Source organism: Desulforamulus aeronauticus DSM 10349, assembly GCF_900142375.1.
Lineage (GTDB): Bacteria > Bacillota > Desulfotomaculia > Desulfotomaculales > Desulfotomaculaceae > Desulfotomaculum > Desulfotomaculum aeronauticum.
In genome coordinates, this window is sequence record NZ_FRAR01000017.1 from 1 (window position 1) to 57671 (window position 57671).

Genomic DNA, 57671 nt, shown 5'->3' on the forward strand with positions numbered 1-57671 from the left:
GTGCTGGTCGGGAGTTTATAAGAGTAATAGCCCATGGTTCCTCTCAGGAATGCAGTCAATGTGGTGCTATCGTAAAGAAAGACTTGGCAGAACGGATACACCGTTGCCGCCACTGTGGTCTGGTGCTGGATCGTGATCACAATGCGGCAAAGGTATTAGAAAAAAGAGCTTCTTAGTCAATAGATATTCTGTACCGTAGGAACTACGGCAAATGCTTGGGGAGTTGGGGTGGGTGCATCCCACAATGAACCAGGAAGACCCTTCCTGAACATCAGTGAAGGTGGGGGTGAGTTCACTGCTAAGTCCGACCAAGAACATCCCGGAAATAGCTTCAATTCTTCGTTTAATAGAGTTTCTTGATAAAAACACATGAAACTTATCAACAGATAAAACAAGTAAAGAATACCATGCGGCAGATACGAGTGAATAGAGAAAAGTAAGGAACAATACTTCCGATAATAAGTTATTTTGATTATGAACAAATTGGGGCATAAGGGATAAATAAAAAAGTGCCACCTTCGGATTAAATATATTGCTGATTAAACCTTGATAAAAGGAAGAACCAAAATTTTCAATGGTTTTATTGGTAGTGGTTTCAATAGATACTGGAGAATTATTGTCTGGTTTATTTCCTAAAAGACCTGAGGAGTACAGACTTGTTAAACCCAAATATAGAATGTAAATCGAGCCTAAAAATTTTATACCCATATATAATTGTGTTGATTGTGTTACAATAACGGATAATCCAATCGCCGCAAGTATGGCATGTACATAACATAACTAATAACAACACGATGCTTACAAAGGACAGCAATTCTTTCAGGGAAAACTCCATGACTTAAACCTACTTTTCTATCTGTTTAATTCACAATTATTACTTATTTTAGATAGGGTAGTAATACCAATTCCGGAAAATCAAATGATCTTTTCATAGAAAAACTAATCTTTAACACAAAACGATTGACACATTGGAGGATGATTATGAAAATAACTACAATAAAGGAGAATGGTATCGAGATTGCTGTTATAAGTACTAATGAAATACTGATTTCAGATGTTCAGTCAGCATTGGATCTTATTGCAACAGTAGCGTTTGAAACCGGCTGTAATCGTATAATTATAAATAAATCAGCAATTTGTGAGGACTTTTTTCACTTAAACACAGGACTTGCAGGGGAAATATTACAAAAGTTTATTAATTATCAGGTTAAACTTGCCATGGTCGGTGATTTTTCAGTCTATGAAAGTAAAAGTTTGAAAGATTTTATTTATGAAAGTAACCACGGAAAAGATATATTTTTCTTGCCAACTGAAGAACAGGCTGTAGAAAAATTGATTGTTGTTTAATGCGTAAAAAAGATTTTTTATATTTTGGATGGATAACTTCCTAATGGTTAGTTTTCACTTGTGAGGTACGAAGGCTAAGAAACTGAGGATAAAGGGAACTATTATGAACTAGTAAAACCTCTCACTGAATTAAATTGGTGAGAGGTTTCTTTGTATAGACAAGACTAAGTGGAGCGAACTTCGGGTACCGGCTGTTTTGCCGAAGCATCATCAGGTTCCTGAACAAATAAGGTGAGGATAAAGCCAGCTATAGGCAAGACCGATAATAGATTAAATACCCACGACAGTCCCAATGTATCGGCAACATGACCAAGTGCCAAGACACCCATGGCCCCTAAACCAATACTGAACCCCAATGTCAGACCTGAAGCCATGGCGATATTACCCGGCATCATTTTTTGCGCCATCACCAAACTGCTTGTAAAGGTTGCCGCCAGCAGAATACTAACAAGCGCTAAAAGAATAAACGCCCCAACGCCATCTAATACTTTGAAGAGATACAAGAGTGGGGCAACTGGTAAAATAGAGTACAGCATAACCTTTTTGCTGCCGTAACGGTCACTTAAGGGTCCTCCCAGTAAAGTGCCTGCTGCACCGGCGGCTAAATAAACCGTCAATAAAGAAGCGGCATAGGCGGAGTTACCATGCAGGAACGATGTGTAATACAAGGGGACAAAGGTGCTGATCCCGGAATTTACCGTCGATCGTGCCAGTACCATCCCGAGCAGTGCCAGCAACGGCAGATTCATACTGATTGCAACTTTGACCTTACCTGAACCGCCTTGTTTACGTTGCGGCAGACGGGTTAACTGCTTCAAGACCAAAAGCAACAAAATGCAAACTACAATATTAGGCACTATAAATAAATAAACGATGGTTGGGCTGCCGATTAACAAGGTGCCTAAAAACAACGAGCCAAGGGCAAAGCCTGCATTACCGCCGACTGAAAATACACTGGCACCTTTGCCCTTGGCTTTACCGCTTAGCCAGTTGACTATTTTTGCTCCTTCCGGATGAAAAATAGCACCGCCGAATCCGCTGACTGCTGTACACAACAGTACGAGTGGATAAGTTGGTACCAGTAATGAAACAAGCATCATCGCTCCGGCTATGAAACAACCAAAGGGCATCCACCACGGCCGCGATTTCCGATCACTTAAATAACCAAAGATCGGTTGGCTGACGGATGAAGTTAAGCTTTGCAGTAGCACGACAGCGGTTAATTCAGCATAGCTAAGACCGAATTTTGCTTTGAAAAAAGGCAAGGCTACAAACAAGGCGCCTGATGATAAATCGGTTACGGCATGGGCGCACGTAATCAGCCAGATGGGATAAGGAATACTTTTTACATATCGAAACAATAGACACACTCCTCTGTACAATTGACAAACTGTTTTTACCAGGATAATATTGATTGCATAAATCCCACAGGCCCTATTATAGTAGAAAATGCAGGAGGGTTCATGAATAATATTGTTTGATTTTAGCACGATATTGATATTATCGGCTAAGGGGGAAACTCTATGATTATTGCCGGCAACGGTCAGATGATCTATCAGGATATAAATAGTGACTTTCCGATTAGAATGGAGCGTAAAGAGTATCATGAGCCAGGGCCTATTTTAAAAAAGCATTGGCATGAGGAATTAATGATTTTCTATATAGAGAAGGGGAGTGCCATCATTCACTGCAACTCCCAACCGATCCCTGTTAGCGCAGGAGACCTGGTTATTATAAATACTAATGACATTCATTATGTAGAAAACTGCTGTTCCCATTTTGTCGAATCCTATATCCTCATCGATTTTAATTTCCTTCTTAGCCATAAAGATGACCTATGCCAAACTAAATACATCACGCCCTTGTTACAGAACCGTATTCGTTTTCAAAATAAGATTAAGAACGACGACGAACTAATTAGCCAGGTTTTGGACCTGTTCAGCGAATATGAACAGAAAAGACAGGGTTATGAATTATGGATTAAGGCTGGTTTTTACCGCATTCTTGTTTTGCTTATGCGGTGTTATGCCATACCGGTTACTGAAGAGATTAAAAACCGGCAGCACCATCAGTTGCGGTCAGTTTTAAAATACATTGATGAGCATTATGATCAAAAAATTAACCTCAAAGGTCTTGCAGCCATGACTAATGTTAGTCCACATCATTTTTGCCGTCTGTTTAAAAGCATTACCGGCATGCCGCCCGTTGCATATGTTAATTATTTACGTATCAATGCGGCGATGAAGTTACTGCAGCAGCAACACCATTTGCCTATCAGTGAAGTTGCTTTAGCCGTTGGCTTTAATGACAGTAACTATTTTAGCCGCCTGTTCAGAAAATATAAAAACATCTCACCAAAAGATGTAGCAAAAGAGCTTTCTATTACTAAAGTTTAGGGTGATAAATATGGCGTATAAAACAAATGTAATGAGAGTATTTGATAAAATGAAAATAGAATATAAAATTCATAGTTATATCGATACAAATGCTATTAGTGGCATTGAGGTTGCAGATGCTTTGCATCAGAATCCGAATCAAGTGTTTAAAACACTTGTCACAGTGGGGAAAACAAATAAATATTATGTTTTTCTGGTTCCAGTTGCAGGTGAATTAGATCTTAAAAAAGCTGCTGACAGTGTTAACGAAAAAACAATTGTAATGTTAAAAGCGGCAGATCTATTGGCTATTACTGGCTACATACATGGAGGATGCTCCCCTATTGGTATGAAAAAAAGTTTTTTTACTACGCTGGATCAGTCGGCAACTAATTTCGAAACAATCATATTTAGTGCCGGGAAAATTGGTTATCAGGTAGAGATAAGTCTTGAAGAATTAAAAAAGGCGATTAGATTTAGTTTAGCTGATATCATTTGTTCAAAATAGGATTACATAATTAAGGAATGCCATAGCTAAAGGACAGTCCTCAAAGTCTAGGACTGTCCTTTACTACGTAGTTAGGTTGTTCAATAACAGTGTTTTAATCTACTTTATTTTTCGTCATCAAATTCTTTTTCGTATCTGTGACCTTGGTGCTGATTAAACTTATTAGCAATAAAAAGATGCTACAAATAGTACTAAAAATAATTGTTACCATTTAATATTTTGAAAGGGTATCTTTGGGAGAGAATTAGCCATAATAAGCTATAAGTTTGGATAAGGGAGGTTTTTTCGTGCAGAAAGATATTTATGTGGTTGGTTTGATGGTTGATGAACGTGGTACCAAGGCCCCGGATGTACAGCAGGTCATTACTCGTTTTGGCAGCAGCATTTTATGTCGGAATGGCATCCCTAGCCCCAGCCGGGAGCGAGGGATTATTACGCTGACTATGGAAGCCACAGCAAATGAATACCAAAAGATGGAACAGGAATTAAAAAGTTTGCATGGGGTAACCATTGATTGCATTCATTTTAGCCAACCGGAATCTTTTCAGGTTTGTGAGACTAATTGATCTAGTTCCTAAGGGGTGGTTTTTTCCAAAGAATTCAAACCACCCCTTACTTATCGGCACTAATCATTCTTTATATTAAACTAAAGACTGGGAGTTGATTTTTCTATGAGATGCCCTTGCAGTGATTGCCAATGTCTTACTTGTGTGGGAACAACTTGTATCTGTGGAGACTGCGCTAACAATAAAATTACCTGTGGTGAGCAAAGGGGCAAGCTTCACTCCAAGGCATGTCCTAAAAATACTGAGAAAATATAATACATTCATCAATACGAGAACAGGGAAAGGGGAAAAGCGCTAAGTTGGCAACAGTACATATTTTTTATAACCTTGGCGATCGACCATTCCAGCCGCTTGGTGAAACCACTATGGATTTGGCACCGAGGCTGGCAAGTTAACTACCTTGTTAGTTCTAGATATTTAGTGGTGCTTTTGTGAGAGGCACCTCTACTGTGGGAACTTCCCAAATTACTTACTGCTATGGCATCAGTGGTCTTTAGTTTACCTAGGTGCTGGTTTGGCTTGTCTATTAATCAGGGCTAAAGTTAACATCATCCCTCAGTTTTAGGCCGGCGCTCTAATGTGGGTATGTTTTAACTTATCTTCTTTTGGCAGTTTTTCTGGCAGTGATAATATATTCTTCATTACCGTGACTGCCGATGGGTTGATAATCGAAATGATTGCGAGCCAGTAAATCGGTTACCTCATCAGAGTGATGAGCATTGAAGGATGCCATAGTGATCGTTAATTCATCTTCAAAGCCAACCTTGCTGATGGCTTGCTCTACTTTTTTTATTGCTTCGTTTCCATCAACTCGATTAAGATGAATTGTAATATTCGCCATAAAAAATACCTCCTAAAGTCTTTATTGTCCTAATGTATCCTTAACGAAGGTTCATTATGCAGCAGTATCAAGTTGCCAAGTATGGCAGTATTTGTGGGTTTATATCTGGATCGAGCTATGTTAGTCTAGAAACCAAGCACCGCACTCCCACAAACTCCAGACATCGCAAAAGCTTTGCTTTTCCTTGAAAGGAGTGAAAAAATGATGAATATCAAAAAAACTATTGCAACGCTGCTTATTTTTGCGACAATAGGAATATCTATTGTGCCTTTAACCAAACCAGCAGGACAAGCGGACGTAGCAGGTAATAAAGAAAAACTACAAGTTGCAAAAGCAATTACTGAAAAAGAGCAAATTCAAAAAGAGGATACTACTGTAAAGAACAATTCAAGGCCTAAAGAACCTCAAGTTTCCCGGGGAAACCTAAATCGTAATGAAGTTACTCTGTTAGCCATGGTCATTGAAGGTGAGGCGGCAGATGAACCTTACGAGGGGAAAGTAGCAGTGGGAGCTGTTATTTTGAATCGGCTAGAAGATAAGCAATTTCCCAAAACTTTGTCTGGAGTGGTGTATGAAGACTTGGCCTTTGAATCTGTGATGAATAATCAATATAAAAGACCTTTATCCCAGGAATCTGTAAAAGCGGCGCAGGCAGCCATTCATGGTTCCGACCCTACCAAGGGCGCTCTGTATTTCTGGAATCCAGTTACTGCCAAAAGTAAGTGGGTATGGTCTAGGCCAGTAACAGATCAAATCGGTAAACACGTATTTGCTAAATAAAAAAAGGGGAGTGTCGCAAACTACTTTTTGCGCACTCCCCTTTTTTTGGCTATTGTAGGGGGTTCAGTTCATTGGGCAACAGGTCTTTGATGAAAGTTAATTAACTGTTGTATGTCTTAACATTTAGGTTGCGGGGAGCTAAATCCTATTTCTAAATGACCTATTTTATCGCCACGATGATTCTTTAATATTGGTTGCCATAACTGCTGTAGCTTTTCAAATGCATCCTCATTCAAGTAGCCTAATTGACGTAATACCTGGATTACCACCGGGTCAATGGCCCGGGAACTACCATCTTCGATTTTTAAGGCTAGGCCAATACCCTGATCAACAATTCCTATGCAATAAATTCCCTCGGAACCCATCTTAGCTATTAGTTTTCCTTGGCTGACCTCCATAAGTATGGTATCAAGACGATCCGTACCCGCTACATAAAAGGGATATTGCGTCATGGACTGGCGGATGATATTCATAGCTTCTAGTCTATGCGGTTCAAAGTAACCCTGCGGTAAGGAAAGTCGGGCATAGGCCATGGCCATATGGCGGAGGGGTAAAGAAAATACTGGTACCCCGCAGCCGTCGACACCAAGACGGACTTTATCAGGTGATAGGGAGGTACATTGGCAGATGGTTTGAAGCATTTCCTGCTGAACCGGGTGGTCTTGCTGAATGTATCCAGCCAAGGGAGCTTCTAAAAGAAGGGCAAGGGCAAGCATGCCACAGTGCTTGCCAGAACAAGCATTGTGGTATGCCGTAAACGCATTGCCTGATGCCAAAATTTTCTTAGCGGTGGGGAGATGCATGGGGGCAGAGATACCACAATCTAAGTCTGATTCGGATAACCCCAGTTTGCTGAGAAGTCGGTGGATGGCTTCTGTATGCTGTTCTTCACCGTTGTGTGAAGAGGTAAACAAAGCCACCTCCTGACTGGATAAGTTATATTTCTTTATTACATGACGTTCCAGTAAAGGCAAAGCCTGAAAGGGTTTAGCTGCTGAACGCCAGTAGGTAACGTGATCGGGATTTCCTAAACTAAAAGTCACAGTTCCATCTCTATCAGCGATTACTAAATGTCCACGGTGTTGGGATTCCATTTGGCCTCCGCGAACAACGTTAATCAGTAGCTCAGACATCTGTATATTCCCCCCGCATATTCACATAAAAGGATCTTTCTCTAAACTTAGTTTAATACTTTGGCTCGAAAAATGCACTGATTATGTTGCGGGTTTGGATTTGGTAATTAGCGGGCTAAAAAGAATAACCCGTAGAGCATCGAAGAGACAATTAAAATAATGGGATGCAGTTTAAATTGAAAGACGGCCACTAAAGCAATTAAAGCGATTATCCAGGTAACTGGGATAGGAAAAGACTTTACACCCATATCCCAAGCAGTTTGCACCAAAAGCACTACCACTACCGGACGCACCGCTTTTAGCATACCAACCATTTGGGGTGCATCTTTGTATTTAAAATAGAGACCGGCTAAAGCAAGCATGGCTACGGCGGTGGGTACAACGGTACCCAACAGGGCTGAGGTAGCTCCTGAGATACCAGCAATTTTGTAGCCTACATAGGCAGCCATTTTTGTAGCGATAGGACCCGGTAATGCGTTGCCCATGGCTAAGGCGTCAGTAAATTCTTCAGTACTAAGCCATTTGAAATTTTCAACAGCCTCTTGCTGAATTAGGGGAATTACAGCGGGACCTCCGCCAAAACCAAAAATGTTGGCACGACCAAAGGCTACAAACAGCTGCCAGAGGACCAAGTAAAAAGGAACTGCTACTGCTGCTGCCACCGCAGCAGTATGAATTTTTTGCTGATCATCTGGAAGTTCAAGGGGTTTTATTTTGTTATCTGACATTAAAATCACTCCTTGTGTAAACGTATCCGATTTATCGATTTTTAATGAATCTTAGTGTCTAGTGGTAATCATGAGTATTTCTCATAATATAACTCACCAAACAATAGAATCCCCTCCCTTTCTCGTTAGACTCGTATGAACCGGAGCTGTATTTAACTATGAGGTAAATAAAATCCTTTGCATGGTATACTGGTATACCATAAACATACTATTCTACCTAGTGCTTTATGATCCTTCCTGAAAGAAAAACTTTTTTAAATAATTATCAGGGCATCAAAAAACCCGCTGCAATAAGCAGCGGGGTGTTATAATTAAAGAATAACAATGACTATCATAGTATCCAAATGAATAAAACTAATTGGAGAATGCCAAGGGCCGGTACGCCAAAGGCAAAAAATGATTTTCTTGTTTTATGATGGGCAAATTTCATCCCAAGATAACCTCCCGGTGCCCCTCCAAGCAGACAGGCAATGAGGAGATTTCTCTCGGATATGCGCCATCCTCCGGTGCTGGCAAACCACTTATCAAGATTGAACATGATGAAAGTGAAAATATTTACTGCCAGCAGATACCATAGTAAAACTTCCATCCGTATCCCCCCTTTTATGCGATAGTTAGTTCTTAATTATAGTATAAAGGAATATGGTTTATTTTGTCTAATAAATTTTAATAAAGTCTATTTTTGGCATATCGGAAAGTATAAAAACTTTCCGATATGCATAAGAGCAAACTAAGCTTACTTGTGCCCTTAGGGTACGCCGGCGTCTAAAGACTTGGCGTAAGCAAGTTTTTCTAATTATCTAAAGGGAAGGTGATACAGATGAAACGGTTGGTTCGCTCGCGTTCCCATAAAATGCTTGCCGGCATATGCGGCGGGCTTGCGGAGTATTTGGATATGGACCCCACAGTGATAAGGGTCATTTACGTAATTCTTTCTGTACTTTCTGCTGCTTTTCCAGGTTTGTTGATTTACTTAATTCTCGCTTTTGTAATACCCAGTGAATAAAGAAGGTAGTAGCGTTATGTTAATTAATTTAAAAATTAATACCAACTCTCAATGACTCATTCATTTTGTGGATGGGTTATTTTTTTTGATTGTTGAAGCGGGGATAAGTAAAAAATTAAATTATAAAAGTTTTATTTAATTAATTCAAGATTTGATTTTGTCATAACTTTTGCCGTTTTCTCAAAAATAGTTATGTAAAATTATTGACATATGTTCATTATAGTTATAATATGGTTATGAACAAAAGATCAAAATGAGGTGTAAAAATTGGCAAGACCCCCCAAGTGCCGCTTGGTTGAAAGACTACCCATGGTGACCTATTTTAAACCTCAGGGTATTCCGATGAGTCAATTATCCGAGGTTGTGTTAACGGTGGAAGAATTAGAAGCAGTCCGACTGAGTGACCTGGAGGGACTGGAACAAGAATTTTGTGCGGAAAAAATGGCTGTTTCCAGACCAACCTTTCAAAGAATGATTACAGGGGCAAGAAAAAAGATTTCCGAGGCACTGATCAATGGTTTAGCGATTAGAGTGGAGGGAGGAAATTTTCGGCTCTCCCTTAGCTCATTGGAGTGTGGTCAATGCGGCCATAGATGGGAAGGAACCTTTTGTCGACATCATACGAAGTGTCCTAAATGCTGTTCGAAGAACTGGCGGACCTTGGTAAGAGAGTCGGGAAAGATGCACATAGGCGGAGGAGGAGAAAAGGATGAGTAATGAAAATGGACAGTGTTCAAGTTGTGGAGAAATGAATGAGGGTACCTGCGGCGGAGAGAAATGCAGTCCACCCCCTAAACTTCATCCCGGTGGACCAAGTAAAATTCGTAATGTCATTGCTGTTATGAGTGGTAAAGGGGGTGTCGGCAAATCCTCGGTTACTTCCCTAATGGCAGTAAATTTAAAAAGAATGGGTTACCAAGTAGGCGTGTTAGATGCAGATATTACCGGTCCGAGTATCCCTAAGATGTTTGGGGTAAAAAGAGTACCGCCCAGCCAGGGGCTTATGTTACCTGCCCAAAGTCGTACAGGTATTCCCATTATGTCATTGAATCTTCTGCTAGAAAAGGAAGATGAACCGGTTATTTGGCGGGGGCCGATGATTGCAGGAGCAGTGAAACAGTTTTGGACAGATGTAAATTGGGGTGAATTAGATTACCTGCTAATTGATATGCCTCCAGGCACGGGTGACGTTCCATTAACGGTTTTGCAGCAAATTCCGGTGGATGGCATCGTGGTAGTGACTTCCCCTCAGGATTTGGCAGTGATGGTAGTTAAGAAAGCTGTTAAAATGGCTGGCCTTATGGAAGCTCCTTTACTGGGTTTTGTGCAAAATATGGCCTATGCTACTTGTCCCAAGTGTGGCGAGAAGTTTGAGATTTTTGGTAAGGCTTTGGAGAAGGGGGATATACTGGATGGTCTGCCGGTATTAGAGGTTCTTCCCATTGATCAAGAGTTTACCCGGTTATGTGACAATGGCTTAGTGGAAGAAGCCCCTATTCAGGTTTTTGAAGATATCCCTAAACTGCTTAAAGTGAAAAGCCAAGTAGGTTAGTAGGTAAATGATGTAGGCAAATTTTAAAGAGCAGGCCGTGATTCCCGTTTATAGTGAGGGTAGCTCAAGAGGCAAGGATTTTACCTGCGATTACAAAGGCCAAAGGGTGGCCGTGAGTTGGTGATTGGTTACGGGGATTACGTTCCTTTAGGTTAAAAGGAGTGAATAAAATGAGGGTAGCTGTTTCCGCTTCTGGCCAGACCCAATTAGATGAATTAAACCCGCGCTTGGGCAGATGTGAGTATTTTGTAATTGTGGATGATGTCTCTGGTGAAACCTGGGCTATTGAAAATACCGGCCGATTGTCTACTGGTGCTGCCGGCATTGCCACAGCCACCTTGTTACATAACCACCAAGTGGATGTGGTTATTACAGGAAATGTTGGCCCCAATGCTTTCACTGCGCTGGAGGCTGCCGAGATTAAGGTGTACACGGGTACTAAGGGCAAGGTACAGGACTTACTGGAACAATATCGGAACGGTAATCTTAGCAAGGCTAGTGGTCCTAATGTCGGGCCTCATGGGAGTTAGGGGGGTGTGGAATGAGAATATCCATAGCCAGTGGTAAAGGTGGTACCGGCAAAACTTTGGTAGCTACCAGTCTTGCCTTATCCTTGATGGACCAACCAAGACCCGTTCAATTATTAGACTGTGATGTGGAAGAACCCAATGCCCATATATTTTTTAAGATGAAGCAAGCTGGCAGCCAAAAGGTATTTTTACCGATTCCCAAAGTAGATTATGATCAGTGCCAGTATTGTGGAAAGTGTGTTGAGGTTTGCCAATTTAATGCCATCGCCCTGATGAAAAGAACCTTAGTGATCTTTCCAGATGTTTGTCATAGTTGTGGGGGTTGCTGGTATCTTTGTCCCACCGAGGCATTGCAACCCACACCTCGGGAAGTGGGGGCTGTAGGAATTAGCCAATCAGGCTCCTTTACATTGGTTAGTGGTACATTAAAATTAGGTACACACATCAGCCCACCCGTGATCAAGGCTGTACGGGCAAAGGAAGATCCCGACAGTATCGTCATTATCGATGGTCCCCCTGGTAGTTCTTGTCCTGTAATGACCATAGTAGACGGAACAGATTATTGTATCCTGGTTACCGAGCCAACCCCCTTTGGCTTAAATGATCTGGTTTTGGCAGTAGAAATGCTTCAGGTATTAGGCATTGCCTGCGGGGTCGTTATTAACCGGGATGTTCCCGAAAACGATATCATCGACCGTTATTGCGAGGATAAAGGACTTCCGATACTTTTGCGAATTCCCCTCAAAACCGAAATTGCCAGAGCCTATGCCAAGGGAATAACTCTGGTGGAAAGTGATCCCCATTGGAAGCCAAAGTTCTTAGAACTTTACCAGAGGGTGGTTAGGGAGGTGGCACAATGAAGGAATTGACCATCATTAGTGGTAAAGGTGGCACCGGCAAGACTAGTATTCTAGGTGCTTTTGCTACCCTGGCGGGTAGTTCTTTACTCTGTGATTGTGATGTGGATGCTGCAAACCTCCATATTTTACTGAACCCCAGCATAAAAGAAACCTATGAGTTCTATGGTGAAAAGAAAGCAGAAATTCTTCCAGAACTTTGTACCGACTGCGGAAAATGTGAAGAGCTGTGCCAATTTAAGGCCATTCAAAAGGGACAGATCAACTCCTATGCCTGTGAAGGCTGTGCAGTTTGCTACCATGTTTGCCCTGCTGAGGCCATCAAAATGAAGCCGCATCTCTCTGGTCACTGGTATATTTCAGATACTAAATGGGGTCCGATGGTACACGCTAAATTAGGTATTGCCCAAGGTAATTCCGGGCTATTGGTAAATAGGGTACGAAAAAAAGCCAGAGAGGTGGCTAAGGAGCATAATTTATCCCTGATCATCAGTGATGGACCACCCGGCATAGGGTGTCCGGTTATTTCTTCCTTAGCGGGAACCGATATGGCTTTAGTTGTTACCGAACCCACAGCTTCGGGCATTCATGATTTAGAAAGAATAGTTAAGGTAGCGTCGGGCTTTGGGTGTATTACGGCAGTTTGTATTAATAAATATAATTTGGATGAGGATAATTGCAGGTTTATTGAAGATTTAGCCGAAAAATTAGAAGTGCCGGTTATTGGCAAGATTCCCTATGATGCAGCAATGGCCGAAGCAGTTTTAAAAGGAATTCCCGTAACGATTTTGGGTCAAGGAGCTGCCCAAGAGCCCCTTGGCGAACTCTGGCAGCAGGTCAAACATCTACTAGGAGCCAGGTAAAATGTTGCGGTATCAATGTCTACGTTGCGGTAAAATTGTTGAGTATCTTAAGGTTCCTGGAAGGACTAAAGAAAAGCCGAAAAATTGTAGCTGTGGGGGAGAACTGGCATCGGTCAACAAAAATGTTGATAACATAAAAGGAGGAGAACTAATGAAAATTGCTATGCCAGCAAGAGAGGGTCAAGTTAATGCACATTTTGGTACTACCCAAGAGTTTTGCATTATCGAATTAGAAAATGGAAAAGTAAAGAACAAACAAATTATTTCCAACGAAGGATTGCAGCATAACCACGGTGGCATTGCCAATATGTTAAAAAATGAGCAGATTGAGGTTATTATCTGTGGTGGTATCGGTGGACATATGATTCAAGCACTGGAAAAGCTTGGCCTTAAGGTCGTTAACGGAGCTGCTGGTTCTCTGGAAAGTGTCGCCGAGGCCTATGCAGCGGGTAACCTGGTAACTCGCCCTGTTAGCTGTGGTTGTGGCGGCGGTGGTGATGGACATCATCACCATCATCATCATGGTGGCGGTGGCTGCGCCCACTAAAAAAAACACCCGCATGTGTTAAACACATTGCGGGTGTTTTTTTAAACGCTTTTAAGCCCCTTCCTCTGTAGGTGGGGTCTTAAAGGCGTTTGAATTATAACAGACCCATTTTTTTTGCTTGTTCTCTTAGTTCCGGACGATGGTCCGGGTGAGCAATGTTGATTAGGGCTTCTGCCCGTTGCTTAAAAGTACGCCCGGATAATTTAGCAACGCCATATTCCGTAACAATATAGTCTACATCATTTTTACTAGTGGTAATAACAGTTCCCTCCCGAAACATGGGAACAATTTTGGATTTTCCTTTCACAGTCGAATGTAGGACAATAAAGGCTTTACCCTCGGGGGCTTGCACAGCTCCCCGAACAAAATCAACTTGCCCGCCGGTACCACTGTATTGAATGGGTCCAATGGTCTCTGAGGCACATTGACCCAACAGGTCTACTTCTACAGTTGCATTAATGGAAACCATCTTGATATTTTTGCCGATGATATTGGGGTTATTGGTATAGGAGACCGGATGCAGTTCAAACATGGGATTGTCATTGAGAAAGTCGTATAATTTTTTAGTCCCAAGGGCCGCACAGGCCAGGGCTTTGCCGCGATGAATGGATTTAGCGTTGTTCGTAACTGCCCCAGCCTCAATTAGGTCCACCATACCATCTGTAAGGATCTCTGAATGAATCCCCAGGTTTTTTTTGGTTAACAGGGCTTGAGCCACTGCGTTAGGAATTTTACCAATCCCCAGTTGCAGGGTGGAACCATCTTCGATTAAATCAGCCACGAATTGGCCGATTGCCAAATCCTCAGTTCCCGGCGTCAGAAAGGGTATCTCCGGTAGGGGGGAATCATCTTCCACCAGGAAATCTGCCTGGGTTACGTGAATAAAGGTGTTACCATGGGTACGGGGCATATTGGGGTTTACCACCAGGATAATTTTCTTAGCCTTTTCAGCAACCGTAGTGGTGTAATCTATGGAAGTACCAAAACTAAAGAAGCCATATTTATCCATGGGGGAAACAGTGGCCATCAGCACATCCACTTCAATAAATTCAGCAAACATACGGGGGGAGAGGGAGAAATAATTGGGCATGATATCGAAACGACCACTTTGTACACCATTTCGACTGGTACCGCTGGTAAACCAGGACACATGGGTAAAATGTTCGTCCATGCCAGGTTCCAGATATTTTGCCGGGCGCATAGGTATCATTTGATGGATACGAACGTCCCTTAATTGGTCCTTGCGGTTGGCCATTTCATCAAGCAGCACAGGGGTTTCTGCGACACCAAAGGCTACCACAACATCATTATTTGGCCGAATGCATTCTACAGCCTTAGCTGCAGTCACCAATCTAGCACTGTATTGATCCTTTAATAAATCTGGATTACTGGTAACAAATCCCCGATCTTGCCAGGCCATGAAAAGCCCTCCTTGAAATCCGAATATTAAATTTTACTTAAAAGATCAACTATAAGACTTCTACATTATCATTCTAAATCCCTTCTGGATATCTGTTTAGTCTGTATAGATTTGTCTCATACATGCAAAAATAGTAGCGATAAAAGGTTTAGGAGGAGGATAAATTGCCCTGGTTTATTACGGCTATCGTGTCCTGGATTATATTTTATTTTATGGTAGATGTTCAGCAGTTAAGAAGAACAATTTTTGGTGGGATTTTTACTGTTGCCCTAGGTTCCCTGGTTGATTGGGGTGGTCAACATTTACATTTATATCAATTTAGGGATCTGATCATTCCCTGGGCAGGTTGCTCAATTTTTTATAAATTTGGTCCGATTTTCGTCATAGGAGTTCTATTTACCCAGTATTTACCTCGTAAGAGGTCTTTACAGATTATTAATATCTTGGTGGTTTCTCTTCTCTATTTAGCCACGGAGGCTTTGATTTTGCAAACGGGTGTCGCTAATTATCTCAACTGGCATATTTTGGCTAGCTTTATCGTAGACCTGGCGGCTATCACATCACTAACCTGGCTGGCACAAACCTTTCAGTTGGCACCCAGTTCAATGAAAAGCTTTTTTTAAGATGAATGCCCCCCTGTCCAGCAATGGCAGGGGGGTAACTGTTAATTGCTAATGGGTAAGGCTGCAAGCCAGCGGAGATATTGCTGAGGGAGTCCAAAGAATTGAGCGCCACTGTACATTTTTTCAAGATACTGGCGGTTAGGTAAGAAACTGTCATCAGCAGGTGTCCTATAACTATCACAACAGAGGTTACCAAAACAACTTTTTACCACCACTCGAATCTTACGACATTGACTTATCTGCTTTTGATTGGCATCGAGAATCTGATGTCCTCCGGGCGGCAAGCAATAAAGCACTCCCCAGACCATATTTCCCGGGGATCTTTCAAATCCGGCCATACCTCCTGGAGTAGCACTTTGATTAAAAACTAACCGATACCCCTCCAAAACACCCCGGCACAAAAAATGGCTACCCGGACAGCGATTTTGATACATGTGGTCAGGATTAAGATTCGTTCCGTAGGCAAAATAAAGCCTACCTTCGCCAGCCAACTCAGATAAATAATCTGAAACCAGGATATCTACCTTTTGCTGAGATTCCTTTACGGTTAAAAAGCGACAAGAGGTGATGGGCCTGTCAGCCTCTTCATCCAAGGAAAAGATTAATTGCTGAGAGGTAAGGGAATTGATAACTTGGATTAATTCTTCGGTTAAAAAATTTCCCCGGTTGGCAATCATTTGAAGTGAAGGGGCATTATCGGCATCACGGATGATACTTAAAACTGCCATGGTTAAATCTATATCAGTCATAGGTCCAACTACCTCCTTAAAGGACAAAATGATACTACTTCTTCTATGTGTGAATCATTATTCCCTTTCTATTATACTCTGTAAACCATAAACTATTTTTGCGAAATTGACATGTAGGGCTAGCAAGAGGTAAGATTTACTTGGATAACAAAGGATGGAGGTTTATGCCAATTGGATTACTTAGTAAGAGGAGTTGCTACCGACGGTAGCTTTCGCATATTTGCGGCTAGGACCACAGAGACGGTAGAGGAAGCAAGACGAAGACATAACTGCTGGCCTGTGGCAGCGGCGGCATTAGGTCGAACCATGACGGCAGCCCTACTATTAGGGGCCAACCTAAAGGGAGAGGATATTTTAACCGTTCGAATTATGGGAGACGGTCCCTTGGGGGCCATCATTGTTTCTGCCAATGCCAATGGTCAGGTAAGAGGGTATGTCCAGGAACCCCAGATACATCTCCCCAGTACACCGGAGGGTAAGCTGCCGGTGGGGGCTGCGGTAGGTCGAGGACAATTGCATATTACCCGTGATTTGGGGTTAAAGGAGCCTTTCACCGGGAGTGTGGAATTAATTTCCCGAGAAATAGCGGAAGACATGGCACATTACCTTACCACCTCTGAACAGACCCCTTCTGCGGTATCTTTAGGAGTTTTGGTGGACACAGACAATTCCGTGGTTGCCGCCGGTGGATTACTATTGCAGCTATTACCCAATGCCGATGAAGATGTTTTACGCAGCCTGGAGGAGAATTTGGCTAAGTTGCCCCAGCTCAGCACCTTAATTAAGGACGGTGAAACCCCTGAGGATATTATTAACAGAGTCACTCAGGGCTTAGATATCAAAATTCTGGAAAGCAATCCTGTTTGTTTCTGCTGCCAGTGCTCCCGGGAAAGGTTAGAGAATTTACTGATCGGCATTGGTAAGGAGGAAGTTAGTTCTATGCTGGAGGAACAAGGGGGGGCGGAAGTTAACTGCCATTTTTGTTCCGAGCAATATCGTTTTGAGGAAGAAGATTTGCAAAGAATTTTAGTGAGAATTGAAGAACAAACCAAATAATCTAAAGGGAGTGGCAGGGATGATTACACATATTGTCTTTTTTAAATTCAGGGATGCAAGGGATATTGAAAGGGTTAAGGAAGCCTTGTTGGGTCTACAGGGTAAGGTTCCGCAATTGCGCCACTTAGAAGTGGGTGTTGATATCATCCGCTCGGAACGTTCTTACGATTTGGCGCTGGTAACTAAATTTGATTCTTTGGAGGATTTAGACGCTTACCAGGTGCATCCTGATCATCAGGAAGTCGCAAAACTTATCGGCACTGTCAAGGAATCAGCGGTGGCGGTGGATTACCAATCGTAATAAAAGAGCAGCAACCATTCTTTTGGAATGGCATGCTGCTTTTTTACTTAACTTTTTGGTATTGTAGGTAAGAATAAACCAAAGTGATGATGGTGGGGAGGAAGATACCCGCCATAAATAGAATACCACCGAGTGTTGAGTCTACAAAGGCCGACAGGAGTGCCAAAAGTCCTCCCAACACCATCAATTTCCCACCAACACGGTGGGTTTTGTTCCATACCTCTTCATTAGCCAGCGTCCAAGGAAGTCTAAATCCCACCAGATAATTGTACCTGATTTTGCTCATGTAATTTCCTAATACTACAAATAACAGGGCAAGTATGCCTTTGATCAAAAATGCTACGTTAATCTCATATCCCCTAGCTATGAGCAGGGGCAAAGGAGTAATCATGAGCATGACCAATACAATAGCGGTTCTGATTTTTTCATAACTGGAGGCAAATTTCTCGTAGTTTTGCTTTTTCGGATCAAGAGACGGGGTAAAGGTTAAGCCCAGATAAAGAACCAGAGGTAACAGCGGCATAATTAAACTGGCCACAGCTTTATGGGAATAGTCGTCAACTTCCCCTTGCAGGTTCCAATGAGAGGGTACTTGATCTGGCAGAGACGGATAAAAAGAGGCACAAAGGCCCCAAAAAAGTATAAGGAAGCCCAGGGTAAGCCAACTAAATTTTATACCATACCTTGTTTTCATTATGAGTCCCCTCCTTTGTCAATAAAACCGGCAAACCAGCCCATAACCTCTTCCAAAACCGAGGTATTCAAAGAGTAGTAAATGAATTGCCCTTTACGTTCATCTAACACCAAAGTAGCATTTTTTAAGATACTCAGATGATGTGAAATGCTGGGGCGGGAGATATGAAAATGGTCGGCGATTTCGCCAGCAGTTAAATCTTTTTCCCGCAACATTCTGAGGATTTCCCTTCTGGTAGGGTCTGATAAAGCTTGAAAAGTTGCATTAATACCAGCCATAACATCACCCTTTTAGATATTTAGATATTTATCTAAATATCAATATAGTATTTTCGTGGGTAGAAGTCAATAAAAACAGGATAGTAAATTACTGCCAATAAAATAGACAGAGGTGTTGAGCAACGCAATAGGCCGGTTATTGTATCATTCTATAACTATAGTGTAACATAATCCTTCCAGGTAACGTCCTTATCATAAATACCTGAAGTGGAGTTGAAGAGGTGAAAAAATTATTATTGTAATATTTATTTTAGGCTTTTTTGGGGCTACCAGTAGTTTATTATTTTCAAGTCACAAGGGATTAGACATTGCGGATATAAATTAAATGTAAATCCGAATGAAGGGTTTGGGGAGAATTTAATGAAACTATATTATCATGATAATGAAGGGGAACTTATATACAGAATATATCTTTGGATATTTTGAGAAAGGTTATTATGGGGATAGGTGGTAAGAACATGAAAAGATGGTTTAAAAGAGTTACCTTACTAATAGCAATATTTGTGGTACTGCTGCTAGGTGTCAACGGATATATGAAAAAAACAGGACAACGCCATATGATTGATCTGCAGGATTCGTATCAGGCAGAAGCAGCCATTGTGTTAGGAGCCTATGTCACGCCCAATGGATACCTTTGTGATATGCTGCGGGACCGGGTGGAAACTGCTGTAGAATTATACAATATGGGTAAGGTCAAGAAACTGTTAATGAGTGGTGACCATGGACAGGAATCCTACGATGAAGTGAATCACATGCGGCGTTATGCGGAGCAATTGGGTGTTCCGAGTGAAGATATTTTTATGGATCATGCTGGCTTTAGCACCTATGAAAGTATGTATCGCAGTAGAGATGTTTTTCAAGTAGCTTCTGCCATCATCGTTACCCAGGAGTTTCACCTACCCAGGGCCATCTACATAGCCCGTACGATGGGATTAGAGGCTAAAGGCTACAAAGCAGATAAACACCTATATAGCGGTATCCAATACAATGAAGCCAGGGAAATCGTGGCCAGGAATAAGGATTTTATCAACGTACATCTACTAAAACCACAGCCCAAATTCCTTGGGCCGGTTATCTCGATTAACGGCGATGGCAGACAAACCAGAGATTAAGCAAGGGGAACCCGCCTAACCAGAAGGGCTATTTTCTGCAGGGATTTCCGGAAATATTGTGTAATAACTAGAATTTAAGATATTTAACAGAGATTATAGAGGAGATAAGGAGAGCCAGTATGAAACAAATTCTAATCAAGAATGGTTTAGTCATTACCATGAATGGACAGCGGCAGGTTTTTGAGGGTGGAGATGTACTGGTCGCAGGTGATCGCATTCTTGCTGTGGGGATGGTTGCGCCAGAACAAATTATGGATGATGCGGAAGTAGTGGATGCCAAGGGAAAAATCATACTGCCAGGTCTTATCAACACCCACGTCCATTTGTCCCAACAGTTGGCCAGGGGGATTGGTGATGACGTAGATTTATTAACTTGGTTGCGGCAGAGGATCTGGCCTTACGAAAGCAGTATGGATTTGGAGGATTCCTATATTTCTTCCTTAGCTTGTTGTCTGGAGCTAATTAAATCAGGAGTAACAACCTTTGCCGAAGCGGGTGGACAGGAAGTAGACGGCATGGGTCGAGCGGTGGCAGAAAGCGGCTTACGGGCTAATTTAGCCCGCTCCACCATGGATTGTGGAGAAGGGCTACCCACCCGTTGGCAAGAAGATACCCAAGTTGCCCTGCAAAAACAAGAAGAGTTGCTGAAACGCTGGCATGGTCAGGCCGAGGGGCGCATCCGCTTCTGGTTTAGTTTAAGGACTATTTTTAATAATTCGGATGAGTTAATTAAAAGAACCAAAGTATTAGCAGATCAATATGGTGTAGGAATTCATATGCATGTGGCCGAGGTATTGGAAGAGATCCAGTTTGCCAGGGAGAGCAGAGGGCTCCCCACGGTGGAACACCTGGCGAAATTAGGGGTACTGGATCGCAATTTCCTGGCTGTTCATACTGTATGGCTGTCAGATAAAGAAATTGATCTCTTTGCGTTACATGATGTAAAGGTATCCCATAACCCTGGTGCAGCTATGAAGGTACTTGGTTTTGCTCGGGTTCCTGATATGTTGGACAGGGGTATCCCGGTTTCCCTTGGTACCGACGGTGCTCCTTGCAACAATCGCATGGATATGATGAGCGAGATGTATCTCACCTCTTTAATCCACAAGGGACGCACCCTGAATCCCCAAGTGGTGCCAGCAGAGAAGGTGTTAGAAATGGCTACGATTTATGGTGCTCGCTGTCTTCTTTGGGAGGATGAAATCGGTTCCTTGGAGCCAGGTAAAAAAGCAGATTTAATTATGATTAACCCGACATCTCCGAGCAGCTTACCCATGCACGATCCCATTGCTAATCTGGTCTATGCCATGAATTCCAGTAATGTGGAGTCTTCTATGTGTAATGGCAGGTGGCTCATGCGTGGTCGAAAAGTCCTTACCATGAGTGAAGAAAAAATCTTACAGGTGACCCAGGAACGGGCCGCAGCCCTGATAAAAAAAGCAGGCATTACTTTACCGGAGCGTTTTCCTGTGATTCGTACTGCTGCCCAATGAGCCGATGTTGCGGCTCTTGGGTAGGCCATCGGCCTTCAGCCTTTAGTTCTTCCAGCCGGTTAAAGAGTAAGTCTTAGTTCACCAACCAGGCTGAGGGCTGACGACCGTTACCGTTTTTAATTTTCGATATATCTGCATAATAAGGAACTTAATTCCTCCACTGGTAGGGGACGGCTAAATAAATAGCCTTGCATTTCATTGCATTGGTGATTTTGCAGAAATTGTAGCTGTTCTTGCGTTTCCACTCCTTCGGCGGTTACTCGCTTTTTTAAGTTTTGGGCCAGCACGATGATGGTGCTAACAATGGCGGCATCACCTGGATCATGGGAGATATCTCGAATAAAGCTACGGTCAATTTTAATCATGTCAATGGGAAGGCGATTTAGATAGCTTAAAGAAGAATAGCCGGTGCCAAAATCATCAATGGCGATGGTAATCCCCATTTTTCGCAGTTCAAACAACATTTTGCTAGAGAATTCCACATCTTTCATGGCCACACTTTCGGTAATTTCCAATTCCAACCACTGAGGGTCCAATTGGGTTTCCTGGAGAATTTTAGCAATTCTTTGGACAAGGTTTTTTTGTTGGAATTGGCGGGCCGAAAGGTTCACATTTATTCGCATAGGAGGACATCCCGCGTCTTGCCAAGATTTATTCTGAGCACAGGCAGTCCGAAGTACCCACTCTCCGATGAAAACAATCAACCCAGTATCCTCTGCTACCGGAATAAACTCATCGGGAGAGATTAATCCCCACTGAGGGTGCTGCCAGCGGATCAATGCCTCCATACCAATAATTTTACCCGTGGTGAGTTCCACCAGTGGCTGATAGTAAATAATAAACTCATCTCGGTCCAAGGCTCGCCGGAGGTTATTCTCCAATTCCAAACGCTGCAGAGACGTGGCATTCATGGCAGGGGTATAGTATTGGAAGTTGTTACGCCCCGTTACTTTAGCCTGGTACATGGCGGCATCGGCATTTTTTAACAAAGATTCAATATCTTCGCCATCGGCTGGATATACAGCGATACCAATACTGGTGGTGATATGAAATTCATGATTGCCAAGGAGACAGGGTTCTTTCATGGTCTCTATAATTTTTTGAGCGATCTTACCGGCATCTTCAGTTCTATTGATATTCGGCAATAGAATAGTGAACTCATCTCCACCGATGCGAGCTATGGTGTCGCTCTTACGTAAAAGGGAAGACAGACGACTGGCAATACTTTTGAGAAACTGATCGCCCATATCATGCCCAAGGGTATCATTTACCTGCTTAAAGTAATCCAGATCTAAAAATAAAACGGCCAACTTACTGCTGTACCTTTGGGCTTGGCTTAGGGCAATGGAGAGACGATCATTAAACAATGAGCGGTTAGGTAAGTCAGTTAAAGGGTCGTGATAGGCGAGATAGCGTAGTATTTTCTCAATCCGTCTGCGTTCGGCTAACTCCTGCTGGGCGGCATTATATAAATGGGCATTATCTAGAGCGATAGAGGCTAATTGGGCGAAGCCTGTCAGCAGTGATATTTCATCAGTTCCGATTTCCTTATTTTCTTCTGAAAAGTTAATACCAATGATGCCAATCACTTCGGATCCTGATGTAAGAGGTGCAGCTACTCCGGCATGGATTTTCAAAAAGTGTAAACTAGAGGAACGTCCAGCCCAAGTCGCGTAATCCTCAACCACCATCGGTTTGCCGGTTTGCCAAACTTTACCTGCCAGTCCTTCACCTAGTTTCATACGAAAGCCAATGATATCTTTACATTGGCCAATCCCCAAGCGCAAAATAATTTCATTCTGATCACTATTAACCAGATAAATCCAACCATGTTCGGTTTTCAACATAGCTGCCGCGCGGGATACAATGTCTTCAAGTAGTTCATCCAAATCTAAGCGATTCATTAAGCCTAGGGCAGTTTGGTGCAGGGTTGTTAGGTAACGGTTTTGTAGGGCAAGTTTTTCTTGGGCTAATTTATATTCAGTAATTTCATGAAAATAGATAGAAAGACCTTGCTGTGAGGGATAGGCATGAATATTAAACCATTTGCCTAGTGGCGAAAAGAAATATTCAAAATGCATCTGAACTTTTTCTTCCATTACCTTCATCAAAGAAGAGTGGATAGAAGTATCAATAACCGAATAAAATCTATCCCACAAATATTTGCCAATAAGATCTTCTTTCTTAAGGCCTAAGAGTTTCTCTGCTTCTTTGTTGACATAGGTTACTTCCCAGCGGTCATTCACGGCATAGAAAGCATCGGTAATGCTCTCTAGAATATTGTATAATTCATGGTGGGCTTGCCCTAGTTCCCCATTAATCATTCTCAATTCTTCTTCAATGGAAAGGAGTTCTTCGTTACTGGCGGTCATTTCTTCATTGGCAGCGACCAATTCTTGCTCAATGAGTTTCCGCTGGGTAATATCTCTGCCCTCAGCCACCAAGTAGATGACTTGATTATTTTCATCTAAGACAGGGTTTAGTGTAAAATCAATATAGATATACTTACCACTACTAGTACGATTTTTAGCTTCGAAATAAACGGTTTGTCCGGAAGCCGCTCTTTTGACAGCCTTTTTTAGTCTGTTACTAAGGATTGAATCATAATTCCACCAAGGGGTTTCCCAAAACTTTTGGCCCACCAGTTGGTCTGAGGGGGTATTAATTAGTTGCGCAGCTGTCTCATTGACCAATAACAGTGTTCCGTCTGGTGCTACCTTCCCGTTGAGGGTAATTAAATTATCAATATAATTTTTTAACTCCCGTTCTTTATTCGTCAAACTATTCATTTAAAAAATACCTCACGCTTTGGGAATACTCATAATTCTTATGATAAAGTAAATTCTACAGCACCACAATATTACCTTTTTTTAACATATGTTAATTATAAAAATATTATAAAATATTACAGATAAAATAAGGCCCCCGCAAAAGGCGGAGGCCATAACAAGTCTTCCTATTCGGAACTGAGACGGTGCAGTTCTTCAGTGAGTTTCTTAAATTCAAGCGAGTTTTTTTCATCCAAGCACTCATCAATTTTTAACAATAGTGCCTTGCGACGAGCTTCCTTTTTGTTAACAGTTCGCACAGCATCCACCAACATCCGATGGGCAATAGCAGCTGGATTCCGCTTAGTGGCGACCCTTCTCCGATTGGTTTGGGTGCAGAGCAAGCAATTGGGTGGACTGGCATAGGAGAGCCACATGTAAAGTTTTGTGGGAGGATTTTGTTTTAACTGATAAATAACCTCATCCACTGAGCCATAACTGACGTTATTTCTACGAAAATCAAAGGGGAAGGTATTGGTGTACACTGCGGAAATCAGTACAGCATCTTTTTTATCCGACAAATTGTGAGTAAACTGCACCCGGGATAGAAGTGTCTTGTCACCTTTGATAAATTCAAGCACTTGAGCTGCCTCAGGTTTTTTTAATCGATTGGTACGCAGAAACCAGACAATCAATTCCCTTTTTTCGGCCAGACTATTGGCTAGCATGATGGTCCCCCCTTTAACAGAATTGTGAAGCTTAAACATTAATAATTAGACTTGAGCCATGATAAATCCTGCTTTTTGAGGAGCGGTAATATATGACATATACCTCCAAGGGGTCATACCCATGTCTATGTTTATTCGCCGGTAGCACCCTATTTGCCTGAAAAACAACAACTGATGTCTACCAATTTTAGCAATGGGTTCATTACAGGGAGGTCAAGGGTTTTATGCAAGAGCAGCGAGAAGGTTATCTGAAAATAATCATCGATACAGAAAAGGATCAATGGACTGTGGAGCGAGTATTCAGGCAGTCTATGGGTGTGTCCCGCAGTCTGCTGCGCCGAGCCAAGAGGGAGGAGAACATCCTGCTTAATGGCACCAGGGTAAAAAGCAATACTCGGGTAAGGGAAGGGGATTGTCTGGAATTAGTGATCCATCGGCAACCATCCCAGGTAATTCCGGAACAGCTAGCATTAGATATTCTTTATGAGGATAGGGACTTGCTGGCGGTAAACAAACCGGCCAATATGCTGGTTCACCCACTAACGAATCAAGCCACGGGTACCCTGGCCAATGGCATTGTCTATCACTGGCAACAACAAGGAGAACAGGATCTGGTAAGACTGGTTCACAGACTGGATCGCGATACCTCAGGCATCGTTCTCGTGGCTAAAAATGCCTATATCCATCAACAACTCCAGCAGCAAATGCACCGGGAGCAGTTTATTCGCCGTTATTTGGCGGTGGTGGAAGGGGAGCCAGTGCCGCCCAAAGGGATTATTAATGCCCCCATTGGGTTGGCTCCAGACAGTATCATTCAGCGGATGGTCACGCCGCTTGGCAAACCGGCTATCAGCCACTACTGGGTGCTGCGTACATGGAAGCATTACAGTCTGGTTTGCTTAGAGCTTAAAACCGGTCGTACCCACCAGGTGCGTATCCATATGTCCTACCTGGGACACCCCCTGTTGGGAGATTCTCTTTACGGTGGGCAGCAGCTAGCCATCCAACGTCAGGCCCTGCATTGTGCCTATTTATCTTTTTATCACCCGGTAACAGGTAGGCCAACTCAGTTAGCCTGTCCGTTGCCGACGGATCTAAAGGGTTTGTTCAGGATGCATTAAGCACCGGCGGAAGTGTTTGTATAAACAGGTTTTTCGGTCTTAATTTGAAAGGCTGCAAATAAGTTAATTAAAGCAATCATTGCTGCTACCATAAAAACATATTGATAGCCAAACTTCATCCAGAGCAATCCGCCAAAGAAGGGAATGGACATGGATACAAGATGATCAATGGTAATGCCCATGGATAAGGTGGGGGTTAGGTCTGCGGGCGAATCCACAATTTTATTTAAGTAAGTGGTTCGGGCCATATTGCAGGCAAATAGAAGCTGGTCACCGATGTAGCAGGCAAAGACCAACCAAATGGCTAGGCTGCCCAAGCCCAGTTCCCTGGCAAAACCATACCCGATACAGATAACTACCAGCATGATAGATTCCGCGGCTATGATTATCCGCTCACCAAATTTATCAATGGCTCGTCCCAGCAAAGCGCGAAAGGGTATGCCTACCATCGTGCCAACCAGTCCAAGAGCTGCAAAGGTGGTAACCGGTTGATGAAATACTTTAATTAACACCCAGGGAGCAAAGGTGAGAAAGACTTGCTTACGGGCACCCATTAGCACGTTCAGCCAGTAAAACAAAAGATACTTTCTCTTGAACAGTAATTTTTGACGCTTTCTGTTAGTTTTCAAGGGCTGCATGAAGAATAGGCAGACCGCGGCTGCAATGGCGCAAAGCCCTGCCAGAGCAAAAATGGTAGAGTATTGAATATCGATGTAACGAAAGCCTAACCATACCAACAAAAAACCTACCAGAGAAGCAGCCGTTTTCATAGCACCCAGTTGCCCTAAGGTCTTACCCTCTTGGCCTGGCTTAGACAGGGCCACCCCAATACTGGACTCCATGGGCATGGACAAGTGAGACCCTACGCTCCAAGTAATCATCCAAACAATTAACCAAGGAAAGGAGGGAGATAAGAAGCCCAAGCCCAGCAAGCCCGTAGCCAAGATAAGGCTGGCTACCATGGCAATGCGTACATCGGGCAGAAAAATTAAAAGACCCGTAGTAAACACCACCAAGAAGCCAGGAAGTTCCCGGGGAAACTCCAGACCACCTCGGGCCACTTCGCCAATATGAAAAACATCATTCAGATAGTTATTAAAAGATGGTTCATACAAACCGCTGTAGAGGCCCAGAAAAATGGATGTCACCATAAAAAGAAAAAAGTCCCGTTTTTTACGGGCCTCGGTATATTGTTGCATTTAAAAAGTACCCCCAAATTGTCAACATTACTATTACGGTCTTATTGTATACCCAATATGTCTAAAAAGGCAATAAAAAAAGGCCTCCCTAAGCCCGTTGCAGTGTTTCTATCGCTTTCCACAAGTCTTTGTTGAGTCCGTTAAACCAATCCTTTAACTTACCTTCCTTTTGGCCCCTGGCTTCATTTTGTTCAATCATGTGGCGTAGCGCTTGAATAGCCCTTTCCTTTTCAGACATACATTCTTACCTCCTTTTGTTTTCATTATATCATTTTGAAGAAGAAATTTGAATTAAGATTGCATTAATTTTTCTTATACTTTCAATTAAAATTTTATACTTTCTGAAAGTGTAAGTAAAAATGACAATGCAGTCAAGAAAAATTATTTATAGAATTATTCATTTTAGAACTAATTATTTTAGAAATTCCTACCCGGTATAAAAATGTAGCTCTACTATGTCCTTTCAATGCTATAATAATAGAGACAGGTTCAATACTAAGGAGGTCTTTTATTGTGGATAGAGAACTTGCTCTGGAAATTGTCAGGGTTACTGAGGTAGCTGCTTTAGCTTCTTCCCGTTGGATGGGGAGAGGAAAGAAAAATGAAGCGGATCAGGCTGCCACCAGTGCCATGCGGGCAATGTTTGATTCGGTAAATATTTCAGGCACAGTTGTGATTGGTGAAGGGGAATTGGATGAAGCCCCCATGCTATACATCGGAGAAAAGGTTGGTACCGGTCAGGGGCCGGAAGTTGATGTAGCAGTGGACCCCCTGGAAGGAACCAATATTGTGGCCAAGGGTTTAAACAATGCAATGGCTGTGGTGGCGATTTCTGACAAAGGTAATTTGTTGCATGCGCCGGACATGTATATGGAGAAAATTGCCGTAGGGCCCAGAGCCGCAGGATTAATTCATATCGACGACCCCATTCCCCGGACACTGGAAATCGTTGCCCGGGCGAATCGGAAGAGAATTCAAGACTGTACGGTAATGATTTTAGAGCGCGAGCGACATGAGCAGATTATTGAAGCTGTTCGCCGCACCGGAGCCAGGGTTCGATTGTTCAGTGATGGTGACGTAGGCGCTGCCATTGCCACCTGCTTTGAAGATACAGGCATTGATCTATACATCGGTACCGGGGGAGCACCGGAAGGCGTTATTTCTGCTGCTGCCATTAAAGCCCTGGGGGGAGAAATGCAAGGAAGATTGGTTCCAGACAACCAGTCAGAATACGACCGTTGTGTAAAAATGGGTTTACAGGACCCTCGGCAAATACTGTTAATGGACGATATGGTAAGAGGAGAAGATGCTATTTTTGCGGCCACCGGAGTAACCGACGGGGAACTACTGCGGGGCGTGCGCTTTGTGGGTAACGACCGGGCAGAAACCCACTCACTGGTGATGCGGGCGCGCACGAAGACAGTACGTTGGATTAAAGCGTTACATTGTATTCCTAACAAACCTCATTTAATTATGGAATAACTCTAGAAAATCAAAGAGGGAGTATCGCAAAACTACTTTTTTGCGATACTCCCTCTTTTGGCCATTAGCCATTGGTTAACAGCTAATAAATTTCCTCTCCCGCGTTACATTTCTAGCCTAGCCAGCGTCTCTATAGGTGAGTACTTAAGCATTTGCAATGTAATGATGAAATGAGGGTTTAATTGATGACTCCGGCAACCAATCAAAGGCATCCGGATGGCGATTTACCATTTGAAGAATTATACGACCGTTATTTTGAACCGGTTAATCGGTATTTACGCTACCGAGTGGATAATACCTGGGATGCTGATGATTTAACCACCGCAGTTTTTATGAAAGCGCTGGAGAATTTCAGTAAGTACCGGGCGGATGGTCCCTTCGCTGCTTGGATCTTTCGTATTGCCCACAATGTTTACGTAGATTACATACGGGGCAAACGAGAGTATGCCACCCAGGATATTATCTTGGAATTGGCTATTGGTTCCGATGACGGACCGGAACAGGCAGTGTTGCAGGGAGAAGAAGTAAAGAAACTTCGCCAATTATTAAAAGATCTTTCAGCGGATTACCGGGATGTGGTAGCGCTGCGTTATGCCGGAGATCTTCGGTTTGCTCAAATTGCGGAAGTTTTGAGTAAGACTGAATCGGCCGTACGGATGCTGCATCATCGTGCCTTAAAACAGCTTCGGCAGAAATATGATCGGGAAGGGGGGAGTGCCTGATATGACAGAAGAAAAAGTTCATAATCAGGAGAATAAGGTTCTTCCCATGGAAGATTATTTAAAAGCCAGACAAGCTGAAGGTGAGGGTGTTTCTCATTTACTAAGTCACATGCGGCAGGTACGGGAGACGGTTCCAGTCAATCGCCAATTGCAGGTGGAATTACGTAAAAAACTATTGGAACGCCAATTGGAGTTGAAAAGCCAGGGTTCTGGACAAGTGCCGACTTACCCGGAAGAACCCGCGAATCGCTGGAAGTTTGTGCAACATCCGTGGGTCAAGGCATTTTTAGGATCAGTGGCAGTGCTCTTACTAGCCTTTGCCTTAACTGGGTTATGGCGTCATACCAGTGGTAACTATTTTTTAGAAGCAGCAGGTAACCCCCAGGAACTTACCCGTTTTTGGACGGAGGCACTCCCCCTTCAGCCAACCATCAGTCCTGATGGCACGAAAATAGTACTGGTCCGGGGCGGCAGTTTGGTAGTGCTTTCTGAAACGGGAGTCCAACTGGCTGCGTTAGAGCCGCCTGAAGGAGAGGTTTTTCGGTCCCCAGCCTGGGCACCGGATGGTAAACAGATCTCATATATTGTAAGTCAAAACGGTTCTGAAGAAATTAAGCATCTTACCACTGAGGAATTACTCTCTGCAAGAGAAAAAAATTTCCCTGTACAGGCCAAGGCCCGTGTTAAACAGGAGGTGGCCTCCCTAGAAATTGCCAGCAATATGGCAATGTCTACTGCAGCAAAGGACAATACCCTGGAAGCCAATCACTATTCCAATCTGGCCTATGCACCGGACGGTAAAAAACTAGCCTATGTAGTGAATCGGCTGGGAGGTGTCCCAGAGGTATGGGTTAGTTCCCAGGCTGGCCAGGAAAGACGTGTCATTGAAGGGGATGCTCCTACCTGGTCGCCCGATGGGAAACACCTGGTTGTGCAAAAGCCCAGTCGAACCAATGGTTATGAATTGTGGTTGGTGGATGCCCAAACAGGTGATGCAGATTTATTAGGCCAAGGTGAAAACCCCGTGTGGGGAGCCAATGGCTATCTGGCTTTTTCTTCGGAAAAAGTTCAAGAGAGAGTATTAACCTTCCTGCCTAATGGTGAGCCCCAATACAGTGTTCGTCAACAGGTGGCAGAGATGCGTATCACTTACCTGGGAAAAGATGGTTCCCCGGCTTTGAAGAAGTTAAATAAGGGTATCGGCTGGTTGGCCACAAGTCATTTATTAGTGCCTACGGAGAATCGCATTTCCGGCGTAGAGCTTAATTGGCTGCGTCAACAGGAATTAAGTGGTTCCCGGGAGCCGAAAACACTCATTCTTAATGAAGTCAATAAATGTGAGGGTCAGGTTTTTGGTCCCGAGGGCAAGTGGTTGTTATTTGCTCGCCGGGACGGTGACACGGTAGCCCTGCTGAAAGTCAGCCTAGAAGAACGGTGGGAAAAGGAGAGAGACTAGTAGATGAGTAAAATAAAACAGGGACTCGGTAGTCCTTTACTGGTCCTGCTGTTAACAATTTTAGGATTGATGTCCCTACTACAACCCACTGTGTCACTGGCAGGAGAAGCAGGAACAGTGCGGTTGGCAGTACAGCCCGGTTTAAGTGGCATTTATAAACTCGGGCTGCCCACAGGACTCCAGGTGAGTATTGCCAACCAGGGTGAAGCATTTACCGGTTTACTGGTGGTGGAACCGGGGAGGGATCTACTTGAAAAAGGTTCCTCGCAGCAAGCTACCCGTTACCAAAGGGTTGTGCAGGTACCGGCAGGAGGTCTTACTAAGACCATGCTAATGGTACCTAGTGAAATGATTAATGACGGTGCTTCCGTGGTATTGTTGGCAGGAGACAAACCGGTGGCTGCCAGTCCGGTGCAAGGGACGGTAGTAAATGGCGGTTTTATCGCCCTGAGTTTGGGAGAAAAACCTCTCAAGGGCGGTATTGCTGCGTGGTTTGACCAGTCCTTTGGCGGTCAAACCACGATAAAATATCTTTCCCCAAAATCTTTGCCCGGAGACCCTCTGGAGTTGATTTTGGCAGATATCATCATTGTGGATGACACTTCTGTTGCAGAGCTAACGACACAACAACTAGCCACCCTAAAGGATTGGACATCCTTGGGGGGGATGCTAATTATTTCCGGTGGTGCCGGGGCATCCTCCGGTGGGCCACTGGCCGATCTTTCTCCTGTGTTGGCAGAGGTTCAGCAAGCTGTTGCGGCTGATCTAGGAGGATTACAGGTAGTTAAGGGGACCATGAATGTGACCACCGGTCCTTTGCAGGAGGGTGAAGCACGCATCAAGGTAAATGGTGTTGTGGTGGTGGCCTCCCGGGAATACGGAAAGGGTCAGGTTATCTACTCCGGGATTTCTTTAGAAAACCTCACCTCGGAGTCTGCTGCCGTATGGCCCCTGGTGTTCGGCAACAAGACTGGCCAAGCAGGCATCAACGTAAAAATGCAAATGGCCCAGGAAAAACGACAGATGCGCAATGATAGTCTGGCTCAGGCAGCTACCTATCTACCTCAGATAAAAACCCCACCGATACCAAAGGTAGCGGTGGCTTGGGTTTTTTATGTATTGGTGCTAGGGCCTGGTTTTTATCTATTATTAAAACGTTGTGATAAAAGGGATTGGATGTGGTGGCTGATCCCTGCCTGTGCCCTGCTTACCACAGGGGGCGTCTACCTGATGTCACCGGCCCAAAGGATCAATGCCCCCATCAGCCAAACGTTGGCGGTGGTTGAAATTTTAGATGACAAGCGAGCAGAAGTGAATGCAACCGCTGCCTTCGTTAGTCCCTATGGTGGTAACTTGGATATTGAGGGGCCTAGGGACGCCATTGTCTGGCCGGCCAATTCCTATTACTCGCCAAACAAGGGCATTGTCATTGAATATAATGATGTCGCGTCTCCTAAGATTTCTTTTTCCAATGTTGAATACTGGTCTATGCGCCATGCCAGAGCAACCGCCATCAAAAAAGATATGGGCCAGATCAGCGGCAGTCTGCTATTGGAGAATGGCACTCTGCAGGGAAAAATTGAAAACCATACTAAGATGAATTTAAGAGATTGCCGCATTTTGTTGGGAGGTCGTTCCCTTTCCTTAGGAAATCTTCCTGCCGGTGGTAGTTTGGCAATAGACCAATCCCTAGCTAAATGGCCAGGCAGCTTAGGACCCAATGAATTCAGGGACTTACTGGTTCCTCCGCTGAAGCCTGGCGAACAGGATACCTTTGTCCGTGAAAGACAGATGGTGGATACTGCCATGGGCTCTCGGATGCAGGAAGGCAGCAATCAGCCGTTATTCTTTGGCTGGAGCGATGATTCCTTAGATATGTTCAAGATCCTATCGGATAAGGCCAACGTTAGTGAACACCATCTAATGCTTTTGACACAAAACCTGCAGTTGACGATTCCTCTGGGAAAAACGGTGGAATTGCCCTCGGGTATGTACTTGCCAAAGGTAACGGACAGCCGGGGTGCCTTTAATCAAACTCCCTTAGGCATTACCCTTTATGAAGGTAAGGTCACGCTGGAGTATGATCTCCTAGGAAGGCTCAACAAGCAAAACTTCAGGGTGGATGGCCTGACTTTTCCTGCCCAAACCAATAAATATTTGGCCCTAAGGGTTTATGACTGGCAGGAGAACAAATGGGCGGACATACCCTCTGATGGGTTGCAGATTGGTGCCGAGGAGCTAACACGTTATGGTTCGGCGGCAGGCGAATTCCGCTTCCAGGTGGAAAAAACGGCTGGTACAGGGAATCCTGATAAAGTGGATCTGCCTGTAGTGACGGTGAGAGGGGTGGCTGTTCAGTGAATGCAGTGGAAATAAAGCAGCTCACAAAGATCTATGGCAGCAGTTACGCCCTTAGAGATTTTACCCTGACCATTGAGGCAGGTCGTGTGTATGGTTTAATTGGTCCCAATGGGGCCGGGAAAACCACGGCTATGTCCATTCTGGCCACGCTGCTGGCCCCGGATGGCGGCACCGCCGTCGTAGGGGGACATGATGTGATAAAAGAAGCTGCAGCGGTACGGCGACTGATTGGCTATATGCCGGACTTCTTCGGCGTCTACGATGGTCTAAAGGCCACGGAGTATTTAGATTTTTACGCCGCCGCTTACCGTATACCGATCAGTAAAAGACCCCAACTTTGTCAGGATCTCCTGGAATTGGTGAACCTTTCGGATAAAGCGGATTCCTATGTGGATCTCCTTTCTCGGGGTATGAAACAACGTCTGGCTATGGCCCGCTGCCTAGTGCACGATCCTGCGGTATTAATCCTGGATGAACCAGCTTCCGGGTTGGACCCCAGAGCCAGGGCGGAAATGAAGGAAGTAATTCGCCAACTGAGACGGATGAATAAAACCATCTTAATTAGTTCGCATATTTTACCCGAACTGGCTGAGATGTGTGACAACATTGCCATTTTAGAGCAGGGACGATTGGTAGCCAATGGCACTGTGGAAGAAGTAACGGCAGCCCGCCAAGGAGTCCGCGTATTAAAGGTAGATGTGGCAGAAAAACTGCCGGAACTGCTGGAGTATGTACGGCATAAAACCGGGGTGGTAAATCTGGATGGTGATGCTGGTTGGGCCAGGATATCTTTCGCCGGTAATAAAACAGAACAAGGGCAATTACTGCGGGAGATTATGGACCAAGGGTTTTCTGTGCTGGAGTTTGCCGAGGTTAAAGGGAACTTGGAGGACGCTTTTATGGCTGTGACCGGGGAGGTAGAAGTATAATGAAAGAATTAAACCCGGTATTACTAAAAGAGTTACGTCAAAGATTTCGTACCTATCGCTCTCCCCTCGTGGTACTGCTTTATCTACTGGTACTGGGTGGCTTTTCGTTGGGGTATATTTACCTGCGCTGGCGCAGCGCTCCGGCGTTCTTCCAACCAGGCAGCAGTAAAGAAATTTTTACGGTGCTTAGCATGGCTCAACTGGGATTACTGGCCTTTGTGGTACCGGGTCTGACAGCCGGCGTCATTAGTGGGGAGAGGGAAAGACAGACACTTAACGTATTACTAACCACCGAATTAACTCCGCTGGGCATTGTAGTCAGTAAAATGATTTCTTCCTGTTCTTTTACCGCACTATTATTGTTTGCTACCTTACCCCTATATAGCCTGGTATTTATGTTTGGCGGGTTGGCACCTTTGCAAATCCTGGGTGTCCTAGGCTTTTTTCTGGTGTCTATGCTACTTTATGCCGCCATTGGCGTAAGCTGCTCCACGTATTTTAAAAGAACCGGTATTAGTACCATCACTTCCTACGGCATTGTCTTTTTTCTAGTGGCTGGTACGGCTTTTTTAAGCGGTTTCATCTACACCCTCTATCAACAACAGGCCCAAAGTGCCATGATCAAATTGCAGGAAACTCCGCTCATTGTGCAACTACTGCAGGATACCAACCCAGTGATGGTGGTATTGAGAATTTTAGGAGAAAATGCTACCTTCGGCCCAGGACGGGAGATGTGGCTTCCCTACTGGGGCACTTACACTGTTACCTGCGTCGTGATTAGTGTTGTCTTAATCCTTTGGAGTGGCTGGAAGTTAAATCCTATGAACCATAATCGGAAGTTATTTAGATGAACCAGTAAAGAGTAGGTAGAAAAAGGGTTACCCTTTGTTTGGCGGGGTAATCCTTTTTTGATGCTTATTGGAAAGCGCCAAAATCTCTTCAGTGAAACTTTTTTCACATGTATAAGATTTTTTTCAAAAAAGAAGGAATGTGTAAATATTGCGAGAACTATAATAAAAGTAATAATTTAGAAAAGATAATTTCCTAGACAGCGAGGTGGAGGTGGCAGGGATAGATAATGATCTTCAATTGGTAAAAATCGCCAGACTGTATTACGAGTTAGGTTATAAACAAGAGCAAATTGCTCAAATAGAAAAAATATCAAAAGCAACAGTCAGCAGACTGTTAGATAAAGCTCACAAAGAAGGAATCGTTGAAGTAAAAGTAGTTTATCCTCAATTGGAAGTTCATGAATTAGCAGAGGAAATCCGGGAGCGATTTAACCTTAAAAAGGCATGTGTTGTACCCGTTATGATTGATCACCCAGACGTAATTAGAGATGATTTGGGACGGGCTGTCAGTAATTTCTTAAGTGAAATTATCAGGGATGAAGATATTATTGGAGTCTCTTGGGGAACCACCTTGCCCTTTGTGGTAAAGAACTTATCCAAGATAAATGCCAACAACGTTATTGTGACGCAATTAAACGGCGGTGTGACAAAGCATTATCTCTCTACGCAATCAGCAGCTATTATTGAAGGCTTTGTAAATTCACTAAATGCGGTACCTTATATGCTTCCGGTACCAACCATTGTGGACAGCGTTGAGTTAGCAACGGCTATTTCTGCAGACTCCAATGTTTGTAAAACATTAGAACTCTCCCAAAAGGCACGTATTGCTGTCTATGGTATTGGTAAGGCCGGTTTTGATTCCATTCTAGTTCAAGCGGGCTACTTTCAAAAAGAAGAATACGAAAAACTTTTACAAGCTGGTGCCGTGGGAGACATTTGCTCAAGGTATTTTAGGATTGATGGAAGCATTGTGGATCAAGAACTAAACCAACGGACAGTTGGTATTACCTTAGAGGAATTAAGGAATAAGGAGTATTCCATCGCGGTTGCCAACGGTGAAGAAAAGGCAAAGGCTGTTGTGGGAGCTTTAAAGGGAAAGTATGTTAACACATTGTTTATCGATGAAGTTACGGCTAAGAAATGCCTTGAACTAATAAAGTCAGAGGAATAAAGGGGAGTTTTGCAGATGAAAAGTCTACTTTTGTATGAAGCTGGGGATTTAAGATGCGAAGAAATTGAGATTCCTAAAATAATGCCGGGAAGTGTGCTAGTTAAAGTAAAAGCAGTGGGGGTTTGTGGTTCAGATATTCCAAGGGTAAATATTTATGGAGCTTATCAGCCCAGGACTGTTATGGGGCATGAATTTAGTGGTGAAATTGTTGAGGTTAATGAGGCCGGTGCTTGGAAAAAGGGTGATCGAGTGGTCGTGCCGCCCTTAATTCCTTGCGGCGAATGTCATTGGTGTCAGAGTGGCAACTACTCACTATGCGAAAACTATGATTATTTTGGTTCTAGAAGAAATGGTGCCATGGCTGAATATGTTGATGTACCCATCACGAACCTCTTAGCTTTACCGGATGGAGTATCTTACGAGGCAGCTGCTATGGTTGATCCTGCTGCCAATGCGATTCACGCTATTTGGAATGGAACCCTACAGGCAGGTGATACTGTTGCGGTTTATGGTTGTGGACCCATTGGCATGTTTGCCATTCAATTTGCCAAAATACTTGGTGCCAAAAGTATTATCGCGGTTGACCTAAAGAAAGAAAAACTAGATGTAGCCCAAGAGATTGGTGCGGATTATGTGATTAATTGCTTAGAAAGTGATCCAGTGAAAGAGATTAACCAAATTACCAATGGGAATGGGGTTAATCTTGTTCTCGAGACATCAGGGTCACCCATTGCTCAGAATCAATGTGTTTGCTCCGCAGGGAAGTTAGGGAAAGCGGTATTTGTTGGTATTTCACACCGCAATCTTGAACTCACTAAAGAGGCCGTTAATAACATTTTAAGGCGTGAACTTATTATCAAGGGTTCCTGGAACTCCTTTTCCAATCCATTTCCCGGTAAAGAGTGGACCTATAGTTTGCAAATGATGGATGAAGGAAAACTGAAAACCGATCCATTGGTAAGTCACCGCTTACCTTTAGAGGAAGGCCCCGCTATCTTTAAGAAATTTTCGGAAAAAGATTTCTTCTTTAACAAGGTATTATTCCTACCTTAATCAGGAGGTAAGAGATGCATAAAGATAAGGTTCTTGTGCTGGGGGCTGACTTTGGTACGCAGGGGGTACGGGTGGCTGTATTCAATAGTGATGGCAACTGCCTACAGATGAACTTCGTTCCTTACCCAACACAATACCCCAGACCGGGTTGGGCTGAACAAAGGCCAAATCATTGGTGGCATGCCTTCCAAGATGCCCTGACCCACTGTCTCTCCCAACTAGATGATCGCAGTTCCATCAAGGGAATGACCCTTTGTTCAACCTCTTCTACGGTTCTCGCTACAACGAAAGAGGGAGAACCATTAACAGAGGCTATTCTCTGGATGGATAATAGAGCCATCAGAGAAACTGAAAAAATAAATGCCTCCAATCATCCCTATCTTAAATACTCTGGTGGTTCAGATTCTGTTGAATGGATGCTACCAAAAACGCTCTGGTTAAAAAACAATCAACCAGAGTTATACAAACAGGCCCATTTAATTGTGGAAATGCAAGATTGGCTAAATTTTAAGCTAACGGGTAAGTGGGTTGCTTCCCGTTGTAATGCCACCTGCAAGTGGAATTATGCTGATGTCGAAGGTGGCTGGTCCAAGCAATTCATGCAGGACATTGGCTTAGAAGATTTTGCAGATAAACTACCTGTTACTGTTGTACCTGTGGGGAAACCAGTGGGTGAAATAAAGCATGAGGTGGCTCAGCAATTAGGGTTACCGGAGGGGCTGGTTGTTTTCCAAGGTGGCATTGATGCACATATCGGGATGCTGGGTATGGGTGTTGTTGAACCAGGCCAAATGAGCATTATCATGGGAACCAGTTTTGTGCACCTGGCCCATGCCCCGAAACCCATTTTTAAGAAGGGCCTCTGGGGACCCTATCCCAATGCGATTCTTGATAACTTGTGGTTGTTAGAAGGAGGTCAAGTCTCCTGTGGTTCATTAACTAAGTGGTTTAAAGATCAGTTAGCCAAAGACTTAAACAATCTTCCTGATGACACAGAGCCTTACCAAGTTCTGATAGAAGAGGCTGCCGAGATATCACCTGGCTCGGATGGACTGGTCGTGTTGGACTTTTGGCAGGGAAATAGAACACCCTATCGAGATCCCATGGCCAAAGGGTGTATTTGGGGAATGACCTTAAGTCACAGCCGGGCTCATCTCTACAGAGCGATTTTAGAGTCCGTAGCCTATGGAACGAGAAATATCTTAGATAATTTCTCGGATTCTGATTTTAAAGTTGAACAAATCGTAGCCTGTGGAGGAGTATTAAAGAATAAACTCTGGCTGCAAATTATTTCAGATGTAACCGGTATTCCCATTTTAAAGACAAAATTCAGTGAAGCCGGTGTACTAGGCTGTGCAATCTGTGCTGCTGCCGGACTGGGATTATACGAGAGCATACCGGAAGCGGCCCAAAACATGGTGCAATATGCAGATACCATTTATCCTGAGGATCAAAACCACAAAATATATTCTTATTATTTTGAAAAGTACAAAAAAACCTATGAGCTTTTAGCTTGCCAAATGCATGAAATGCATCAGTTTCACCAAGATAGAGGTGAGAGTATTGAATAAGAGCAATTACATCTTGGAAATGAAAGGAATATCAAAATCCTTTCCCGGCGTACAGGCACTTAAGCAGGTGGACATGTCTGTCAAGGCAGGTGAAGTCCACTGTCTGATAGGTGCTAACGGAGCCGGTAAATCTACGCTGATGAAAATACTTGCCGGTGTTTACCTTAAGGATGAAGGAGAAACTACTTTTCAAGGTAGACCTGTAGAGATAACGGACCCTATTAGCAGTGCGCGTTTAGGGATTGCGGTAATCTATCAGGAGTTATCCCTAACACAAAACATGTCTGTGGCAGAGAATATCTTCTTAGGCAAGTATCCGAAAAAATATGGTATTTTTCTCAATTGGACGGAATTAAATCAACGGGCCCAAGCAATTATCAATGACTTAGGGATCAAAATTGATGTCAAAAAGCCGGTCTCAGGGCTTAGTATTGGCCAAAGACAAATTGTTGAGCTAGCCAAGGCATTAGCAACTGAAGCTAAATTAATCGTTATGGACGAACCTTCGGCAACTCTTTCTGGTGAAGAGTTTGAGACATTGGTTAGGGTAATAGAAGGGTTAAAAGCCAAGGGAATTACGGTCATCTACATTTCACACCGATTAGAGGAATTATTTAGGGTCGGCGATCGAGTAACTGTTTTAAGAGATGGCCGCCACATTACCACGACAGATTTACGAGAGCTCAACCAAGATCAGTTAGTTGAGCTAATCATTGGCCATACCCTTTCCAAAGGAAAAAATGAAAGCTCGGTCATGGTAACCGGGGAAGAGATTATTAGCCTTACGGATGTTAGTACCAGCAAATTAACAGCTATTAATCTTGCGTTAAACAAAGGTGAAATTTTAGGTCTTTATGGCTTGGTAGGGTCCGGGAGAACGGAAGTTTTACGAGTTATTTATGGGGTGGATAAACCTTTACAGGGCCATGTAAAGATCCGAGGTAAAAAAGCTTCATTTAAGTGTCCTGCAGATGCGATTAAATCAGGCATTGCCATGGTGCCTGAAAATCGCAAAACGCAGGGGTTGGTGCTAAATTTATCAGTTTGGGAAAACAGTATTATTTCATCCCTTAGGATGTTTACACAAACGGGAGTTTTAAAGTATTCAAAAATGTATAACAAGGTTTCAGAATATGTTGGAAAATTAAAAATAGTCACTCCTTCCATAAAAACTCCTGTAAGAAATCTCAGTGGTGGCAATCAACAGAAAGTTGTCATAGCCAAGTGGTTAATTAGAAAATCTACTATTTTGCTCTTTGATGAGCCTACTCAAGGGATTGATATCGGAGCTAAAGAAGAAGTTTATTCGATTATCAAAGACTTAGCCAGCAAAGAGTTTGGCGTAGTAGTAGCCTCTTCGGAGCTTGAAGAACTACTGCAATTATGTGATCGAATACTGGTTATGTACAATGGCAAAGTTGCCGGAGAATTCCGGAAGGATAATTTCCAAGAGGAAACTATACTACGTTATGCAGTTGCAGGGGGGTAATCAGATGGATGGAGCTACGAAAATAACAATGCAAGGTAAAGCATCTGATAAATTAAGTATCGGTCAGTTAATTGGTAAATATAATTTGTTGGTTTTATTGTTTGCTTTTATTGCCATAGCTGGATTTTTGTCGCCAAAGTTTTTAACCCTACAAAACTTTTTGAATTTGCTTCAACAGTCTTCCGTTACTGGCATTATGGCCATCGGTATGACCTTTGTCATTATCGTTGCAGGTATTGATCTGTCTGTTGGTTCGGTTGCTGCCATATCGGGTATGGTGGTGGCAATCCTGATTACTGCTGGCTGGGGTATCCCTCTATCGATTGTGGCAGCACTAGCTGCGGGTGCCTTGCTAGGCTGGATAAACGGTTACGTTTCCACCAAGTTTACCATCCCCGCCTTTATTGCTACTTTGGCCATGATGGTTTCTGCCCGTGGCCTGGCGCTGCTGGTAACAAACGGAAAACCAGTTTTTGGCTTACCGGAACCCTTTAGCTTTCTGGGGGCAGGCTTTATTGGCAGAGTGCCGGTTAGCGGTCTCATATGGATTTTCTTGACGATCTGTGCGGCATTAGCACTCAAGTATACTTCTTTCGGTAGGAACCTCTATGCGGTGGGCGGCAATCCCGAAGCAGCTCACCTATCGGGAATCCGCGTTAATTGGCATCTAGTCTCGGTGTATGTTGTCTCAGGCATCTTATCGGCACTGGCAGGTATTATCCTGGCATCCTGGTTAACGGTGGGACAGCCGACGGCAGCTAAGGGTGCCGAGCTGAACGCCATTGCAGCGGTTGTTTTAGGTGGCGCGAGTTTAGCCGGAGGCAGCGGTGGTGTTTGGGGAACCTTTGCCGGGGTGTTACTGATGAGCATCATTACCAATATTTTTAACTTAGTTGGTTTGGCATCGTACTATCAAGATATTTTTATGGGACTTATTATCGTGCTGGCGTTAGTCCTTAATAAATTTGTTACAGGTAAAAAAGCCTAAGAGTATATAACCCTAATAAGGGGGTGGGTTAACGGGAAAAAGGGTTTACATTTTTAGACGAAATAAATTAAAGGGAGGATTTTAAAGTGAAGAAAAACCGTATTTATGCAGTATTGGCAATGGTACTAAGCTTGGCATTATTGATTTCTGGTTGTGGTGGTCAAGCCGGAGAAAACAAAGAAAAACCTGCTGAAGAGGGTGCTAAAGACAAAAAGGTTGTCATTGGTTTTTCCCAATGTACACTGGATTCCCCCTTCTATGTAGCTTTAATGGATGCTGCCAAGGCACAAGCTGCTGCTCAAGGTGCAGAGTTAGTCTATGTTGACGCGCAAAATGATATTGAGAAACAAAATAAAGATATTCAAGATTTAATTACCAAAGGTATCGACGTATTAATTCTCAACCCGGTTAACCCTTCCGGTGTTAGCCCTTCATTACAGGCTGCTAAACAAAATAACATTCCTGTAATTACCGTTGACCGTCCCACCGATACTCCTGTAGCCACCTTTGTTGGCCGCGACAATAAAAAGATGGGTGAAGCAGCGGGTCAAGAAGCTGTTAACTTACTGGGCGGCGAAGGAAAAGCCCGGGGTAAAATCATCGAACTGCAAGGCGATGCCGGTGGTAAAGTAATGATGGATCGTCGTGATGGTTTTCATGCCGCTGTTGATAAGGAAGCTGGTATTAAAGTAGTACAAGGACCTTATTGCAACTATGTAAGATCTGAAGCTGTCAAAGCTTTCCAAGATTTGTTACAAGCCAACCCAGATGTGAATTTGGTATATGCACATAATGATGATATGGCTTTAGGTGCTTTACAGGTACTTGAGCAAAATAAGATGGCTGATAAAGTTAAGATTGTAGGTATTGATGGTTTAATGGAAGCCATTAAAGCAATTGAAGGCGGCAAGTACAATGCTACCGTATTAAATGATCCCGCCCTACTGGGTAAAATTGTTACTGATACTGCCCTTGGCGTGTTAAAGGGTGAAAAGTATCCTGAATTTATTGATGCTGGCACCGGTCTGATTACCAAAGAAAACGCAGCTAGCTATGTAAATGATAAATTGGTATTCGCCGAGACTCAAAAATAAATCCCCATCTATATAAGGAGACAAAGATGACTACCAGTAGAACAGAAATTGCCAAAATGATTGATCACACAGTGTTAAAAGCTGTTGCTACGCAGCAGGATATCATTACGTTATGCCAGGAGGCTAAGGAATACGGTTTTGCCTCGGTTTGTATAAATCCAACCTTTGTTTCCTTGGCTGCGGAGCAATTGAAAGGCTCTGGGGTAATGGTTTGTACCGTGGTGGGATTTCCTCTGGGGTGCTCTACCACAGAAACAAAAGCGTATGAGACCAGAGATGCTGTTAAAAACGGTGCCCAGGAAGTAGATATGGTCATTAACATCGGGGCTTTAAAAGAAGGAAATGAAGCTAAGGTGTTACAGGACATTGCTGCTGTGGTTAAAGCAGCGCAAGAAACCAATCCAGAGGCTGCTGTCAAGGTTATTATTGAAACCTGCTACCTGAATCAGGAGGAAAAAATTGCTGCCTGCAAATTAGCCAAGGCAGCGGGTGCCCATTTTGTAAAAACCAGTACTGGTTTTGGTACCGGCGGAGCCACTGTGGAGGATATTGCTCTCATGCGGCAAGTCGTTGGTTCAGAAATGGGAGTAAAAGCCTCCGGCGGTATTAAAAACAGTGAAGATGTTTTAAAAATGATCAAAGCCGGCGCCAACAGGATTGGGGCCAGTGCAGGAGTCAATATTATCAAAGAAATTAATTAGTATCAAACAACAAAAGGATCACCAGTGAATACTAGTGATCCTTTTGTTGTATTTATTTAGCCCTATCCTTTAAAGCCTTGCCGTTCATGTAATCGCATTTTTTACCCTGCCAGGTGTCTTTTTCCTCCAAGCTATTTTCGATACTTTGTTTAATCTTCCACCAACTGGTACTCCAATTGGCAAAAAGCTGGTGCTCCTGGGGTCCTTTGCCCACCAGACGCTGTACCACAATATCCGGATGAAGGTATTCCAAAAAGGTAATCATTCGGTTAGTGTATTCTTCCAGTGAGATAATCTTGAATTCCTGCCTTTCATACATATCAGCCAGGAGAGTTCCCTTTACCACGTAGAGGGAGTGCAGTTTAACATAATCGATGCCCAGGACAGAAAGGATTTTGGCATTTTCTTTGACATCCAGCAGGTTATCCCAGGGTAAATTTAAAATAATATGGGTACAGATTTCAAAGTTTCTTTGCTTAATTCGCTGCACGGCATCTATAAATTCCGCCAGAGTGTGACCACGGTTTACTCTCGTCAGGGTGTGATAATTCACCGTTTGCAGACCCAACTCAATATTAATATCGAGGCCATATTCTTTTTGCAGCTCCACTAGAAAATCCAGGTAGGCATCGTTAATGCAATCCGGCCTGGTGGAAATGGAAATGCCCACAATATCCTCCTGAGAGGCGGCAGCTACCATGTTTTCTTTAAACTGCTCCAGGGGCAAGTAGGTGTTAGTGAAGGCTTGAAAATAAACAATAAATTTTTTAGCATGAAAGCGTTTAATAAAAAAGTCCCGGTTTTTTTCGATCTGTTGTTGAATATCCAGAGTGTTTGGCAGGCATTCAAAACCAGCCCCTGCTTCATCACAGAAAATACACCCACCCTTACCCACCGTGCCATCTCGATTCGGGCAGGTGCCCGGTAAATTAACGGGTAATTTATAAACCTTTTGTCCAAACTTTTTCACCAAATGATCGGAGTATTGGCGATAGCGGGTTGATTTCCCTTGCATAGACTCACCCCTAATTTCGTACTTACCACTTCTCGCATTTCAAAAGTATATCACAGAGGATTTATTCTCAACAACCGCGTATTCTTTAGGCCATAGCCTAAAGGTCACGGGTAAGTAAACAAGCTAAGTTTTTCTAATCTACCCACCACACATTACTGGTGGGATTTCTTATGTATCTGGTCTGATAAAATTAAGATACTTTTTATCAAAAGTTTTAAGAGAAATTGTAGGTAGAGAACGTAGTATTTTATGAAAGACCAGGAGGTGAACAAATGAACTTTTCAGAGAATGAGCTCATATCTGAAATAAAAAAACGAAACTTAAACGCTTATGGTCTCTTAATCAAAGAGTATACCAAGCCTGTTTATTATTTGACCTATAACATTTTAAATATCGGCAACAGTAAAGAAGACATAGAAGAGTGTGTAGCCGACGTATTTTTGGAGGTCTGGCAAAAAATCAACGAATTTGACAGTGAGAGAAGCAATTTCAAAACCTGGATTTTAATCCTTACAAAATATAAGGCCCTTACCTATAAGCGCAAGCTTAAAAAAAATCAGGTTGAAAATATTGATGATTACCTGCTTGAGGAACCTGATACTGTTGAAAAACAGATTATCGACAGAGAAACACAAAAAAAGCTGCTGGAAACCATTAATAGCTTTAATAAAACCGACAAGGAACTTTTTATCCGCAGGTATTTTTATAACGAAAAAATTAACGATATTATGCAATCTTTGGGGTTAAGCCGTTCGGCAATAGACAACAGGCTCTTACGGGGCAGGAGGATCATCAAGGAGGTGTTATCTTATGACTGAAAAGCAAATTCATACGCTAATGCAAAATCTTGATCATGATTTACTGGACAAGGAATTGGATGATTTAATGAACGGCATGGAAATTGATCTGGATTCTATTACCCAAAAAGCATTCACGAAGTTAAAAAAGGAGCGGTCAAAAATGAAAAGAAAAAGAATTTATCCCTTTGTGGCAGCGTCTTTAATTGCCTTTGTCGGTATATCCAACGTCTATGCTGCGGAGATTTCAGACTTTGTCGGATCTTTTTTCAATCAAAGGGCAATCTACTCAACGGTTGTAGACGGCAGCGCCTACTATCTGAAATCTCCCCTGCAATTGGAAAAGGAAAGTAAACTGGAGAATGTTATTTTTACCAAGGACAGGCTAGAGATGGGTTTAACTTTTCCTTTAACAGAAGATAAGCTGCCAGAAATATCGGTTGCCACGGCAAACGGCACCCTCTATAAACCGGGCGGTTACAGTTACGACAATGATCATTTGCTGCTCAGTTTTTGGAATGAAGCGGAGCAAAATTACAGCTTCTCACCAACGAAGGAATTGAAATTGATGATTGGAGAAAAAAGTTATAGTATCCATTTGGCGGAGGGTGAACCCGTAGTTGGCAGCGGTGAGATTAAACCTGCCGAACAAACGAATATTGCTTGGGTAAATGTTGGTTATAAAAAGACTGACCGGGGTGTGCAGATCTTAACAAGTTTTACTGACAAGGACTTGAAGCTGGTAAACATTGGCGAACCGACTCAAAAAACGGTGACACAAACCTTTAAAAATGAAAATGGCATCACAACGAGTGGGACTTCTGCAATGACTAAGCCCCTCCTTGGTTATGACCAGGAGAAAAACGTTTATACTTACAACCAGGCTAAAAATACGGTTGGCAGACCCATTACCCAATTTGAAGCCGAGGCTTCTGCCAACAAAGAAATTGAATTAAAGATACCAAGCTTGCTGGTTGGTTATGAAAGGGACTTTGGCAATTTTGATGTGGCAATTCCGGAGTTGAACGAAGAAAAAAGAATTGACCGGGAAATTGACCTGAAATTGCAAAAAATAGTTCTCCAAAGCATTAAACGAACCTCTGCCACAACAGCCGAATTAAAATTCGCTTTGAACACGGGAAACACAGCAGAGGTTGCTGTTAGGGAGGTCAACCTCTACAGTAAAGATGTGCAAAGTGGTGACAGCACTTGGCAAGATGATGTTTGTACAATGCGTATCAGTTTTGACGAAAAATTACAAAATGCAAAGTTCAATGTGAGCTGGCCGAACTTTGTGGTAAACGGTCATTGGACCCTGAAAATTAACTAATAGTTTATCGTAGAAGCCGATTGCATTTTGCAATTGGCTTCTTGTCATGTGTGCCCGATATGGGCGAATTTGTTCCATCTTCAGAAAATATAAAATTTCTGTCGCCTTCTGGCAGGAGGTGTTTTAATTTAATAGTATATATGAAGAAAAGGTTAGTGGAGGAAACTTATGAAACTTGAACATACCATTGTCAGTGTAAATCGGTTACGACGTCGCTGCCTGCCGGAGGAACTACAATTTTGTGAAAGTTCGGCAGATGTGCCGCCCCTCAAAGATTTTATTGGTCAGGAAAGGGCGGTTCGAGCCATGCAATTTGGCCTTACGATGAAGGCATATGGCTATAATATTTTTGTGGCGGGCCCTGTGGGTACTGGCAAGACTACTTATACCCAAACCGTGGTTGCCCAGGCTGCGGCCAAGGGGGAAGTGCCGGGAGATTGGTGCTTGATTTATAATTTTCAAAATCCGGATGTTCCTTTGGCGGTGACTCTTCCTGCCGGCATGGGAGCTACGTTTAAGCAAGATATGTCTGACTTTACCATGGAAATAAAAGCGACCTTGGCCAAGTTGTTTGAGGGGAAGGAGTATAGTCAGAGAAAAAGTGCCATTGCTCAGGAAGTAAATAAAAAAATAGATGACAGTTTGGCCAAGCTAAAGGAGGATGCCCAGGCTGCCAGCTTTTTAATGAAAACCACCGAGCAGGGAATTTTCTTTGTTCCCCTACAAGAAGATAAACCTCTATCCAAGGAACAATACGAAGCCTTAGCTGCAGAAGAAAAAGAAAAACTGGAACTGGCCTTAAAGGAACTTCAGAACCGCACCGAGGAAATTGCCTACAGCGGCAAAATGTTAGAAAAAGAAGCAGAACAGGTAGTTCGTGAATTAGATCTGAAGTTGGTTCAGGAAAACATTTGCCCATTGGCTGAAAAGCTACAAAAGAAATATGAAGATATTCCCAGAATCCAGCTTTTCCTTACCGGATTGGTGGAGGACATTACCCGTTATATCAATTGTCTGGCTGATGAAGAAAGCACAGATAAGGACAGCCTGTATGAAGACTTGTATAAAAAGTACCGAGTCAATTTGTTAGTGAATAATAAGGATACTCTGGGTGCACCGGTGGTGGTGGAAACCAATCCTCATTACTATAATCTATTTGGCAAGATTGAATATCGCAGCCAGATGGGTTCTGTGAATACTGATTTAACGATGATTAAACCGGGTTCCCTGCATCGTGCCAATGGCGGCTATCTGATCCTGCAAGCCAAAGATCTGCTGGCAGATGCTAATTGTTGGGAGGCTTTAAAGAAAGCGCTGAAAACCCACCAGATATTGATAGAAAACATAGGTGAGCAGTTTCGTTCCGTGCCTACCATTAGCTTACATCCCGAGCCCATCCCCTTACAGGTTAAAGTGATTCTGATTGGCTCACCGAAAATCTACCACTTGCTGCAGCAGGTTGACGAAGACTTTGCCAAGTACTTTAAGGTGATGGTGGATTTTGAGGTAGTGATGCCCCGCACGCCGGAAAATTTAAAGAACTATGTAGCTTTTATTGGTTCGGTCTGCAGCCGGGAAAAACTACCTCATTTTGATAGTTCCGCTTTGACAGAAATGGTCGAGTACGGTTCACGCTTAGCCGGTAATCAGCATAAACTGTCTACTCAATTTAATGAAGTGGTGGAAATTATTCTGGAAGCAGCTTCCTGGGCCCAGACCGTAGATGCCAAGTTAGTAAGCGGTGAACATGTACGCCAGGCCATTCAAGAAAAAATATACCGCTCCCGGCGGGTGGAGGAACGCTTGCAGGAATTAATTCTCCGGGGCAAAATACTGGTGGATACTACCGGGACGGTTGTGGGGCAAATTAATGGTTTGGCGGTGTTAGATGTAGGAAATTACGCCTTTGGTAAACCCTCTCGCATTACTGCTAAAACCTACATGGGTCAAGAGGGGCTGGTAAATATCGAGCGGGAGACCGAAATGAGCGGTAGTATTCACGCGAAAGGGGTATTAACCGTAACGGGTTTTCTGGGGCATATGTTTGCCCAAGATAAACCTCTTAGCTTATCGGCCCGGATTACCTTTGAGCAACTCTATGATGGGGTAGAGGGAGATAGTGCCTCCAGCGCAGAGCTCTATGCCTTGCTTTCCAGCCTTTCCGGGGTGCCTATTAAGCAGTGTTTGGCGGTAACCGGTTCGGTGAACCAAAATGGTGAGATTCAACCTATCGGAGGTGTTACCGAAAAAATTGAAGGTTTCTTTGAGGTCTGTCAGGCCAGAGGGTTAACCGGAGAGCAGGGAGTCATTATCCCGATCCAAAATGTGGACAATATGATGCTCAGCCATGAAGTGGTAGAAGCAGTGGAAAGGGGATTGTTCCATATTTATGCTATCTCTCAGGTGGAAGAAGGTATTGAATTACTGACCGGTATGCCCGCGGGTGAGCACTTACCCAAGGGAGGGTATCCGGAAAATACCATCTTCCATTTAGCGGATCAGAAATTACAGCACTTTACCGAGGGGCTTAATCAATATAGCAAATAATAAGAAACGGGAATGCACAGCTAAAAACACTGTGCATTCCCGTTTTTTGGGACAAATCACATCTTTAGGAACGATATCATATTTTATACAAACTTTGTTACATGTGATGTAAAGGAGGGGTATTATGGCAATTCTTCGAGTTCCTGAGGAATTTTGTACCATACAAGAGGCGGTTAACACTGCCAACCCAGGGGATGTCATTCTGGTAGAGGAAGGAATTTATCCGGAACAGGTTCTCATTACTAAAAATAATATTCGTTTGGTGGCTAGATGCAGGAATGCCGTGCTGGATGGTAACTCTCTCTTGGATTTTGGGTTTCTGTTAAACAATGTCTCGGGTGTACAAGTTAGAGATTTTATGATCAAGAATTATGATATGGCAGGGGTTTATTTGAATGGTGGGCAAGCTAACAGGGTAATCCATAACAATATCATCAATAACGACCTGGCAGGAATTATTCTTAACAAATCCTGCAGAAATATGATTTCTGAGAATAATGTTAGTCAAAATGATTTGGGAATCTTGGCTACAGAGGCCCATCATAATTGGTTCGTGAGAAATTGCGCCTGTCAGAACTCCCAAAGTGGTATTTTTTTAGGCTCTGGAGCTACCGGCAGTAACGATAATGCTTTGATTAACAATCATGCAAGCTATAATGAGAGCATTGGCATACTGGCAATGGGGGGGAATAATCTGCTGCTGCAAAATCAGGTCACCAGAAATCAGGTAGGGATTTTAATAGAAGATAACAATAATATACTTCAAGGAAATATTGTGAAAAGAAATGAATGTGGGGCGGTAGTAGCCGTTAGTTCGGAGAACCTTTATCTAGCTAATAATGTAATTCGCCAAAACTGTGGAACCGGTATCGAACTGGTAAATAACCAATTCGGTATTATCGAAGAAAATAAAATTATCCGGAATAAAGATTTTGCTATTAAAGGCTCTGTTGCCTCGGCGTCTAACACCATTATCAGAAACCAGCTTCGCTTAAATTCGCCGGGCAATATTGATCTGATAAATCCCGATAATAATGTAATAAACTCTTGTCTGTTCTAACTAAAGAAGAAAAGGGGGGACCTTGATGAATCAAGATTTCTATGATGGCCTGTTAAAGCCCTACCAAGAGGGAATGAATAAGCTTAAAGGGAAACAGGAATTGCCCCAGATTGTCATGGATAACTACAAGGTAGTTATTGGCAAGTTAGAGCAGAAGCAAAAGAATAAATAGAGTAAGCACAAAATGGGTTAAGACGATCAATGTACAGCTAGAATGTTTCCAGCTGTACATTTTATTATTTGGCAAAAATTAGTATAATGAAAATCATGACCAAAGGCGAAAGTCAAGTGAACTGGATATAACGAGAAAAATGTTACTAAGAATATCAATATAGGAACGGGGTAATGAAACTGGGACACATAGAAAACTCAGATCGTGAGTACCAACTGTTACAAAGGCGCTTGGATCATTGTATTGAGGGAGCACCGGCTTCGCCGGTATTTCTCAATATATTAAAAATGCTTTTTACCCAGTCAGAGGCGAATTTGGCCAGGCAGATCCCCCTCAGACCTACTCTCCTGCCGGTTCTTGCCAAGAAAGTCGGCATGCCTTTAGATGAGTTAGCAGGCAAAATCAGTGAAATGGCTCAGCGGGGCTTGGTTTTTGATGCGGAGCACAAGGGACAGCGTTACGTAGTACTGGCACCAGTGGTGCTTGGATTTTTTGAATTCACCTTTATGCGTACCCGGGACAACCTGCCCATGGCAGAGTTGGCCAAACTTTTTGACCAATACATGATGCAGGATGATAAATTCGCCCACGCTGTTTTCGCAGGTTCTACACAAATTGGTAGATCGCTGGTGAGGGAAGAGGCTTTGCCGGAAAGTAATTATTCCGAGATTTTGGATTGGGAGCGGGCCAGCTATGTTGTTGAGTCGGCTAGCCGGGTGGGACTTTCCCTTTGTGCCTGCCGCCATAAGGCCGAACACCTGGGGAAAGCCTGTGATAAACCGCAGCAGACCTGCCTTACCCTCAATAACGGAGCAAATATATTAATTCAAAATGGCCTTGCGGAAGAAATTGACAAGACCAAAGCATTGCGTATCTTGCAGCAGTGTAAGGAACAGGGATTGGCTCAGACCGCTGATAACGTACAAAGAAATGTTGGTTACATCTGCAATTGCTGTGGTTGCTGCTGCGGTATGTTTAAGGCCATGAAAACCTTTTCTCTGAACAAAGCTATTGTGTCTTCCAACTGGGTAATGCATATTGACCAAGCCAAATGTACTGGCTGTGGTGCCTGTACCAGGGTATGCCCTTTGGCAATTATCTCTCTCAAAGAAGAGCTCTTAGGAGATAAGAAGAGAAAGAAGGCCTACTGTGCCGAGGATATTTGTTTGGGCTGTGGGGTATGTTATTCCTCCTGCAAATTCGCTGCGATTTCCCTAAAACCACGCAGCCAGCGGGTGTTAACCCCGGAAACCACCTTCGATAAAATTATTCTGATGGCCATCGAACGGGGCAAACTCACCAACCTGATTTTTGATGATCCCAGCCGTCTAAGTCACCGGGCCTTGGGGCGGGTGATGAACCTCATCGAAAAATCTCCACCGGTAAAAGCAGTAATGTCTTCTCAGTCGGTGAAATCAGTTTTTCTCAATACCATCCTGGCAAAAGTAAAGAAGCTGGCGGATGATTAATGAGGAAACACAAGGAAACACAAGGGGACGGTTCTGCCGTGCTAAGGTAAAAAACATGGTAGAATCAAAGAAAAAAGAAGGGACGTGTGAAACCGTGCCCAGGAAGCCAAGAGAGAAGAGTGAAACAGGAATCTACCATGTTATAGTAAGGGGAATCGGCCAGCAGGATATTTTTTACGAAGAAGATGATTTTCAGAGATATCTGGAAACTGCAAAAAAGGTATCCCGGGAAAGCGGGGTAAGTGTACTTGGGTATTGCTTGATGACTAATCACGTTCATTTATTGTTAAAAGAAGAAGATGGTGACATCTCAGTGTTTATGAAACGCTTGGGTGTAAGTTACGCCTACTGGTACAACTGGAAATATGAAAGAATGGGGCATGTCTTCCAAGATCGCTTTAAAAGTGAAGCCGTAAAGGACGACGCATACTTACTGACTGTCATTCGCTATATCCACCAAAATCCCGTCAAAGCATGCATCATCAACAAGCCGGAAAAATATGAATGGAGCAGTTGCGCTGCCTATTATAAAGCTGATCAAAATGCAGCTACCTTTCCTGATACCCGTTTAATCCTAGGCATTGTACATAAGGAACAAAAAAGAGCTATTGAAGAGTTTAAAAAGTATACAGCAGAGGATAATGAAGACCGCTGTCTGGATTGTGATAAAAGCAAACGAATCAGCGAAAGCGAAGCATATGAAAGAGCCAAGGAAATAATGAATGGTAAGCCGGTAACAGCTTTACAGACCATGGATCAAGATGCACGAAACAAAATACTGAGTTGTTTAAGAAAAGATGGAGTAAGCCTGCGGCAAATATGCAGGATAACCGGATTACCATTTCACATTGTCCGAAAGGCTTAGAAGTTGACACAAAAGAACCGTCCCCCTGAGTCTGTCCTGAGTCTGTCCTGAGTCTTGGGTAATATTTTTTAAAATGGACAATATACAATCAAAGTTATTAGGGGGGTAGCATATTTGTTTGAAAATGTATTGAAAAAGGGTAAAATTGGTGGTTTAGAACTGAAAAATAGATTTGTTATGCCAGCTATGGGCTCAAGTCATGGTGATGATGGAAAGGTAAGTCAAAAATTAGTAGATTATTATGTTGCACGGGCCCGCGGAGGGTTTGGCCTGCTCACCACAGAATTCGCTTATATTGATTTAGAGGGTAAAGCAATACCAGGCCAGCTTAGGATTGACTCTGATGATATAATGCCTGGGCTTAAAACATTAGCAGATGCGATACACCAGGCAGGGGGGAAAGTACTTGTTCAAATACAGCACTCTGGACGACAGACAAATAGTGCTGTGACTGGTAGGCAGCCAGTAGCCCCATCGGCTGTCCCTTGCCCTGTTAACCTTGAGCTTCCCAGGGAACTTTCAATTGAAGAAATCTATACAGTGATAGAGAAATTTGGTGATGCAGCCCTCAGGGCTAAAAACGCTGGTTTTGACGGTGTGGAAATTCACGGTGCCCACGGTTATTTGGTGGCCCAATTTTTATCCGGTTACACGAATAAACGGGTAGACGAGTTTGGCGCAGATTTAGCAGGTCGTATGAAGTTTGCACTGGAATTAATAAAAAATATAAAAAGCAAATGCGGCAAGGATTTTCCCCTTGTGTTTAGAATCAGCGGGGAAGAAAGAGTAGACGGTGGGCTAAAGCTTAACGAGACGATACCCATTTCTAAAGCTCTGGCTGAAGCTGGGGCAGATGCCATTCATGTCTCCACAGGCGTTTATGCAAGTATGCCCTGGATGGTTGCACCTGCCAGTGTTTCTACGGGCTTTAATCTCTATGCGGCAGAGGCTATTAAAAAGGCGATCAATGTACCTGTTATTGCTGTGGGCCGTATTACGGATCCCTTAATGGCGGAGGAAGTTATCGCCAGCGGTCGAGCTGACTTTGTTTCTTTAGGTCGAGGATCCATTGCCGATCCAGAATTCCCCAATAAAGTTGCTGAGAACAGACCACAGCAAATCTCCCCCTGTGTTGGATGTATGACAAGGTGTCAGGGTGTACCAGGAGTAACTCCCGGTGATCGTGGCGTATCCTGTATGATCAATCCCTTTTCAGGCCATGAGGGAACAATGGAGATCACACCTACTAAAAATCCCAAAACCATTGTGGTTGTAGGCGGCGGTCCCGGAGGACTTGAGGCAGCGTGGGTTGCTGCTGCCAGAGGGCACAGGGTAACCCTATTGGAAAAGAACAACAAAGTTGGCGGTCAGTTTATAGCAGCGGCTGTGCCACCGGGAAAACAGGATCTGGCCAAGGGCATTCGGTATTACTATGAAATGTGTAAGAAATATGATGTCAATCTCAAACTTACTATAGAAGCAGATGCAGATATGATAGTAAACTTAAACCCTGATGAAGTTATTTTAGCTACCGGTGCGGTTCCCTTAGAGGTTCCAATACCCAATGAAGGTATTGAAGTTGTTCAGGCAGTAGATGTTTTATTGGGAAAGGTAATGTTGGGGAAAAATGTTCTTATTGTAGGTGGTGGATTGGTAGGCCTGGAAACAGCCGAACATCTACTTAGCCAAAATCGCAGGGTTACCATTGTTGAAATGGAGGATGCTGTAGGAAAGGATGTTCACCCAAGTATAGTATATTTTAGCCTACAAACTTTAAAAGCAGGTGGGGCTGAAATAGTAACCAGCACAAAAGTAGAAAAGTTCAAGCAAGATGGTGCTATTTGCACAAATCCTTCTGGCACAATAGAGCTATCAGGCTTTGATATGGTGGTATTAGCAATAGGTGCAAAGTCCTATAACCCCTTAGAAAAGGAGTTAACCGGCAAGGTGAGATCATTACACGTAATTGGTGATGCGGCAAAGGCTCGCCGAGGGGTTGAGGCAATCGATGAAGGTGCACTGTTAGCCTTGAAGTTGTAAATAGATAATGAGTTGGCTGTATGAAATTAGAGCATTGACCGTTAAAGTCAATGCTCTTTGTCTTGAAAAGTTATTTTTTGTTGGTAGATATTGCTTTATCGTCCTTGAACAGATGACTGTTTTTTACCAAACACACAGTAACTAAGATACATGAAGGCTAACCAGCCAAGGCCGCTGTAGACACCCACCCGGAAGAAATCGTGAAAGTAGAAGGTAACCATAATGGAAACCAGCAGGATAATCCCGATACCCGGTAGAATGGGGTGCAAGGGCATTCTGGTGGGTAATGGCTCGGCTTCCTGGCGCTCCCGGGCAGCCCGGAAGAAGAAGAAGGTCACCAGTACCATGGTCCACACGAATAGTGCACCAAACAGGGCAATACCAAAGGTGTAAAGATACGCATGTTCGTCACCAAAGGTTTGGAGTATCACAGCTAAGGCAATACCACCGGTGGAAGCCAACAAAGCGTAGACAGGAGTGCCAGCTCGACTTAACTTCCCCAGGAAGGAAGGTGCTTGATTACCACGGGCCAGGGAAAACATCATCCGGGAGGTTAAATACAAGTTTGCATTCATACTGGATAAAGCGGCAGTCAGTACAACAAAGTTCATAATACCTGCTGCATAAGGAATACCGATGGTGCTAAAGACCTTGACAAAGGGACTTACTTTGCCCCCAGCTTCTACCCAAGGTACCACGCAGAGCATAATCAAAAGACTGCACAGATAGAAGAGGATTAACCGCAGGACCATGGTGCGCATGGCTTTCGGTACGGCCTTTTGGGGGTCCTTGGCTTCACCGGAGGTAACAGCCACTACCTCAACACCGATAAAGCTAAAGATGGCCATCACCACACCCATCCAGACACCTTTAAGTCCCAAGGGTAGAAATCCATCATGTTTGGTTAGGTTGGAAAAACCAAGGGGTTCAGTGCCGATGCCAAAAAGTACAGCAATACCTGTGATAATAAAGAAAACAATAGCGGTTACTTTAATTAAAGCGAACCAGTATTCAAAGGCACCAAAATTGGCTACCGAACGGGCATTCATATAAATCATCAGGGCAGAGAAGGCTAGCATCCAGACCCAGCCGGGGATGTTGGGGAACCAGTACTGCATATAAATACCTGCTGCTACGACCTCACCGCCAACGGCAATCACCTGACAGGCCCAGTAGGTGTAACGTACGGACCAGCCGGCAAAGGGTCCAACATACATTTCTGCATAAGCACCAAAGGAACCGGCTGTCGGATGGGCCACAGCCATTTCAGAAAGGCAGCCCATCATAATGAGGGCACAGGTGGCAGCAATAACATAACTCAGAATGACACCGGGTCCCGCTAAACTTACAGCAAAGCCGCTGCCGAAAAATAAGCCGGTGCCGATGGCACTGCCCAGGGCAATCATTGTCAATTGTCTTTGGGATAGTTCGCGGTGTAATCCCTGTTCTCTTTCTACTACATGGTTTTTGCTCATGAGCTAAGCTCCCCTCTACTCTAAAAATAAAAATCGCCTACTAGGCGAGGTCTTCTATAGTTCTCCCTCAGCTCTACTCCACTAAGCTAACGAATCTTATTTACGTTATCATGAAAAGCAAAAAAACCGCCACTAGGCGGAGGTCAGCTCATACTATGCTGCACTCAGCTCTTCTCGACTCATCTCAGCTTATTTTGTTGTTAAAAGGTAATCCTCAGCTATCTCTATTTCATTATACTGTAAAGCTAAACTCCTGCCAATATAAATTATTACTATATTTTTGCGTTTACAATGGACAAGCTTATCCGTTAACATTATAGGTATGACTGTAATCTCTTAATACAAGGAGTGGGAAGCTGTGTTTGATTTACGAGTTGTAGTAGAGGAGGTTCGCGGGTTTTGTGATTTACCTATGCGATCCGGGGACTATTTTGAGGTGAGAGGCGGCAGAATTATCGTTCCAGAAGGGAAGCATATTTGCCTTTGGGCATTGTCTGCAATGCTGCCTATGTTTCCTGCCAAGCAGAGAAAGATAGATGAGGAGAACGATTGGCTTCCCAGTACTCAACATATGTGTTGTCCAGATCCCAACGGTATGGTTATTTATCGCATCGATAGAATAGCGGATGACAGTAGCAATACTCAGCAGGCAGTAAAGAAAGTCGAGCAAGAGAGGAACAAGCCGTTCCCACGGATGCTAGTTGACGAAAAAGTATGTACAGGCTGTCGCTCCTGTGAGTTGGCCTGTAGTTTTCATAAAAAGGGCTTTTTTCTGGCGGAAGAAGCCAGAGTACGGGTCATGAAAGACGAAGAGAACGGTCTGGATCGTCCTCAGGTTTGTCGGCAATGTGGCAATGCTCGCTGTGTTCAGGCCTGTCCCGAGGGAGCACTGGAACGTCATCCGGAAACCCATGCAATAATACTAAATGCGGAACTCTGTGTGGGCTGCGCTGCTTGTGCTGAAGCCTGTCCCTTTGGGTCCATCCATTTTAAAGAGCAGCAACCGGTTATTTGTGATTTATGTGGGGGGGACCCTAGGTGTATTGAACGCTGTGCCACCGGGGCCCTGCGTTTTGGGCGGGCCGGGGAGGCGGCTCTTAAAGGTGGTGCCAGGGCTGTCATGAAGGGAGGGCAATAACGATGCTTTATGGTTATGGAGGTAAAGTATTGCGCGTAAATTTGACCTCCGGTACTTTTTCGGTGGAGCCCTTGGAACAGGAGCTGGCTCGGTTATACCTGGGAGGCCGGGGTTTTAACATGCGCCGGTTATATGATGAGATTCCCGCCCGCTTGGATGGGCTAAGCCCGGAAAATAAAATGTTTTTTTCAGTGGGCCCACTGGTAGGGACCATGTTTCCCGGGGCAGCCAGATTTAATGTCAGTGCTAAATCTCCCCAGACAGGTATTTTAGGCGATTCCAATGCCGGTGGATTCTTTGGGCCGGAATTAAAATTTGCCGGTTTCGATCAGGTGATTATTGAAGGCAAAGCCCCGGAGCCGGTATACTTGTATATCCATAATGACAAGATAGAACTTAGGGATGCCAAACATCTATGGGGTCTGGATGTCTGGGATACCCAGCGGGTTATTTTGCAAGAACTCAAGGATCGGAGAGTGCAGGTAGCTGCCATTGGGACAGCAGCGGAGAACGGTGTGCGTTTTGCCGGTGTTTTTGCCAACCTGGTTAGGGCGGCAGCCCGTACTGGTATGGGCACTGTGATGGGGGCGAAGAATCTTAAGGCTATTGCTGTCAGGGGCACTAACCCGGTACGGGTGGCAAATCCTGCATTGTTTGCCGAATTGATGAAGGATATTGACAGTGCCGTTTATAGTCATCGGGAGTATCCCGGCCGGGCTC

The 57671-nt window shown here is 43.6% G+C and carries 57 protein-coding genes and 1 pseudogene (1 of these 58 running past the window's edge); 42 read left to right on the forward strand and 16 right to left on the reverse strand.

Annotation, left to right across the window (positions count from 1 at the left end):
* Positions 1–176 (forward strand): zinc ribbon domain-containing protein (locus BUA78_RS20650; protein WP_139257343.1); only part of this gene is annotated, 176 nt, incomplete at its 5' end.
* A 127-nt stretch (positions 177–303) separates the two neighbouring features.
* Here BUA78_RS20650 and BUA78_RS21075 read toward each other — a convergent pair.
* Positions 304–762: pseudogene (locus BUA78_RS21075) on the reverse strand (LysE family translocator); the annotation flags it as partial.
* 219 nt (positions 763–981) lie between these two features.
* Here BUA78_RS21075 and BUA78_RS11195 point away from each other — a divergent pair.
* Entirely contained in the window at positions 982–1347 is a 366-nt protein-coding gene (locus tag BUA78_RS11195; protein ID WP_072914461.1) for a DUF4180 domain-containing protein, read from the forward strand.
* 164 nt (positions 1348–1511) lie between these two features.
* On the opposite strand, the gene BUA78_RS11200 is transcribed toward BUA78_RS11195, so the two are convergent.
* Positions 1512–2708 carry an MFS transporter gene (locus BUA78_RS11200; protein WP_072914464.1) on the reverse strand — a complete coding sequence of 399 codons (1197 nt, stop codon included), beginning with the start codon at positions 2706–2708 and terminating at the stop codon, positions 1512–1514.
* A gap of 162 nt (positions 2709–2870) precedes the next feature.
* On the opposite strand from BUA78_RS11200, the gene BUA78_RS11205 reads away from it, so the two are divergent.
* The 3 genes from BUA78_RS11205 to BUA78_RS11215 all read left to right on the forward strand — a co-directional run bounded on the left by BUA78_RS11205 (position 2871) and on the right by BUA78_RS11215 (position 4796).
* Complete coding sequence (locus BUA78_RS11205) at positions 2871–3743, forward strand: AraC family transcriptional regulator (RefSeq protein ID WP_084082392.1); 873 nt, start codon at positions 2871–2873, stop codon at positions 3741–3743.
* 10 nt (positions 3744–3753) lie between these two features.
* Positions 3754–4230: a Cys-tRNA(Pro) deacylase gene (gene ybaK, locus BUA78_RS11210; RefSeq protein WP_072914465.1), complete on the forward strand. Its 477-nt coding sequence runs from the start codon at positions 3754–3756 to the stop codon at positions 4228–4230.
* Between the two features lie 287 nt (positions 4231–4517).
* Positions 4518–4796: a TM1266 family iron-only hydrogenase system putative regulator gene (locus BUA78_RS11215; protein WP_072914468.1), complete on the forward strand. Its 279-nt coding sequence runs from the start codon at positions 4518–4520 to the stop codon at positions 4794–4796.
* A gap of 595 nt (positions 4797–5391) precedes the next feature.
* Here the strand turns inward: BUA78_RS11215 and BUA78_RS11220 are convergent.
* Positions 5392–5637 (reverse strand): hypothetical protein, encoded by a 246-nt coding sequence (locus BUA78_RS11220; protein WP_072914470.1) that lies wholly within the window; start codon positions 5635–5637, stop codon positions 5392–5394.
* Positions 5638–5838: 201 nt separating this feature from the next.
* On the opposite strand from BUA78_RS11220, the gene BUA78_RS11225 reads away from it, so the two are divergent.
* Positions 5839–6417 (forward strand): cell wall hydrolase, encoded by a 579-nt coding sequence (locus BUA78_RS11225; protein ID WP_084082393.1) that lies wholly within the window; start codon positions 5839–5841, stop codon positions 6415–6417.
* A 116-nt stretch (positions 6418–6533) separates the two neighbouring features.
* Here the strand turns inward: BUA78_RS11225 and BUA78_RS11230 are convergent, their stop codons facing one another.
* The 3 genes from BUA78_RS11230 to BUA78_RS11240 form a co-directional block, all read right to left on the reverse strand.
* On the reverse strand, positions 6534–7550 hold the full coding sequence (locus BUA78_RS11230; RefSeq protein ID WP_072914474.1) for an asparaginase: 1017 nt from the start codon (positions 7548–7550) through the stop codon (positions 6534–6536).
* Positions 7551–7657: 107 nt separating this feature from the next.
* Positions 7658–8278, reverse strand: coding sequence for a chromate transporter (locus BUA78_RS11235; RefSeq protein WP_072914476.1), 621 nt, complete (start codon positions 8276–8278; stop codon positions 7658–7660).
* Between the two features lie 331 nt (positions 8279–8609).
* A complete protein-coding gene (locus BUA78_RS11240) occupies positions 8610–8867 on the reverse strand; it encodes a DUF1294 domain-containing protein (RefSeq protein ID WP_072914478.1) in 258 nt (85 codons plus the stop codon).
* A 231-nt stretch (positions 8868–9098) separates the two neighbouring features.
* Between BUA78_RS11240 and BUA78_RS11245 the strand changes: the two genes are divergently transcribed.
* The 7 genes from BUA78_RS11245 (at position 9099) to BUA78_RS11275 (ending at position 13633) form a co-directional block, all read left to right on the forward strand.
* Positions 9099–9284: a PspC domain-containing protein gene (locus BUA78_RS11245; protein ID WP_072914480.1), complete on the forward strand. Its 186-nt coding sequence runs from the start codon at positions 9099–9101 to the stop codon at positions 9282–9284.
* Between the two features lie 267 nt (positions 9285–9551).
* Entirely contained in the window at positions 9552–10001 is a 450-nt protein-coding gene (locus BUA78_RS11250; protein WP_072914482.1) for a DUF134 domain-containing protein, read from the forward strand.
* Positions 9994–10836 (forward strand): Mrp/NBP35 family ATP-binding protein, encoded by an 843-nt coding sequence (locus tag BUA78_RS11255; RefSeq protein ID WP_072914484.1) that lies wholly within the window; start codon positions 9994–9996, stop codon positions 10834–10836. The genes BUA78_RS11250 and BUA78_RS11255 overlap by 8 nt, the downstream gene beginning before the upstream one ends.
* Positions 10837–11006: 170 nt before the next feature.
* Entirely contained in the window at positions 11007–11366 is a 360-nt protein-coding gene (locus BUA78_RS11260; RefSeq protein WP_072914487.1) for a NifB/NifX family molybdenum-iron cluster-binding protein, read from the forward strand.
* A gap of 11 nt (positions 11367–11377) precedes the next feature.
* Positions 11378–12226: a P-loop NTPase gene (locus BUA78_RS11265; protein ID WP_072914490.1), complete on the forward strand. Its 849-nt coding sequence runs from the start codon at positions 11378–11380 to the stop codon at positions 12224–12226.
* On the forward strand, positions 12223–13086 hold the full coding sequence (locus tag BUA78_RS11270) for an ATP-binding protein (protein ID WP_072914492.1): 864 nt from the start codon (positions 12223–12225) through the stop codon (positions 13084–13086). Before BUA78_RS11265 ends, BUA78_RS11270 begins: the two co-directional genes overlap by 4 nt.
* Positions 13087–13237: 151 nt before the next feature.
* Positions 13238–13633 (forward strand): NifB/NifX family molybdenum-iron cluster-binding protein, encoded by a 396-nt coding sequence (locus tag BUA78_RS11275; RefSeq protein ID WP_072914685.1) that lies wholly within the window; start codon positions 13238–13240, stop codon positions 13631–13633.
* A gap of 94 nt (positions 13634–13727) precedes the next feature.
* Here BUA78_RS11275 and BUA78_RS11280 read toward each other — a convergent pair whose 3' ends face one another.
* On the reverse strand, positions 13728–15053 hold the full coding sequence (locus tag BUA78_RS11280; RefSeq protein ID WP_072914494.1) for an acetyl-CoA hydrolase/transferase family protein: 1326 nt from the start codon (positions 15051–15053) through the stop codon (positions 13728–13730).
* 164 nt (positions 15054–15217) lie between these two features.
* Here BUA78_RS11280 and BUA78_RS11285 point away from each other — a divergent pair, with 164 nt between their 5' ends.
* Positions 15218–15676 carry a CBO0543 family protein gene (locus tag BUA78_RS11285; RefSeq protein ID WP_072914496.1) on the forward strand — a complete coding sequence of 153 codons (459 nt, stop codon included), beginning with the start codon at positions 15218–15220 and terminating at the stop codon, positions 15674–15676.
* A 41-nt stretch (positions 15677–15717) separates the two neighbouring features.
* On the opposite strand, the gene BUA78_RS11290 is transcribed toward BUA78_RS11285, so the two are convergent.
* Positions 15718–16425 (reverse strand): gamma-glutamylcyclotransferase family protein, encoded by a 708-nt coding sequence (locus tag BUA78_RS11290; RefSeq protein WP_072914498.1) that lies wholly within the window; start codon positions 16423–16425, stop codon positions 15718–15720.
* A 171-nt stretch (positions 16426–16596) separates the two neighbouring features.
* Between BUA78_RS11290 and hslO the strand changes: the two genes are divergently transcribed.
* Both hslO and BUA78_RS11300 read left to right on the forward strand, forming a co-directional pair.
* Entirely contained in the window at positions 16597–17481 is an 885-nt protein-coding gene (hslO, locus tag BUA78_RS11295; protein WP_072914507.1) for an Hsp33 family molecular chaperone HslO, read from the forward strand.
* A 19-nt stretch (positions 17482–17500) separates the two neighbouring features.
* The gene (locus BUA78_RS11300) at positions 17501–17782 is read left to right on the forward strand and encodes a Dabb family protein (protein ID WP_072914509.1); all 282 of its coding nucleotides are present in this window, start codon (positions 17501–17503) and stop codon (positions 17780–17782) included.
* 43 nt (positions 17783–17825) lie between these two features.
* Here BUA78_RS11300 and BUA78_RS11305 read toward each other — a convergent pair whose 3' ends face one another.
* Positions 17826–18476 (reverse strand): SdpI family protein, encoded by a 651-nt coding sequence (locus BUA78_RS11305; RefSeq protein ID WP_084082394.1) that lies wholly within the window; start codon positions 18474–18476, stop codon positions 17826–17828.
* The gene (locus BUA78_RS11310) at positions 18476–18754 is read right to left on the reverse strand and encodes an autorepressor SdpR family transcription factor (RefSeq protein WP_072914511.1); all 279 of its coding nucleotides are present in this window, start codon (positions 18752–18754) and stop codon (positions 18476–18478) included. The genes BUA78_RS11305 and BUA78_RS11310 overlap by 1 nt, the downstream gene beginning before the upstream one ends.
* Before the next feature lie 458 nt (positions 18755–19212).
* Here BUA78_RS11310 and BUA78_RS11315 point away from each other — a divergent pair, with 458 nt between their 5' ends.
* Positions 19213–19866: a SanA/YdcF family protein gene (locus tag BUA78_RS11315; protein WP_072914513.1), complete on the forward strand. Its 654-nt coding sequence runs from the start codon at positions 19213–19215 to the stop codon at positions 19864–19866.
* Between the two features lie 119 nt (positions 19867–19985).
* Entirely contained in the window at positions 19986–21359 is a 1374-nt protein-coding gene (locus BUA78_RS11320) for an amidohydrolase (protein ID WP_072914515.1), read from the forward strand.
* 116 nt (positions 21360–21475) lie between these two features.
* Here the strand turns inward: BUA78_RS11320 and BUA78_RS11325 are convergent, their stop codons facing one another.
* Together BUA78_RS11325 and BUA78_RS11330 are read right to left on the reverse strand one after the other, a co-directional pair.
* On the reverse strand, positions 21476–24148 hold the full coding sequence (locus BUA78_RS11325) for an EAL domain-containing protein (protein ID WP_072914518.1): 2673 nt from the start codon (positions 24146–24148) through the stop codon (positions 21476–21478).
* 167 nt (positions 24149–24315) lie between these two features.
* On the reverse strand, positions 24316–24855 hold the full coding sequence (locus BUA78_RS11330) for a YpiB family protein (RefSeq protein ID WP_072914520.1): 540 nt from the start codon (positions 24853–24855) through the stop codon (positions 24316–24318).
* Positions 24856–25079: 224 nt separating this feature from the next.
* Between BUA78_RS11330 and BUA78_RS11335 the strand changes: the two genes are divergently transcribed.
* On the forward strand, positions 25080–25976 hold the full coding sequence (locus tag BUA78_RS11335; protein ID WP_072914523.1) for an RluA family pseudouridine synthase: 897 nt from the start codon (positions 25080–25082) through the stop codon (positions 25974–25976).
* Here BUA78_RS11335 and BUA78_RS11340 read toward each other — a convergent pair.
* Together BUA78_RS11340 and BUA78_RS11345 are read right to left on the reverse strand one after the other, a co-directional pair.
* On the reverse strand, positions 25973–27175 hold the full coding sequence (locus BUA78_RS11340; protein ID WP_072914526.1) for an MFS transporter: 1203 nt from the start codon (positions 27173–27175) through the stop codon (positions 25973–25975). The two genes, BUA78_RS11335 and BUA78_RS11340, sit on opposite strands and share 4 nt — an antisense overlap.
* 88 nt (positions 27176–27263) lie before the next feature.
* Positions 27264–27413, reverse strand: a complete 150-nt coding sequence (locus BUA78_RS11345; protein WP_072914527.1) for a peptidase — start codon at positions 27411–27413, stop codon at positions 27264–27266.
* A gap of 275 nt (positions 27414–27688) precedes the next feature.
* Here BUA78_RS11345 and glpX point away from each other — a divergent pair, with 275 nt between their 5' ends.
* The 13 genes from glpX (at position 27689) to deoC (ending at position 43043) form a co-directional block, all read left to right on the forward strand.
* Entirely contained in the window at positions 27689–28657 is a 969-nt protein-coding gene (gene glpX / locus BUA78_RS11350) for a class II fructose-bisphosphatase (RefSeq protein WP_072914530.1), read from the forward strand.
* A gap of 185 nt (positions 28658–28842) precedes the next feature.
* Positions 28843–29379, forward strand: a complete 537-nt coding sequence (locus BUA78_RS11355) for an RNA polymerase sigma factor (RefSeq protein WP_072914531.1) — start codon at positions 28843–28845, stop codon at positions 29377–29379.
* 1 nt (position 29380) lies between these two features.
* On the forward strand, positions 29381–30835 hold the full coding sequence (locus tag BUA78_RS11360) for a PD40 domain-containing protein (RefSeq protein ID WP_072914534.1): 1455 nt from the start codon (positions 29381–29383) through the stop codon (positions 30833–30835).
* A 3-nt stretch (positions 30836–30838) separates the two neighbouring features.
* Positions 30839–33196 carry a hypothetical protein gene (locus BUA78_RS11365; RefSeq protein ID WP_072914537.1) on the forward strand — a complete coding sequence of 786 codons (2358 nt, stop codon included), beginning with the start codon at positions 30839–30841 and terminating at the stop codon, positions 33194–33196.
* Positions 33193–34125, forward strand: a complete 933-nt coding sequence (locus BUA78_RS11370; protein ID WP_072914540.1) for an ABC transporter ATP-binding protein — start codon at positions 33193–33195, stop codon at positions 34123–34125. Before BUA78_RS11365 ends, BUA78_RS11370 begins: the two co-directional genes overlap by 4 nt.
* The gene (locus BUA78_RS11375) at positions 34125–34976 is read left to right on the forward strand and encodes an ABC transporter permease (RefSeq protein ID WP_072914542.1); all 852 of its coding nucleotides are present in this window, start codon (positions 34125–34127) and stop codon (positions 34974–34976) included. The genes BUA78_RS11370 and BUA78_RS11375 overlap by 1 nt, the downstream gene beginning before the upstream one ends.
* Before the next feature lie 211 nt (positions 34977–35187).
* Entirely contained in the window at positions 35188–36147 is a 960-nt protein-coding gene (locus BUA78_RS11380; protein WP_238456800.1) for a sugar-binding transcriptional regulator, read from the forward strand.
* Between the two features lie 15 nt (positions 36148–36162).
* Complete coding sequence (locus BUA78_RS11385) at positions 36163–37200, forward strand: galactitol-1-phosphate 5-dehydrogenase (RefSeq protein ID WP_072914544.1); 1038 nt, start codon at positions 36163–36165, stop codon at positions 37198–37200.
* Positions 37201–37214: 14 nt separating this feature from the next.
* On the forward strand, positions 37215–38771 hold the full coding sequence (locus BUA78_RS11390) for an FGGY-family carbohydrate kinase (RefSeq protein WP_072914547.1): 1557 nt from the start codon (positions 37215–37217) through the stop codon (positions 38769–38771).
* Positions 38764–40260, forward strand: coding sequence for a sugar ABC transporter ATP-binding protein (locus BUA78_RS11395; protein WP_175549010.1), 1497 nt, complete (start codon positions 38764–38766; stop codon positions 40258–40260). The genes BUA78_RS11390 and BUA78_RS11395 overlap by 8 nt, the downstream gene beginning before the upstream one ends.
* Positions 40261–40264: 4 nt before the next feature.
* The gene (locus BUA78_RS11400; protein WP_072914551.1) at positions 40265–41248 is read left to right on the forward strand and encodes an ABC transporter permease; all 984 of its coding nucleotides are present in this window, start codon (positions 40265–40267) and stop codon (positions 41246–41248) included.
* Positions 41249–41334: 86 nt separating this feature from the next.
* Positions 41335–42342 (forward strand): sugar ABC transporter substrate-binding protein, encoded by a 1008-nt coding sequence (locus BUA78_RS11405; protein ID WP_084082395.1) that lies wholly within the window; start codon positions 41335–41337, stop codon positions 42340–42342.
* Positions 42343–42368: 26 nt separating this feature from the next.
* Entirely contained in the window at positions 42369–43043 is a 675-nt protein-coding gene (gene deoC / locus BUA78_RS11410; protein ID WP_072914553.1) for a deoxyribose-phosphate aldolase, read from the forward strand.
* A 52-nt stretch (positions 43044–43095) separates the two neighbouring features.
* Here deoC and mnmL read toward each other — a convergent pair whose 3' ends face one another.
* Positions 43096–44058, reverse strand: a complete 963-nt coding sequence (mnmL, locus tag BUA78_RS11415; RefSeq protein WP_072914555.1) for a tRNA modification radical SAM protein MnmL/YtqA — start codon at positions 44056–44058, stop codon at positions 43096–43098.
* Between the two features lie 272 nt (positions 44059–44330).
* Here mnmL and BUA78_RS11420 point away from each other — a divergent pair, with 272 nt between their 5' ends.
* The 8 genes from BUA78_RS11420 (at position 44331) to BUA78_RS11450 (ending at position 54338) form a co-directional block, all read left to right on the forward strand.
* On the forward strand, positions 44331–44876 hold the full coding sequence (locus tag BUA78_RS11420) for a sigma-70 family RNA polymerase sigma factor (protein WP_072914556.1): 546 nt from the start codon (positions 44331–44333) through the stop codon (positions 44874–44876).
* Positions 44869–46185, forward strand: coding sequence for a hypothetical protein (locus BUA78_RS11425; RefSeq protein WP_072914558.1), 1317 nt, complete (start codon positions 44869–44871; stop codon positions 46183–46185). The genes BUA78_RS11420 and BUA78_RS11425 overlap by 8 nt, the downstream gene beginning before the upstream one ends.
* 168 nt (positions 46186–46353) lie before the next feature.
* Positions 46354–48732, forward strand: coding sequence for a Lon protease family protein (locus BUA78_RS11430; protein ID WP_072914559.1), 2379 nt, complete (start codon positions 46354–46356; stop codon positions 48730–48732).
* Positions 48733–48856: 124 nt separating this feature from the next.
* Positions 48857–49792 (forward strand): right-handed parallel beta-helix repeat-containing protein, encoded by a 936-nt coding sequence (locus tag BUA78_RS11435; RefSeq protein WP_072914561.1) that lies wholly within the window; start codon positions 48857–48859, stop codon positions 49790–49792.
* A 25-nt stretch (positions 49793–49817) separates the two neighbouring features.
* Positions 49818–49964: a hypothetical protein gene (locus BUA78_RS20245; RefSeq protein WP_175549011.1), complete on the forward strand. Its 147-nt coding sequence runs from the start codon at positions 49818–49820 to the stop codon at positions 49962–49964.
* A gap of 173 nt (positions 49965–50137) precedes the next feature.
* Positions 50138–51433 (forward strand): 4Fe-4S dicluster domain-containing protein, encoded by a 1296-nt coding sequence (locus tag BUA78_RS11440; protein WP_238456801.1) that lies wholly within the window; start codon positions 50138–50140, stop codon positions 51431–51433.
* 94 nt (positions 51434–51527) lie between these two features.
* Complete coding sequence (locus tag BUA78_RS11445; protein WP_072914697.1) at positions 51528–52298, forward strand: transposase; 771 nt, start codon at positions 51528–51530, stop codon at positions 52296–52298.
* A 114-nt stretch (positions 52299–52412) separates the two neighbouring features.
* Positions 52413–54338, forward strand: a complete 1926-nt coding sequence (locus BUA78_RS11450) for an oxidoreductase (RefSeq protein ID WP_072914562.1) — start codon at positions 52413–52415, stop codon at positions 54336–54338.
* A gap of 95 nt (positions 54339–54433) precedes the next feature.
* Here the strand turns inward: BUA78_RS11450 and BUA78_RS11455 are convergent, their stop codons facing one another.
* Positions 54434–55813 carry an amino acid permease gene (locus BUA78_RS11455; RefSeq protein ID WP_072914563.1) on the reverse strand — a complete coding sequence of 460 codons (1380 nt, stop codon included), beginning with the start codon at positions 55811–55813 and terminating at the stop codon, positions 54434–54436.
* Positions 55814–56171: 358 nt separating this feature from the next.
* Here BUA78_RS11455 and BUA78_RS11460 point away from each other — a divergent pair, with 358 nt between their 5' ends.
* Both BUA78_RS11460 and BUA78_RS11465 read left to right on the forward strand, forming a co-directional pair.
* A complete protein-coding gene (locus BUA78_RS11460) occupies positions 56172–56951 on the forward strand; it encodes a TIGR04076 family protein (RefSeq protein WP_072914565.1) in 780 nt (259 codons plus the stop codon).
* A gap of 2 nt (positions 56952–56953) precedes the next feature.
* Positions 56954–57671, forward strand: partial view of an aldehyde ferredoxin oxidoreductase family protein gene (locus tag BUA78_RS11465; RefSeq protein ID WP_072914567.1) — the start only. 1187 nt of this gene lie beyond the right edge of the window; the window shows 718 of its 1905 coding nt (coding positions 1–718); its start codon is at positions 56954–56956; its stop codon lies beyond the right edge, outside the window.

Coding starts and splice junctions, on each gene's coding strand:
- BUA78_RS11310 (WP_072914511.1), bottom strand. CDS start 18,754: ATGGCTGGTATTAATGCAACTTTTCAAGCTTTATCAGACCCTACCAGA.
- BUA78_RS11385 (WP_072914544.1), top strand. CDS start 36,163: ATGAAAAGTCTACTTTTGTATGAAGCTGGGGATTTAAGATGCGAAGAA.
- BUA78_RS11340 (WP_072914526.1), bottom strand. CDS start 27,175: ATGCAACAATATACCGAGGCCCGTAAAAAACGGGACTTTTTTCTTTTT.
- deoC (WP_072914553.1), top strand. CDS start 42,369: ATGACTACCAGTAGAACAGAAATTGCCAAAATGATTGATCACACAGTG.
- BUA78_RS11235 (WP_072914476.1), bottom strand. CDS start 8,278: ATGTCAGATAACAAAATAAAACCCCTTGAACTTCCAGATGATCAGCAA.
- BUA78_RS11245 (WP_072914480.1), top strand. CDS start 9,099: ATGAAACGGTTGGTTCGCTCGCGTTCCCATAAAATGCTTGCCGGCATA.
- BUA78_RS11265 (WP_072914490.1), top strand. CDS start 11,378: ATGAGAATATCCATAGCCAGTGGTAAAGGTGGTACCGGCAAAACTTTG.
- BUA78_RS11345 (WP_072914527.1), bottom strand. CDS start 27,413: ATGTCTGAAAAGGAAAGGGCTATTCAAGCGCTACGCCACATGATTGAA.
- BUA78_RS11260 (WP_072914487.1), top strand. CDS start 11,007: ATGAGGGTAGCTGTTTCCGCTTCTGGCCAGACCCAATTAGATGAATTA.
- BUA78_RS11230 (WP_072914474.1), bottom strand. CDS start 7,550: ATGTCTGAGCTACTGATTAACGTTGTTCGCGGAGGCCAAATGGAATCC.
- BUA78_RS11335 (WP_072914523.1), top strand. CDS start 25,080: ATGCAAGAGCAGCGAGAAGGTTATCTGAAAATAATCATCGATACAGAA.
- BUA78_RS11195 (WP_072914461.1), top strand. CDS start 982: ATGAAAATAACTACAATAAAGGAGAATGGTATCGAGATTGCTGTTATA.
- BUA78_RS11425 (WP_072914558.1), top strand. CDS start 44,869: ATGACTGAAAAGCAAATTCATACGCTAATGCAAAATCTTGATCATGAT.
- BUA78_RS11390 (WP_072914547.1), top strand. CDS start 37,215: ATGCATAAAGATAAGGTTCTTGTGCTGGGGGCTGACTTTGGTACGCAG.
- BUA78_RS11205 (WP_084082392.1), top strand. CDS start 2,871: ATGATTATTGCCGGCAACGGTCAGATGATCTATCAGGATATAAATAGT.
- BUA78_RS11280 (WP_072914494.1), bottom strand. CDS start 15,053: ATGGCCTGGCAAGATCGGGGATTTGTTACCAGTAATCCAGATTTATTA.
- BUA78_RS11300 (WP_072914509.1), top strand. CDS start 17,501: ATGATTACACATATTGTCTTTTTTAAATTCAGGGATGCAAGGGATATT.
- BUA78_RS11275 (WP_072914685.1), top strand. CDS start 13,238: ATGAAAATTGCTATGCCAGCAAGAGAGGGTCAAGTTAATGCACATTTT.
- BUA78_RS20245 (WP_175549011.1), top strand. CDS start 49,818: ATGAATCAAGATTTCTATGATGGCCTGTTAAAGCCCTACCAAGAGGGA.
- BUA78_RS11430 (WP_072914559.1), top strand. CDS start 46,354: ATGAAACTTGAACATACCATTGTCAGTGTAAATCGGTTACGACGTCGC.
- BUA78_RS11455 (WP_072914563.1), bottom strand. CDS start 55,813: ATGAGCAAAAACCATGTAGTAGAAAGAGAACAGGGATTACACCGCGAA.
- BUA78_RS11225 (WP_084082393.1), top strand. CDS start 5,839: ATGATGAATATCAAAAAAACTATTGCAACGCTGCTTATTTTTGCGACA.
- BUA78_RS11375 (WP_072914542.1), top strand. CDS start 34,125: ATGAAAGAATTAAACCCGGTATTACTAAAAGAGTTACGTCAAAGATTT.
- BUA78_RS11315 (WP_072914513.1), top strand. CDS start 19,213: ATGAAAAGATGGTTTAAAAGAGTTACCTTACTAATAGCAATATTTGTG.
- BUA78_RS11270 (WP_072914492.1), top strand. CDS start 12,223: ATGAAGGAATTGACCATCATTAGTGGTAAAGGTGGCACCGGCAAGACT.
- BUA78_RS11220 (WP_072914470.1), bottom strand. CDS start 5,637: ATGGCGAATATTACAATTCATCTTAATCGAGTTGATGGAAACGAAGCA.
- BUA78_RS11320 (WP_072914515.1), top strand. CDS start 19,986: ATGAAACAAATTCTAATCAAGAATGGTTTAGTCATTACCATGAATGGA.
- BUA78_RS11355 (WP_072914531.1), top strand. CDS start 28,843: ATGACTCCGGCAACCAATCAAAGGCATCCGGATGGCGATTTACCATTT.
- BUA78_RS11305 (WP_084082394.1), bottom strand. CDS start 18,476: ATGAAAACAAGGTATGGTATAAAATTTAGTTGGCTTACCCTGGGCTTC.
- BUA78_RS11325 (WP_072914518.1), bottom strand. CDS start 24,148: ATGAATAGTTTGACGAATAAAGAACGGGAGTTAAAAAATTATATTGAT.
- BUA78_RS11255 (WP_072914484.1), top strand. CDS start 9,994: ATGAGTAATGAAAATGGACAGTGTTCAAGTTGTGGAGAAATGAATGAG.
- BUA78_RS11435 (WP_072914561.1), top strand. CDS start 48,857: ATGGCAATTCTTCGAGTTCCTGAGGAATTTTGTACCATACAAGAGGCG.
- BUA78_RS11330 (WP_072914520.1), bottom strand. CDS start 24,855: ATGCTAGCCAATAGTCTGGCCGAAAAAAGGGAATTGATTGTCTGGTTT.
- BUA78_RS11240 (WP_072914478.1), bottom strand. CDS start 8,867: ATGGAAGTTTTACTATGGTATCTGCTGGCAGTAAATATTTTCACTTTC.
- BUA78_RS11400 (WP_072914551.1), top strand. CDS start 40,265: ATGGATGGAGCTACGAAAATAACAATGCAAGGTAAAGCATCTGATAAA.
- BUA78_RS11440 (WP_238456801.1), top strand. CDS start 50,138: ATGAAACTGGGACACATAGAAAACTCAGATCGTGAGTACCAACTGTTA.
- BUA78_RS11365 (WP_072914537.1), top strand. CDS start 30,839: ATGAGTAAAATAAAACAGGGACTCGGTAGTCCTTTACTGGTCCTGCTG.
- BUA78_RS11420 (WP_072914556.1), top strand. CDS start 44,331: ATGAACTTTTCAGAGAATGAGCTCATATCTGAAATAAAAAAACGAAAC.
- BUA78_RS11290 (WP_072914498.1), bottom strand. CDS start 16,425: ATGACTGATATAGATTTAACCATGGCAGTTTTAAGTATCATCCGTGAT.
- BUA78_RS11360 (WP_072914534.1), top strand. CDS start 29,381: ATGACAGAAGAAAAAGTTCATAATCAGGAGAATAAGGTTCTTCCCATG.
- ybaK (WP_072914465.1), top strand. CDS start 3,754: ATGGCGTATAAAACAAATGTAATGAGAGTATTTGATAAAATGAAAATA.
- mnmL (WP_072914555.1), bottom strand. CDS start 44,058: ATGCAAGGGAAATCAACCCGCTATCGCCAATACTCCGATCATTTGGTG.